General features: G+C 61.5%; 50 protein-coding genes (2 of these 50 cut by a window edge). 24 read left to right on the top strand and 26 right to left on the bottom strand.

Going from position 1 to position 57,671, the window contains the following annotated elements; all coding sequences use genetic code 11:
• The 5 genes from ASU23_RS17855 to ASU23_RS17835 all read right to left on the bottom strand — a co-directional run.
• A protein-coding gene (locus ASU23_RS17855; protein WP_003942972.1) for a hypothetical protein crosses the window boundary here: on the bottom strand, window positions 1-729 show its 5' portion. It extends 93 nt beyond the left edge of the window; 729 of the gene's 822 nt are visible here — the first part of the coding sequence; its start codon is at window positions 727-729; the stop codon falls past the left edge of the window.
• A 14-nt stretch (window positions 730-743) separates the two neighbouring features.
• Window positions 744-3,443 carry a LuxR C-terminal-related transcriptional regulator gene (locus ASU23_RS17850; RefSeq protein ID WP_058038382.1) on the bottom strand — a complete coding sequence of 900 codons (2,700 nt, stop codon included), beginning with the start codon at window positions 3,441-3,443 and terminating at the stop codon, window positions 744-746.
• 175 nt (window positions 3,444-3,618) lie between these two features.
• Complete coding sequence (locus ASU23_RS17845; protein ID WP_058038381.1) at window positions 3,619-4,581, bottom strand: asparaginase; 963 nt, start codon at window positions 4,579-4,581, stop codon at window positions 3,619-3,621.
• 15 nt (window positions 4,582-4,596) lie between these two features.
• Entirely contained in the window at window positions 4,597-6,042 is a 1,446-nt protein-coding gene (locus ASU23_RS17840) for an amino acid permease (RefSeq protein ID WP_058038380.1), read from the bottom strand.
• Window positions 6,042-7,481, bottom strand: a complete 1,440-nt coding sequence (locus tag ASU23_RS17835) for an aspartate ammonia-lyase (RefSeq protein ID WP_058038379.1) — start codon at window positions 7,479-7,481, stop codon at window positions 6,042-6,044. Before ASU23_RS17835 ends, ASU23_RS17840 begins: the two co-directional genes overlap by 1 nt.
• 216 nt (window positions 7,482-7,697) lie before the next feature.
• On the opposite strand from ASU23_RS17835, the gene ASU23_RS17830 reads away from it, so the two are divergent.
• Together ASU23_RS17830 and ASU23_RS17825 are read left to right on the top strand one after the other, a co-directional pair.
• On the top strand, window positions 7,698-8,408 hold the full coding sequence (locus ASU23_RS17830; RefSeq protein ID WP_058038378.1) for a FadR/GntR family transcriptional regulator: 711 nt from the start codon (window positions 7,698-7,700) through the stop codon (window positions 8,406-8,408).
• A 50-nt stretch (window positions 8,409-8,458) separates the two neighbouring features.
• Complete coding sequence (locus ASU23_RS17825; protein ID WP_253741383.1) at window positions 8,459-9,166, top strand: ankyrin repeat domain-containing protein; 708 nt, start codon at window positions 8,459-8,461, stop codon at window positions 9,164-9,166.
• Here the strand turns inward: ASU23_RS17825 and ASU23_RS17820 are convergent.
• The gene (locus ASU23_RS17820) at window positions 9,151-10,167 is read right to left on the bottom strand and encodes a helix-turn-helix domain-containing protein (protein ID WP_253741381.1); all 1,017 of its coding nucleotides are present in this window, start codon (window positions 10,165-10,167) and stop codon (window positions 9,151-9,153) included. The genes ASU23_RS17825 and ASU23_RS17820 overlap by 16 nt on opposite strands.
• Before the next feature lie 99 nt (window positions 10,168-10,266).
• On the opposite strand from ASU23_RS17820, the gene ASU23_RS17815 reads away from it, so the two are divergent.
• Complete coding sequence (locus ASU23_RS17815; protein ID WP_058038377.1) at window positions 10,267-11,073, top strand: alpha/beta fold hydrolase; 807 nt, start codon at window positions 10,267-10,269, stop codon at window positions 11,071-11,073.
• A gap of 30 nt (window positions 11,074-11,103) precedes the next feature.
• On the opposite strand, the gene ASU23_RS17810 is transcribed toward ASU23_RS17815, so the two are convergent.
• From ASU23_RS17810 to ASU23_RS17795, 4 genes are all read right to left on the bottom strand, one after another.
• A complete protein-coding gene (locus ASU23_RS17810; protein ID WP_058038376.1) occupies window positions 11,104-12,294 on the bottom strand; it encodes a lipid-transfer protein in 1,191 nt (396 codons plus the stop codon).
• Complete coding sequence (locus tag ASU23_RS17805; protein ID WP_019745839.1) at window positions 12,291-12,767, bottom strand: Zn-ribbon domain-containing OB-fold protein; 477 nt, start codon at window positions 12,765-12,767, stop codon at window positions 12,291-12,293. Before ASU23_RS17805 ends, ASU23_RS17810 begins: the two co-directional genes overlap by 4 nt.
• Window positions 12,768-12,980: 213 nt before the next feature.
• Window positions 12,981-14,708: an FAD-dependent oxidoreductase gene (locus tag ASU23_RS17800; RefSeq protein WP_042921466.1), complete on the bottom strand. Its 1,728-nt coding sequence runs from the start codon at window positions 14,706-14,708 to the stop codon at window positions 12,981-12,983.
• Window positions 14,709-14,741: 33 nt separating this feature from the next.
• Window positions 14,742-15,749 carry a diiron oxygenase gene (locus tag ASU23_RS17795; protein WP_003943163.1) on the bottom strand — a complete coding sequence of 336 codons (1,008 nt, stop codon included), beginning with the start codon at window positions 15,747-15,749 and terminating at the stop codon, window positions 14,742-14,744.
• A 217-nt stretch (window positions 15,750-15,966) separates the two neighbouring features.
• Between ASU23_RS17795 and ASU23_RS17790 the strand changes: the two genes are divergently transcribed.
• On the top strand, window positions 15,967-16,869 hold the full coding sequence (locus tag ASU23_RS17790) for an SDR family oxidoreductase (protein ID WP_082661417.1): 903 nt from the start codon (window positions 15,967-15,969) through the stop codon (window positions 16,867-16,869).
• A 111-nt stretch (window positions 16,870-16,980) separates the two neighbouring features.
• On the opposite strand, the gene ASU23_RS17785 is transcribed toward ASU23_RS17790, so the two are convergent.
• The gene (locus tag ASU23_RS17785) at window positions 16,981-18,219 is read right to left on the bottom strand and encodes an HNH endonuclease signature motif containing protein (protein ID WP_058038477.1); all 1,239 of its coding nucleotides are present in this window, start codon (window positions 18,217-18,219) and stop codon (window positions 16,981-16,983) included.
• A gap of 1,103 nt (window positions 18,220-19,322) precedes the next feature.
• Here ASU23_RS17785 and ASU23_RS17775 point away from each other — a divergent pair.
• Window positions 19,323-19,946, top strand: a complete 624-nt coding sequence (locus ASU23_RS17775; RefSeq protein ID WP_054186991.1) for a hypothetical protein — start codon at window positions 19,323-19,325, stop codon at window positions 19,944-19,946.
• Between the two features lie 669 nt (window positions 19,947-20,615).
• Here the strand turns inward: ASU23_RS17775 and lanKC are convergent.
• The gene (lanKC, locus tag ASU23_RS17770) at window positions 20,616-23,198 is read right to left on the bottom strand and encodes a class III lanthionine synthetase LanKC (RefSeq protein ID WP_058038374.1); all 2,583 of its coding nucleotides are present in this window, start codon (window positions 23,196-23,198) and stop codon (window positions 20,616-20,618) included.
• A 368-nt stretch (window positions 23,199-23,566) separates the two neighbouring features.
• On the opposite strand from lanKC, the gene ASU23_RS17765 reads away from it, so the two are divergent.
• The 3 genes from ASU23_RS17765 to ASU23_RS17755 are packed head-to-tail and all read left to right on the top strand — an operon-like array spanning window position 23,567 to window position 26,190.
• Window positions 23,567-24,760, top strand: a complete 1,194-nt coding sequence (locus ASU23_RS17765) for an acetyl-CoA C-acyltransferase (protein ID WP_030536138.1) — start codon at window positions 23,567-23,569, stop codon at window positions 24,758-24,760.
• A gap of 28 nt (window positions 24,761-24,788) precedes the next feature.
• Window positions 24,789-25,550: a 3-hydroxyacyl-CoA dehydrogenase gene (locus ASU23_RS17760; RefSeq protein WP_003942978.1), complete on the top strand. Its 762-nt coding sequence runs from the start codon at window positions 24,789-24,791 to the stop codon at window positions 25,548-25,550.
• 13 nt (window positions 25,551-25,563) lie between these two features.
• Complete coding sequence (locus ASU23_RS17755; protein WP_050656998.1) at window positions 25,564-26,190, top strand: TetR/AcrR family transcriptional regulator; 627 nt, start codon at window positions 25,564-25,566, stop codon at window positions 26,188-26,190.
• 87 nt (window positions 26,191-26,277) lie between these two features.
• On the opposite strand, the gene ASU23_RS17750 is transcribed toward ASU23_RS17755, so the two are convergent.
• Together ASU23_RS17750 and ASU23_RS17745 are read right to left on the bottom strand one after the other, a co-directional pair.
• Window positions 26,278-27,900, bottom strand: coding sequence for a long-chain fatty acid--CoA ligase (locus ASU23_RS17750; protein WP_003943212.1), 1,623 nt, complete (start codon window positions 27,898-27,900; stop codon window positions 26,278-26,280).
• Window positions 27,901-28,001: 101 nt separating this feature from the next.
• Window positions 28,002-29,687 (bottom strand): dihydroxyacetone kinase family protein, encoded by a 1,686-nt coding sequence (locus ASU23_RS17745; RefSeq protein WP_058038373.1) that lies wholly within the window; start codon window positions 29,685-29,687, stop codon window positions 28,002-28,004.
• A gap of 54 nt (window positions 29,688-29,741) precedes the next feature.
• Between ASU23_RS17745 and ASU23_RS17740 the strand changes: the two genes are divergently transcribed.
• A complete protein-coding gene (locus tag ASU23_RS17740; RefSeq protein WP_058038372.1) occupies window positions 29,742-30,605 on the top strand; it encodes a patatin-like phospholipase family protein in 864 nt (287 codons plus the stop codon).
• On the top strand, window positions 30,602-31,456 hold the full coding sequence (locus ASU23_RS17735) for an LLM class flavin-dependent oxidoreductase (RefSeq protein ID WP_047269366.1): 855 nt from the start codon (window positions 30,602-30,604) through the stop codon (window positions 31,454-31,456). Before ASU23_RS17740 ends, ASU23_RS17735 begins: the two co-directional genes overlap by 4 nt.
• Window position 31,457: 1 nt before the next feature.
• Here the strand turns inward: ASU23_RS17735 and ASU23_RS17730 are convergent, their stop codons facing one another.
• Window positions 31,458-32,468 (bottom strand): low specificity L-threonine aldolase, encoded by a 1,011-nt coding sequence (locus tag ASU23_RS17730; RefSeq protein WP_058038371.1) that lies wholly within the window; start codon window positions 32,466-32,468, stop codon window positions 31,458-31,460.
• Between the two features lie 335 nt (window positions 32,469-32,803).
• On the opposite strand from ASU23_RS17730, the gene ASU23_RS17725 reads away from it, so the two are divergent.
• Both ASU23_RS17725 and ASU23_RS17720 read left to right on the top strand, forming a co-directional pair.
• Window positions 32,804-33,334 carry an HNH endonuclease gene (locus ASU23_RS17725; RefSeq protein ID WP_099697175.1) on the top strand — a complete coding sequence of 177 codons (531 nt, stop codon included), beginning with the start codon at window positions 32,804-32,806 and terminating at the stop codon, window positions 33,332-33,334.
• A gap of 19 nt (window positions 33,335-33,353) precedes the next feature.
• A complete protein-coding gene (locus ASU23_RS17720) occupies window positions 33,354-33,611 on the top strand; it encodes a WhiB family transcriptional regulator (RefSeq protein ID WP_003943196.1) in 258 nt (85 codons plus the stop codon).
• Between the two features lie 4 nt (window positions 33,612-33,615).
• On the opposite strand, the gene ASU23_RS17715 is transcribed toward ASU23_RS17720, so the two are convergent.
• The 7 genes from ASU23_RS17715 to ASU23_RS17685 form a co-directional block, all read right to left on the bottom strand.
• On the bottom strand, window positions 33,616-35,037 hold the full coding sequence (locus ASU23_RS17715; protein WP_058038370.1) for a DUF2252 domain-containing protein: 1,422 nt from the start codon (window positions 35,035-35,037) through the stop codon (window positions 33,616-33,618).
• Window positions 35,038-35,117: 80 nt separating this feature from the next.
• A complete protein-coding gene (locus tag ASU23_RS17710; RefSeq protein WP_019745820.1) occupies window positions 35,118-35,441 on the bottom strand; it encodes a DUF6292 family protein in 324 nt (107 codons plus the stop codon).
• 69 nt (window positions 35,442-35,510) lie between these two features.
• Window positions 35,511-36,791 (bottom strand): NAD(P)/FAD-dependent oxidoreductase, encoded by a 1,281-nt coding sequence (locus ASU23_RS17705; RefSeq protein WP_235867758.1) that lies wholly within the window; start codon window positions 36,789-36,791, stop codon window positions 35,511-35,513.
• 45 nt (window positions 36,792-36,836) lie between these two features.
• Window positions 36,837-37,319 (bottom strand): acyl-CoA thioesterase, encoded by a 483-nt coding sequence (locus ASU23_RS17700; protein WP_030536130.1) that lies wholly within the window; start codon window positions 37,317-37,319, stop codon window positions 36,837-36,839.
• A 125-nt stretch (window positions 37,320-37,444) separates the two neighbouring features.
• A complete protein-coding gene (locus ASU23_RS17695; protein ID WP_058038368.1) occupies window positions 37,445-38,248 on the bottom strand; it encodes a class I SAM-dependent methyltransferase in 804 nt (267 codons plus the stop codon).
• The gene (locus tag ASU23_RS17690; RefSeq protein WP_030536128.1) at window positions 38,245-38,901 is read right to left on the bottom strand and encodes a FadR/GntR family transcriptional regulator; all 657 of its coding nucleotides are present in this window, start codon (window positions 38,899-38,901) and stop codon (window positions 38,245-38,247) included. The genes ASU23_RS17695 and ASU23_RS17690 overlap by 4 nt, the downstream gene beginning before the upstream one ends.
• 78 nt (window positions 38,902-38,979) lie before the next feature.
• Window positions 38,980-39,882, bottom strand: a complete 903-nt coding sequence (locus ASU23_RS17685) for an Lrp/AsnC family transcriptional regulator (protein WP_007730473.1) — start codon at window positions 39,880-39,882, stop codon at window positions 38,980-38,982.
• A gap of 224 nt (window positions 39,883-40,106) precedes the next feature.
• On the opposite strand from ASU23_RS17685, the gene ASU23_RS17680 reads away from it, so the two are divergent.
• Both ASU23_RS17680 and ASU23_RS17675 read left to right on the top strand, forming a co-directional pair.
• Window positions 40,107-41,822, top strand: a complete 1,716-nt coding sequence (locus ASU23_RS17680; protein ID WP_030536127.1) for an amidohydrolase — start codon at window positions 40,107-40,109, stop codon at window positions 41,820-41,822.
• The gene (locus tag ASU23_RS17675; RefSeq protein WP_058038367.1) at window positions 41,822-43,156 is read left to right on the top strand and encodes an MFS transporter; all 1,335 of its coding nucleotides are present in this window, start codon (window positions 41,822-41,824) and stop codon (window positions 43,154-43,156) included. Before ASU23_RS17680 ends, ASU23_RS17675 begins: the two co-directional genes overlap by 1 nt.
• A gap of 137 nt (window positions 43,157-43,293) precedes the next feature.
• Here ASU23_RS17675 and ASU23_RS17670 read toward each other — a convergent pair whose 3' ends face one another.
• The 3 genes from ASU23_RS17670 to ASU23_RS17660 form a co-directional block, all read right to left on the bottom strand.
• Window positions 43,294-43,659, bottom strand: coding sequence for a hypothetical protein (locus tag ASU23_RS17670; RefSeq protein WP_007730475.1), 366 nt, complete (start codon window positions 43,657-43,659; stop codon window positions 43,294-43,296).
• Between the two features lie 336 nt (window positions 43,660-43,995).
• Window positions 43,996-44,862 (bottom strand): S9 family peptidase, encoded by an 867-nt coding sequence (locus ASU23_RS17665; RefSeq protein WP_225320177.1) that lies wholly within the window; start codon window positions 44,860-44,862, stop codon window positions 43,996-43,998.
• 90 nt (window positions 44,863-44,952) lie between these two features.
• Entirely contained in the window at window positions 44,953-45,999 is a 1,047-nt protein-coding gene (locus ASU23_RS17660; protein WP_058038366.1) for a LacI family DNA-binding transcriptional regulator, read from the bottom strand.
• 248 nt (window positions 46,000-46,247) lie between these two features.
• Between ASU23_RS17660 and ASU23_RS17655 the strand changes: the two genes are divergently transcribed.
• From ASU23_RS17655 to ASU23_RS35110, 5 genes are all read left to right on the top strand, one after another.
• Window positions 46,248-47,702, top strand: coding sequence for an APC family permease (locus ASU23_RS17655; RefSeq protein ID WP_058038365.1), 1,455 nt, complete (start codon window positions 46,248-46,250; stop codon window positions 47,700-47,702).
• A complete protein-coding gene (locus ASU23_RS17650) occupies window positions 47,699-49,303 on the top strand; it encodes a N,N-dimethylformamidase beta subunit family domain-containing protein (protein WP_042921484.1) in 1,605 nt (534 codons plus the stop codon). Before ASU23_RS17655 ends, ASU23_RS17650 begins: the two co-directional genes overlap by 4 nt.
• Before the next feature lies 1 nt (window position 49,304).
• Window positions 49,305-49,667 (top strand): cupin domain-containing protein, encoded by a 363-nt coding sequence (locus ASU23_RS17645; RefSeq protein ID WP_058038364.1) that lies wholly within the window; start codon window positions 49,305-49,307, stop codon window positions 49,665-49,667.
• A complete protein-coding gene (locus ASU23_RS17640; protein WP_058038363.1) occupies window positions 49,664-51,109 on the top strand; it encodes an aminobutyraldehyde dehydrogenase in 1,446 nt (481 codons plus the stop codon). Before ASU23_RS17645 ends, ASU23_RS17640 begins: the two co-directional genes overlap by 4 nt.
• Before the next feature lie 227 nt (window positions 51,110-51,336).
• Entirely contained in the window at window positions 51,337-51,471 is a 135-nt protein-coding gene (locus ASU23_RS35110; protein ID WP_003942853.1) for a hypothetical protein, read from the top strand.
• Between the two features lie 14 nt (window positions 51,472-51,485).
• On the opposite strand, the gene ASU23_RS17635 is transcribed toward ASU23_RS35110, so the two are convergent.
• Window positions 51,486-52,139, bottom strand: a complete 654-nt coding sequence (locus ASU23_RS17635) for a nucleoside/nucleotide kinase family protein (RefSeq protein WP_058038362.1) — start codon at window positions 52,137-52,139, stop codon at window positions 51,486-51,488.
• Window positions 52,140-52,263: 124 nt separating this feature from the next.
• Between ASU23_RS17635 and ASU23_RS17630 the strand changes: the two genes are divergently transcribed.
• The 5 genes from ASU23_RS17630 to ASU23_RS17610 all read left to right on the top strand — a co-directional run.
• Window positions 52,264-52,857, top strand: a complete 594-nt coding sequence (locus ASU23_RS17630; protein ID WP_007730510.1) for a TetR/AcrR family transcriptional regulator — start codon at window positions 52,264-52,266, stop codon at window positions 52,855-52,857.
• Window positions 52,858-52,902: 45 nt separating this feature from the next.
• Window positions 52,903-53,781 (top strand): crotonase/enoyl-CoA hydratase family protein, encoded by an 879-nt coding sequence (locus ASU23_RS17625; protein WP_223304467.1) that lies wholly within the window; start codon window positions 52,903-52,905, stop codon window positions 53,779-53,781.
• Between the two features lie 14 nt (window positions 53,782-53,795).
• Entirely contained in the window at window positions 53,796-55,439 is a 1,644-nt protein-coding gene (locus tag ASU23_RS17620) for an AMP-binding protein (RefSeq protein WP_058038361.1), read from the top strand.
• Between the two features lie 82 nt (window positions 55,440-55,521).
• Window positions 55,522-57,075, top strand: a complete 1,554-nt coding sequence (locus ASU23_RS17615) for an acetyl-CoA hydrolase/transferase family protein (RefSeq protein ID WP_007730514.1) — start codon at window positions 55,522-55,524, stop codon at window positions 57,073-57,075.
• A 60-nt stretch (window positions 57,076-57,135) separates the two neighbouring features.
• Window positions 57,136-57,671: the 5' portion of a TetR/AcrR family transcriptional regulator gene (locus ASU23_RS17610; protein WP_030536123.1), read on the top strand. It continues 100 nt past the right edge of the window; only the first 536 of its 636 coding nucleotides appear in the window; its start codon is at window positions 57,136-57,138; its stop codon lies off the right edge, out of view.

Genomic DNA, 57,671 nt, shown 5'->3' with positions numbered 1-57,671 from the left:
GATGAACAGCCAGCCGATGACGGTGAACATCACGCCCAGAAGACCGAACTCGTCCTGCGACGTCTTTGTCATTCGGGGGAGGAAAAGAGTGCCGGCCACGTGCAGTCCGGTCAGGCCCGTCGCGGTGAGCAATCCTGACCCGACGCACATTCGAGTGGTCATGCGATTGGCCGTCAGCAGCATGGGCACGGCTGTCCACACGAGTGCCCACACGACGTAGACCGCTGTGAACTCCAGGACTCTGCCTACTCCCGGAACACCATTCAGTTCACGGCACAGGGCCGCACCGACCACCGACGCAGCCACGACGCACACTACCGCGAACCACCGCCACGCCTGACGGAGTGTCGCCGTCGGCACGCTCCAGATCCGTCCGTACATCCGGCCGAGAGCGCGAGCGTAGGACGTGGAACTGATCAGCAGCATGAGCAAGCCGACAATCCCGAACGCTGCCGCGGTAGAGGTACTGGTCAATACGGTGTCGGGGAGTTGGACGCCGAGGTCGTCTTTGGCGGCATCAGCCAACGGCTTCAGCTTCTCCAAGGTCGACGCTGCAATCATGACCGGGAGCAATGACGTAAAGGCCTGGGCCGCCAAAGTCATGGCGCTGTCCACGAGCCCGACTTCGAAGACCCCGATGGTTGCATCAGTCGCCAACCGTCGACTGGGTGTACGTCTCGCCCACACGGTCAATCGATCGCGCGTATCGGAATACAGCTTCGGGGGCATGGAAGCAGTCTTGCTCAGATGAGTCCGCCGCGTCGCGCAGCCTTGAGCGCGTCGCGTCGGTTGCTCACTTCCAACTTGCGATAGATCCCGCGAAGATGCGTCTTGATGGTGTTGACGGAAAGGAACAGCGTGTCGGCAATGGACTCGGTGGTGTCTCCGGAAGCCAGTTCACGGAGCACGGTGTATTCGCCTGGCGTGAGGATCGGTGCACTCACCAATTCTTGTGGGCGAATGCGGCTACGTACCTGTTCGGCAAATGCTTCCTGATCGCCGAAATGTCCACTGAACTCGTCGAACACCGGCCGCAGGGATGCGCCGTAGTCGAGGAAGGGGCGTAGCAGGCTACCGGCTTCCGCGGCGCGCAGCGCTTTGTGGAGGGAGCGAAACGACTTGCGCTCGTGACCTGTTGCAGCGTGGATCCCGGCTTCGAGTGTCCAGGCGTAGACGTGATGTGCGAGCAACGGGATTTCGGAGGACCCGAGAGCTTCGGAAACTTCGACGAGTGCTTCCGCGAACTTGTTGGACGAGAAGGCGACGGCACCCCGTGCGAGATGTATCTCCGACGTTTCTCCGAATTGATCGGCTGCGTCACGCACGAGTCTCGCTGCCCATTCCACCTCGCCGACGGAAAGGCATGCGTGGACGACGGGTGGTAGAAGAGCCAAGGTCGCGAACGCGAAGGTACGTAATTCGATCGCGCTGAGCATCGCGTCGCGGACATCGGCGGCGGTCGAGCGTCGGTCGGTCGAGTCGTCGAGACTGTGAAGGCCGAAGGTTACGACGGAGTGCCACCCGAACACCGGCGCGCTGGCGCCGAGAACGTCTGTGCTCCGGTAGTTTCCGATTGTCGGGATGCGGTACGGGAGTTCGCTCGAAGCGCAGAGATATGTGGCAAAGGCGGCCACCGACGCGGACAACTCGTACTCCGCAGTCGTCGTGATGCGATGTTCGACCGCGTAGTCGAGAGCGTAGACGGAGTGAGCCCTCATCGCCCCGATGTCTCCGCTGAGAGAAGCTACGTAGCCCAGTCCGGTCAGCGACTTCAAGACGAATCGCGCCCTGCCCCGTATTGTCCCGAGTGCGACGGCTTGAGTGTATTCGACAGTCGCCCTGTCGAACTCACGTCGCAGTAAGTGTGCCGTCGCCAATTCCATGTGTGCGTAGGCTTCGATGTCGGAGTGGGTGCTTTTCTGGCGCCGCTCCAGACGTGCCGCCAGCGGCTCGTTGTCGGAAGTCGCCGTAACGCAGGAGATTTCCAGGCTCATCGCCAGGAACAATGGATCTTCTGCAATCGGTGGATGAGTTGCCTCGAGAAGATCGAGGCACGTGGTCGCCGAGGTCACGTCACCGGAGTGGAGGGCGGCCGCCGCCAGCACCAGTCGGGTGATCGGGGATTCCGAAACCTGCGTCGACACCGATTCCAGGACTCGCACGACGTCCCCGCAGTGCCCGTCGAGTACGAGGCCCAGCCCGCAGCGTTCGAGAAACGCGAGAATGCGGCATGGGTCTCCGATCGACACCTCGAGTTCGAGCGCCTCGAGTTCGAAGTGATTGCTTTCGAACCAGCTTGCTGCTCGCAGGTGTACGCGGTTTCTCTCGACGTGATCGACGCGACGGAACTCTGCCCGAAGGTGCTCGCGCAAGAGAGGGTGATAGCTGAACCACGTTGTGTGGTCGGCGGAATCGGTACGGGTCACGGGGAAGTTGAACTGAATCAGCGAGTCGATCTCGGATAGAGCGTTCGAGTCCGTCAGAGTTTCCGCCAGTTGGGCGGAGAAAGAATCGACTACCGATGTTCGCAACATGAACGAGGTGACATGTTCGGGCAAGGACGTCAGTACCTCGTCGACGAGAAAGTCGGCGATCGGGCGGGGTGTGTGCGTGAACTCGTCCAGTGCATCGCCGATGTCACTGCGGCCGGCCAGAAACGCGGCGGTCAGGCGAACGACGGCGCCCCACCCCTTGGTGAAGTTCTCGACGATTGCGAGTTCGTCGTCGCGCAGCGTGATGTCGTACTCGCCGAATATCGCGGTGATCTCGGAGCGATCGAAAGCGAGATCGGTGGATGCAAAGCGGGTGAGTCGGCCGTCGAGAGCCAGACGATGCCACGTGAGCGGTGGTTCGTAGCGGGCGGCAACGATAATCGACAGGTTGCCCGGGGTCTGTGTGAGTATCCGATCGAGGAGACCGATCGACATCGGATCGTGGAGGGTGTGAACGTCGTCGAGGATCAACGTTGTTCGGCGCTCGTGCGTTTCGAGGGTTTCCGCAAAGTGCGCGAGCCACTGCTCGACGGGCGGCCTGGATCCGGTCTGCACGGGGAGCCTCTGGCCGGCCGCATCGACGGAGGTCGCGATCGCCTCGGCGAGGGATTCACACAGTATCGACACGTTGTTGTCGCGCTCGGCCAACGTCAGCCAGGCCAGCGCAACATCAGGGGAGGCTCGAGAATATTCGCGAGCCCAATCGGCCAGAAGTAGGGTCTTCCCCGCACCGGCCGGAGCCGAGAGCAACCCGACAGGCCCGGGGCCTGAGCCTTTGGTGGCAGTGGATGCGGTGAGTTTGCGGTGCAGGCGCGGACGCGCGACCAGTCCTTTCACGGCAGTTGGCGGGTGAAAACGACCGTTGAGTGCGGCGCCTGGCACGTGCGCTTGCCCGACGCGGTGAGCCGCGTCGAGCGTTACTGCAGCGGCATCACGAAATGGGCTGCTCATCCGACTCCTGTTCGACTGGCTGCACTGGACGTGACCGCTGGATCGAAATTTTGAACGAGTTAGATGATGTGAAACTACCCAATTCGGACACCAAATAAGCGTCCAAGTCGAAAATTCGGACCAAAGTCCCTGATTTAGTGGAGTGAATTTCGAACAATGAATGGTGTCGCCAGTTCTACCGCCCGAACGGCGGGGTGCGAGCAAACCTCGAATAGCGGTCGAATACCTTTTCCAGGCCCACGAGATCCGGATCTGACAACAAGGCTGCCAGAAGTACACGTGCCTGCCCGGCTCGAAGATCGGTGGAAAATACAGCGCCTGCGGCGATCAAGTCGTGCCCGCCACCACCGCCACCGTAAACCGGGGAGATTGGCCCCGAGGGCACCCGAGTTGTCACGGCTACCGGAATGTGAGCGCCTACGCAGTCTCGTACGGCCTCGACTATCGTCGGATTGGCATTTCCCGAACCGAGTCCGTCGAGAACAAGTCCCTGCGCCCCGGCGTGCACGCAGGCGTCGATCTGTACGCGGTCTGCCCCGGGATATACGGCGATGATGTCGACGCGGGTATCCGAAATCGGATGCCACGGCAATGGTTCGGGAGTACGCAGCAGGAGCGGATCGATGTGCACGCGGCGGAAGGCATCGAGTGCCGTCGTATCGGACTTTCGCGTACCTGCGGCTGGATGGACCGAACCGCCGAAGGCGATGAGGACACCACGCCCGTGTGACGAGATGTCCAGTCCGGCTGAGATCGCCGCGGCGAGATTCGAACGAGCGTCGGATTCGGGATGGTCGAAAGTGCGCTGCGCGCCGGTGAAGACCACCGGGCGTTGGTCGTCGTGGTGCAGGTCCAACAAGAACGCAGTTTCCTCCATCGTGTCGGTGCCGTGAAGCACGACCACCGAGTCGAGTTCGGGATCTTTCAATTGATCGGCTACGGCGTCGCGAACACGATCCATGTCCGCGAAGGTCATGCTCGAGCTGTCCTTCGACATCACGTCGACGACTCGAAGCTCGATGTCGTTCTGCTCGTTGCCGACCAGATCTGCACCGGTGATTGCGGGCCGGCTGATTCCATGCGCATCCCGGGTGCTGGCGATGGTGCCACCGGTAGTGACAACTGCGACTTTCGACACTGTGGTCCTTTCACGTCAAGCTGCGGGGTGGTGGATGGCCAACTCGCGAATACGATTCCTGGCGGCGTACCAACCAATCATCAAGAGCGGTGCGATGATCGCGATGGATCCGACGGTCCACGTTCCAACAGGGTTGTCGAATGCCATCAACACGATAACGACCGCAAGAAAGACCAGTGTCGCGATCCCGGTGTACGGTGCGCCGAATATGCGGAAGGAAGGGCGAGTGACTTTGCCTTGTTTCGCAAGTTGCCAGAGCCTCAACTGGCACAGCACAATTACCGCCCATGCACTGATGATGCCCAGTGCCGCAAGATTGAGGACTATTTCGAAGGCCTGCGCTGGGACAACAGCATTGAGCCCGACGCCGAACAGGATGACCACGCCGGTGAGTGCGATTCCCCCGTATGGCACTCCGGCTTTGTTCATTCTGGCAGCGAAGGCAGGCGCCGAACCGGCCGTCGCCATCGAATGGAGTATTCGTCCGGTCGAATACAATCCGGCATTGAGGGAAGACAACGCCGCCGTGAGAACGACCAGATTCATGATCGCATCTGCGCCTTGGATGTTGATCGAACCGAAGAATGTGACGAATGGACTTTCACCGGCGTGGTATTCGGTGTACGGGAGCAACAGTGAGAGCAGCAGGACCGACCCCACGTAGAAGACGAGGATCCGAATGATCACTGTGTTGATCGCCTTGGGTATCACCTTCCGGGGATTTTCGGTCTCTCCAGCCGTGGTCCCCACGAGTTCAATTGAAGCGTAGGCGAACACGACGCCCTGAATCACCACGACTGCCGGCAGTATTCCGTTGGGGAACAGCCCACCGTTGTCGGCGATCAGGCTGAATCCGGAGGAATGCCCTTCGATGGGCGTGCCGAAGAGTACGAAATAGACACCGAACCCGAGGAATGCGGTCAAGGCCACGACCTTGATCAACGCGAACCAGAACTCCAACTCTCCGAAGACTTTCACGGACACGAGATTCAGTCCGAGAACCAGCAACACCGCGATCAGAGCGAACATCCACTGATCGATGTGTCCCAGTGGCGCCCAGTACTTTTTGAAGAAGTTCATGTACAACGCCACAGCCGTGACGTCGACCACGGCAGTCATTGCCCAGTTCATCCAGTACAACCAGCCCGCAGCGAAAGCCATCTTTTCGCCGAAGAATTCGCGTGCGTAGGAAACGAAGGATCCGGAGGTCGGTCGGTGCATCACCAGTTCGCCGAGTGCCCTCAGGATCAGGAACGCGAAGAATCCGCACAGCGCGTACACGAGAACCAAGGCCGGGCCCGCCTGTTGTAGTCGCCCTCCCGCACCCATGAAAAGGCCGGTTCCGATCGCACCACCGATCGCGATCATCTGAATTTGTCTGGGGCCGAGCGCTTTCTGATACCCAAGATCCTCCCCAGTGGCAACTTCGGCGCGGCCTGTCTCTTCCCGTTCGACGGTCATCAAACCTCCTCCGCAACAGCGGTGGCATGAGGCTTCTCGCCCGAAACGCGGAGATTGGCGAGATGTTCGGGGCTGAGCAACCGATCGAGTTCCTCTCGGTCGAGCAGGCCGGCTTCGATTACGAGATCGGCGACGCGACGCCCGGAAATCAACGCCTCCTGGGCGATCCGAGTGGACGCGGTATATCCGATGTAGGGGTTGAGCGCGGTGACGAGGCCGATGGAGTCTTCGACTCGGGCGCGCAGCAGTTCAGTGTTAGCCGTGATGCCGAGTACGCACCGGTCCGCCAAAATGCGGCAAGCCGCACCGAGGTGTCGCATTCCTTCGGACAGTGAGTGCACGATGATCGGCTCGAAAGCGTTGAGTTGGAGCTGACCGGATTCCGCAGCCATCGTGATCGTCACGTCGTTGCCGATGACTTCGTACGCGACCTGATTGAGGACTTCGGGAATGACAGGATTGACCTTGCCCGGCATGATCGACGAACCTGCCTGCACCGGTGGAAGATTGATCTCGTTCAATCCGGCTCGCGGGCCCGAAGAGAGCAGTCGGAGATCGTTGCACACCTTGGACAACTTCACAGCGACCCGCTTGAGGACGCCGGAGAGGTGGACGAACTGGCCCACGTCTTGGGTCGCTTCGACAAGATCCGTTGCCAACACCAGCGGCAGTCCGGTCAGTGCGCCCAGGTCGGAACAGGCCACCTCGGCGTAGCCGGCGGGTGCGTTGAGGCCAGTGCCGATAGCAGTCGCACCGAGGTTGATCTCGTGAACGAGAAGAGCGGCCTCAGCCAGACGCGCCCGATCCTCCTCGATCATGACCGCGTAGGTCCCGAACTCCTGACCCAGGGTCATCGGCACGGCGTCCTGCAGTTGGGTGCGTCCCATCTTCACTGTGTCGGCGAACTGAAGAGATTTGGTCGTGAATGCGTTCTGGAGTGTAAGAAGTGCATCCAGCAGGTCATCGATCGCGAAGATCGTCGAGATATTCACGGCCGTGGGGTAGACGTCGTTGGTCGATTGGCTCAGGTTCACGTGTTCATTGGGGTGAAGCCGTTCGTAGTCGCCGCGCTGGTGGCCGAGGATTTCCAACGCGCGATTGGCGATGACCTCGTTCGCATTCATGTTCGTCGACGTGCCGGCGCCACCCTGGATGACGTCCACCACGAACTGTTCGTGCCACCGCCCGTCCACGATCTCCTTGCATGCCTGTGAGATGGCCTCCGCGCGCGGGCGGTCGAGGATGCCCAGCTTTTCGTTTGCGCTGGCTGCGGCCCACTTGACGTAAGCGATGCCGCGGATCAGATGCGGGTTCGTGGAGATTGTTCGACCAGTGATCGGGAAGTTCTCCATTGCGCGCAAGGTGTGGATACCCCAGTACGAATCGGCTGGAACCTCGCGATCGCCGAGCAGATCGTGTTCTGTTCGCGTTTCGAGCACTTGATCAATTCCTCGTGTCTCTTCGCGCAAGCATCACTCTGCGCGGTGGGTGTATTTCGGGATCGCAGCGCTGACGGTCGAGTTATAGTCCCGCCCTGCTATCGGGCTATCAGGCTGTCTGACAGGTGTAATTGTTACCTCGCTCACTCCGGCACGTCAACCCTTCATCAAGTGCGATGTTTGACGCGGGACTTCGGCAGTCGCAACAATGACGGCATGAACCTGTCAGACAGCTGGGCCACCAGGCGACCCGTCGCCTCGCGGGTGAGTGCTGCCGAGGCGGTTCTCGCCGACCTCCGTGCCGCAATAACCTCCGGCGAACTGGCAGTCGGAGAGCGTCTCCCGTCCGAGGCGTCCCTGGCCGAAAGACACGGGGTCAGTCGATCGGTCATCCGTGAAGCCCTGCGCTCGTGCCATGCCCTCGGGCTCACCGAGACGAAATCCGGGCTCGGCACCTTCGTCGTCAGCGATTCGATAGCGCGAGACCTCGACTTCGGCAGCTACGCGGCCAACGAGTTGGTCGAAGCGCGGCCGCATGTCGAAATTCCGGCCGCAGGATGGGCTGCCCAACGGCACACAGGGGAGGAACTGACGGCCCTCCGCGGACTGGTCCAGCAGATGCGTGACGAGGATGATCCGCTCGTATGGGTCGCACTCGATGCGCAGTTCCACGGACTGATCGCGAAAGCCAGTAGGAATCGGGTCTTCGAGTCGGTAATCGTCGATATTCGTGAAGCGTTGACAAGGCAGTCCGAGACACTCAATCTTGTTGCCGGTCGCCAGGAAAGGTCGAACGAGGAACACGAACGAATAGTCGAAGGAATCGCATCCGGCAGTTACGACCACGCCTCCAGAGCGATGGCCGAACATCTCGACGCCGTTAGGCTGACGCTTGAAACTCTTGTCCAAGAAAGTAATCCGCTGTGACGGCGCTTCCGGGTAGGTCTGCCCTCGTCTGCGTTATCCTCGCGGTATCAGTGACCGGGGCGTTGGCCGGCTGCAGTTCGTCCGACACCGCGGTGACGTCGACGATCGCCGCGTCAGCGACGACAGCGGCAGCTGTATCGATTACGGGCGTAAAGCCGCCATCGACGCCGGAATCCGAACGGGCACTCTTCGATGCGGTGGACCGCAATGATCCGGCAGCGATCACCGCGGCCCTGGCTTCGGGCGCGAACATCGAAGCTCGCGGCGAGGGCGAACGGACTCCACTCGTCGAGGCCACCAAGAACGACGCTGTCGCCGCGGCTTCTACGTTGATTCTTGCCGGAGCAGACGTGAACGCGAAGGATTCCATGCAGGATTCGGCCTTCCTGTATTCCGGAGCCGAGGGTTTGAACGAGATTCTGGCGCTCACGCTCGCCCACGGCGCGGACGTCGACAGCGTGAACCGTTACGGCGGTACGGCGCTGATTCCCGCGAGTGAACACGCGCATGTCGAGAGCGTCCGGATGCTGATCGCTGCCGGGGTTCCGGTCAATCACGTCAACGATCCCGGGTGGACGGCGCTACTCGAAGCCGTTGTGTACGGCGATGGTTCGGCGCGCTATATCGACGTGATCACTCAGCTTCTCGACGCGGGGGCAGATCCCTCGATCCGGGATGCATCGGGGAAGACCGCGTTGGACAATGCCGAAAGTCGTGTTCAGTCGGACGTTGTGGCGCTGCTTCAATCGCGGAGCTGACGCCAACGAGTCGGGCTCAGCCCGTAGGCCTGCCGAAAGCGTCGGCTGAAGTGTCCGGCGTCGACAAATCCCGCCCGGTGCGCAATGGTCGCGATCGGCAGGTCGACGGTAGCGGGTCGAGCCAGTTCGTCCCGAGCCTTCTGCAGGCGCTGGGTGATGATCCACTGTTCGATCCGAAAGCCGTTGTCCGAGCAGATCTTGTACAGCTGTCGCAGTGAGATGTTGTGGGCGTGAGCAATTCGTGCGGGATTCAGTGCCGGATCGTGAAGGTGTTCACGGATGTATCGACGGATCGAAGTCATGGCAAGGGCCGATCTCGGAGCGGATGCATCGGGATTCGCATGTGCGATCGAAGCGACCAAAGCACGCGCAAGTTCGATCGAGGCCTCGCCCAATTGTTCGGCGGCAGGATCGGTCTCCAACAGAGCGGCGCTGCGGAACAATTCACGAACGTGCGCGATCATCACGGGGTACAGATTGCTGTGATGAGGCCGGGTAGCTGCGTCCCGCACGGTGTCGATCGGTAGTCCCAGCCGATCCATCGGAACGTAGAGGCATTGGGAAGCGCCCGTTCCCGTCCAGGAGAAATCGTAGGTCGACGTCAGGTCCGTCATCAATAGTTCACCGGCGGGCACTCTGCGTTGTTCGTCGTGCTGATCTAGATGGCCGATCCCGCTCTCCTGCAGGGCAATCGCGAGGACGGGCATCGACGCGGACCTGACGTGACGTGCTGTTCGGGTCAACCGCATACCGGTCGACTCGGAGCGGAACAGTGATGCTGCACCGAGGTTCCACACGTTCATTCTCGCACTCACCCGTTCCGGGTTCTCCAAGTGGATTGCGCACGGAACCGAGGCACGACCCATCGCGTCGACAAAGGCGTCCGCGCGTTGGTCAGGCTCCAACACGGAAGTATCCAGGAGCAAAGCCATGCAGCCCTGATACCCCGCGATGCGGACGCTCAACCAGAAGTTGTGCAGTGTGAGCTCAAAGGTCTGCACGGACAGTCACGTCCGTCGCACCAGGTATTTCTAGGATCGAAACGGGCGTGCCCCGGCTTACCGCAGTTTCTCGCTTTTCGACGAGAGTGAAGGAAACGCATGAAGATCTCACGTGTATTCACCGCAGTTCTGGCGTTACTCATGACAGTCGCGGCTGGAGTGATCTTCGGCTCCGGCGCTGCGGTGGCGAGCCCCAAGCCAACCGTCGTTCTCGTCCACGGCGCTTTTGCCGACGCGACCAGTTGGGACGGCGTTGCCGCCGACCTACGCTCGCGTGGCTATCGTGTCGTGGCGCCGGACAATCCTCTGCGCGGGCCGGCTTACGACGCGTCCGCGATCGAGAAGACGGTTGCGGACATCGACGGACCTGTCGTGCTCGTCGGACACTCGTACGGCGGCGCGGTGATCACCAATGTTCACGACCCGAAGGTGCAGTCGTTGGTGTACATCGCGGCGTTTGCTCCGGTTCAGGGTGAGCCGGTGCAGATCACGATCGATCCCATCAGGTTTCCTGGCAGCCAATTGCTTCCTCCGGCTCTGGGATTGAAGATCGTCGACGATCCTCACGCGATCGGCGGGAAGAACGTCGACGGCTACGTCACGGACGAGTATTTCCATTCCGTCTTCGCTCAGGATGTTTCCGACGAGACAGCGGCAACGATGTTGGCGCATCAGAAGTCTGCGGCTTTGTGGGCGAACCTCGAGCTCGGCGGGCCACCGTCGTGGGCGAACACACCGAGCTGGTATCTGGTTGCCGGTGAGGATCGCGTGATCCCAGCATCGGCGCAGCGGTTCATGGCAAACCGGATGGGCGCGAACACCAGCGAACTCCCGACCTCCCATGCCTCGCTGGTCTCACAGCCAGGGGCAGTGGCAGACGTGATCGTGGCGGCCGCTCACGGGTGAGTGTGCGACCGCCACGAAAGTAGAACAGGGTCAGGCGGAAACGATTACCGAGGAGCCGTGTCCGAACAGGCCTTGGTTGGCGGTGATACCGATGCGAGCGCCTTCGACCTGACGGCCTTCGGCCTGTCCACGAAGCTGCCAGGTGAGCTCGCACACCTGCGCAAGTGCCTGTGCGGGAACGGCTTCGCCGAAGCATGCGAGACCGCCGGACGGATTGACCGGGATGCGGCCCCCGATACTGGTGTCACCCGCACGCAGAAGGTGCTCGGCCTCGCCCCGCTTGCACAGCGCGAGGTCTTCGATCCAGTCCAGTTCCACCGAGGTAGCGAGGTCGTAGACCTCGGCGACGTCGACGTCTTCGGGAGAGATTCCGGCTTCCTCGTACGCGGCGTAGCCGATGGATTCCTTGAACGTGCGCTCCGGAGCCGGGACGGCGGAGCTGGAATCGGTGGAGAAGCTCGGCATATCCATGATCGTCTGCGGGAACGTCGGCGTGACCGTCGAAATAGCCTTGATGCGAACAGGTTCCGCGATGCCCATCTTGCGGGCATATTCCATTGACGTCAGCAAGATTGCGGCGCCGCCGTCGGACGTCGCGCAGATGTCGAGCAGGTGAAGGGGATTGGACACCACGGGGGAGGCCAACACGTTCTCGACGGTGACTTCCTTGCGGTAGCGCGCATTCGGATTATTGAGCCCGTGCTTGGCGTTCTTGACCTTCACGTTGGCGAAATCCTCCGCGGTGGCGCCGTAGAGGTCGATGCGACGACGCGCGTTGAGCGCGAAGTACGCCGGGTTGGTCATACCCATGAGGCGGAAGCGCAACCAGTCCGGGTCGTCCCAACGCTCACCGGCGACGGGAGCGAGGAAACCCTTGGGGGTGGTGTCGGCGCCGACGACCAGGGCAACTTCGCTGAGGCCGGCCAGGATTCGTGCGCGAGCGGTGTCGAGTGCCTGGGCTCCCGTCGCGCACGCTGCGTACGACGTGGCGACGCGAGCGCCGTTCCAGCCGAGTGCCTGTGCGAAGGTGGCTCCGGCGACGTATCCGCCGTAACCGTTGCGGACTGTCTCGCCGCCGACGATGAAGTCGACGTCCTGCCAATTCACACCCGAATCGGCGAGCGCGGCGCGAGCGGCGGCAACGCCGTATTTCACGAACGACTGCCCCCATTTGCCCCAGGGGTGCATTCCGACACCGAGTACTGCGACGTCCTTGCTCATGACTGCGACTCCTGATCAGCTGCGGCGACAGGCTTCCAGCGCCACGTCGTACGTACTCCGGTTTCGTCGGTGTACAGCGGCTCGACAACCAATTCGACGGTATTGCCGACCTTGAGATCGTCGACGCCGAATCCGTCGGCCACCTGGCCGAGGATGACGATGCCCTCGGGCAGTTCGACTGCTGCGAGAGCAAAAGGCTCGTACGGATCCGAGCGCGGGATGTACGGCGGCGGGGGCTGGTACTGCGCGTCGGTGTACGACCAGACAGTGCCGCGGCGGGAGAGTTCCACGTCGTCGAACTCCTCGCTGAAGCAGCTCGGGTTCTTGCAGAACGTCGCCTCACGAGGGAAGGAAATGGTGCCGCAGGATTGGCACTTCGTGCCGATCAGAGCAGGTTCGTCGCCGGTGGTGAACCAACCCTCTACTGCAGGCGTCACACTCCCGTTCGGCGCCGGCGTTGCAGTCTCGCTCATGCAATCCTCATCTGGTTGGCGAGCCTGATCCGGGGGGATCGTGGGCCCGCTGTGCCGCTTACTGGAACAGGTTGCAGTATTACACGATTTCGGCCGCTGACGGGCAAAAATTTTCGCTGAGTGGGACGCTGCCGGAACGCAGACGGCCCCGCCGGGCAGACGAGTCTGCAGGCGGGGCCGTGTGCGTGAAAGTAGCTGTTTACCTGTAGCGGATCAGCGAGCGCGAACGGGTCGACCGAATCGACGCGTCGGTTTCACCCGGGCCGCAGCGTCGAGGATGGAGGTGATCTCGACCTGATCCAGAACCTTTTCGCGGACACGGTCGTGCGCAGCGCCGCGTTCCAGTTCCGCCTTGTCGATGGCATGCCAGCCCTCGCGGTCGACGACGTCGGACTGTCGCGCCCGGACCAGACGATCGACTGCGGAGTCGTCGGCGACCGGGTTGGTCAGGCGTCCGTCGTTGAAGTCGTCGACGAGCATCCTGATCGTTTCCTGCGCGCAGGACTTGTTGGTGCCGATGAACCCACTCGGTCCGCGCTTGATCCAACCGGTCGCGTAGACCCCGGTGGCGGGATCACCGTTCGGAGCTTCGAGGACTCGGCCGTTCTCGTTCGGAATGACCGACGCACGCTCGTCGAACGGGACGCCGGGGATGGGCACTCCGCGGTAGCCGATCGAGGTGAGGACCAAGCCGGTATCGATGGTCTCAGTATCGCCGGTTGCTTCGATCTGCACGGTTCCGTTTGCGTCGACAAGAGCGTTGCGAGCGAACTCGATTCCGCTGACCTGATCGTCGCCGGTGATCGAGGTCGGCGTGAGCAGGTAGCGCAACGTGATGCGCTTGTTGCCGACGTCGACGTGATCGCGGTTCTTCAGGGCTTCGAGGAGACGCAACTTCTGCTCGACGGCATGCGGGAGTTCGCCGCGTTTTGCCAGTTCTTCGGTGGCCGAGTCGAGAACCATGTCGTCGGGTCCGACAGAGAGTTCGATGTCCGGCAGTGCCATCAGGCCGGTGAACTCGGGGACCGTGAACGCGGACTGCGCGATTCCGCGTCGACCCACGATGACAACTTCTTCGACGCGACTCTTCCGCAGAGCGGCGAGTGCGTGAGCGGAGATGTCGGTACCGGCCAACTTCTCGGGATCGGCCGTCAGAATGCGAGCGACGTCGAGCGCGACATTTCCGTTTCCGATGATGACCGCGCGGCGATGTGAGAGGTCGAAGACGTCGTCGGCGTGATCGGGGTGGCCGTTGTACCAGGCTACGAAGTCGGTGGCCGAGGCCGTGCCAGGCAGATCAGCGCCCGGAATGCCGAGACCACGGTCGGACGAAGCGCCGACTGCGTAGAGCACCGCATGGTGATTTTCGAGCAGTTCGCTGTGCGAGATGTGCTTGCCGATCTCGACGTTGAGGTAGAACTCGAAACCCTTTTGTGCGGCGATCTTGTCGAACAAGCGAGTGACCTGCTTGGTCTTCTGATGGTCCGGAGCAACGCCGGCGCGAACCAAGCCGTAAGGCACAGGAAGGCGATCGAAGACGTTGACCTGCACGTCAGGCTGAGTCAGCAACTCGTCCGCGGCGTACATCGCCGACGGTCCGGAACCGACGATCGCAACGCGCAACGGCGGTCGGCCCTTGTCGACGTGGGCTGCCGGGATGACCTTGGCGAGAAGCGGCCTGGGTCGCTCTTCCTTGTAGAAGTCCGCATTGATGGACAGGAAGACTCGCTGCGGGTCGGTCAGCTTCGACTCGGGGACGATGGCGTCGACCGGGCAGGCCGAGACGCATGCGCCACAGTCGACGCAGGCCTGCGGATCGATGTGCAGCATCTCGGCGGTGAGGAAGTCCGGCTCGTCCGGCGTCGGATGGATGCAGTTGACCGGGCAGGCGTAGACGCACGAGGCGTCGCTGCAACAGGACTGCGTGACTACGTGTGGCATGGCGCTATGAGTCCGATCTCGACTGTCCGGGAGCTACGCGGCGGCGTTGTGCGAGCTGCGGTGAGGTTCGCTACGGAAGCGTGATGCGCGGCCGTCCATCTTGCAGGCCTTCCACACCAGGCGCGAGGCACGGTTCATCAGGCCGGTGTCGGTGGCCAGCATGCGGACGTCACCGAAGTAGTTGCGCAGGGTCTGGCGCGACTCGGGCAGATCCCAGAACAGGTCCTTCTTCACGGACTTCGGGATGTCGAACTGCTTCCAGAAGGACTTCGGCGGGATGACGATGGCGTCACAGAGAATGCGCATGACGATCGGGAACAGCAGCGAGAGGACAAACCGGTTCGGGCGTGACATCAGCGGGATGCGGCGGCTCAGAAGCTTGTGCGCGAACGAGATATGACGCGCTTCCTCGGCTACGTGGATGGCCATGACCGACTGCATGATCGGGTGGATCTGGCCGCCGGCGCGCAGGATGCTCTTCTGAATGTGGTCGATGGGCTCTTCACCGGCGAGGACACCGACGAAGAACAGTTCGGGGAACGGACCCGCAGCGAGGGGGATGAAGGGTGCAAGCATCTTCATCGGACGGCTCATCCCGGGAGCGTCGGCACCGATGCGGTTGACCATCTCCTGGAACATCATCGTGTGGTTGCACTCTTCGACCGACTCGTGCGTGCAGTAGCGCGCCTCGGCCGAATCGTTGGGCAGTGAGAAGACGTACTGCATCATGCCGCGGATCAGAATGTTCTCGAACTGGAGACCGACCTTCGCGACATTGGCCTGGCGCCACATGCCGATTTCGATCTGCCTGGCCTCGGACTGCGACTGGTACCACGGGTGTGCACCCAGCGGGTCAGTCTCGGCCGGGAGGATCCAGCGGCGATCGTTCGGGACGACGGCAAACTCGGGGGAGTCCCAGTCGATGTCGAGGTACGGGTCGAAGTGCTTGTGCACCGAGCCCTCGGACAGGAGTCGAAGCGTCTCGTTGTACGAGTCGTCGGATGCTTCTCCGCGCTTGTCGAGCGGCGATGTGAGCGTCATGGCGTCTCCTCTTCGTTTCGGTCACCGCTGGTATTTCTCGCGGTGTTCGGTGGAATCGAGGGCCGGTTGTGTGATCGCTGGCACTCGGTCTGGATTTAATGTAACCCGAGGTATCAGGAAAAGCTAGTGGCAGATACTCCTGAATCCCGACGAATTCTTGACACGGCCGAAACGGCGCCATAACTTACTTTTGAGTAATTTCCGCGGTGCGTCCGAAGTGGGCTGTTCAGGGACGGGTTCGCACCGAATCGCACGCGAAGATCGAACCGAGGCCGACGTGATCAGATCGATTCTCAGCAATCTTGCATTGAGACCGCCGACGCGTCTGCGCTCCCTTGTTCCGTCACGCGGCGTCACGCTCTCCGACAAGACGATCGTTCTGACAGGAGCTTCCTCGGGGATAGGTGAGGCGACAGCTCATCTCTTGGCTCGTCGGGGAGCCGAGATGATCCTGGTCGCGCGCGGTGAGGAAAACCTCGAACACGTACGGGACGAGATTCACCGCAGGGGAGGATGGGCACACATCGTGCCTGCGGACCTCTCCCGCGGTGAAGCCGTTGACGAACTCGCGGAGACGATCGCGGATCGATTCGGGTCGGTCGACATCCTCGTCAACAATGCGGGTCGCTCGATCCGGCGTACCGCGTTGGATTCGGTCGACCGATTCCATGACTACGAGCGCACCATGGCGCTGAACTACTTCGGGCCGACAAGACTGACGTTGCGGCTACTGCCCGCAATGCTCGAGGCGAAGTCCGGACACATCATCAACGTCGGAACCTGGGGAGTCACTGCGGGCGTGATGCCCAGGTTCAGCGCCTATCACGCGTCGAAGTCTGCTCTCAGTGCATTCGGCCGAAGCGTCGGCGCGGAATGTCACGGCACCGGTGTCGATGTCACCACAGTGCAATTCCCACTCATACGAACACCGATGATCGCGCCGACGGCGGATTACGTGAGCCAGCCGGCGCTGACGGCCGATCAAGCTGCATCGTGGATCTTGAGGGCGATCAATACGCGTCCCGTCGAGCTGTATCCGCGGTACGCGGGGCTGTTACGAGCGATTGACGTTGTATCCCCTTCTGCCACTGACGCTCTCGTGCGAAGGGCCGGGATCTGAGGGGCTGGGATTTGAGGGGTTGGGATTTGAGGGGTTGGGATCTGACCAGAAACGTGCACCAGCACCGGGGCATGGTTCGTCCCCGGTGCTGATGTATTCGATTGTCGCGGTTCAGGCTGCTGTGGGTGGGCTGTTCCCGCCGATCGGCTGTTGATACGGATCGATCGACATGGGTGGGTAGAACACCGTCTTCCGATCCGGGCCGATCTCGACACGCCACTCGGTGTGGTGCATCGTCCGGTGGTGATGACCGCACAACAGAACCAGGTTGTCGAGATCTGTTGGGCCACCATCGTTCCAGTGAACAATATGATGGGCATCGCACCACCCCGACGAAGTCCCGCACCCCGGAAACGCGCACCCGCCATCCCGGACGGCCAGTGCTCGCCTTTGCGGAACCGTCGCTGTTCTCGCTTCCTTGCCGCAGTCGAGCGGAACACCGTTCTCATCCAACAAAATTCGCGTCACGGTGCAGTCGCACGCCAACATCCGCGCGGTATCGATACTGATGGGGCCCACCCAATCCGTCCACGCGAAACCCAGTTCCTGAGTCGACGGCAAGAGGTCTTTCAACGCTTGCAGGTCCGTCATGTCTTTTGCCGACGCGGTCACCGTGATGTGCGGTTTCACTCCGCCTTCGATCGGACCCAACCCCGCCCGCTCGTACCGGCGCAACAATTCGCAGAACCCGTCCGCCCGTCGTAATGCAGGCGTGCGTGTGTCCTTCACGCCGTCTTTTTCCGGTGTCGGCGCAGACAGGCTCGACAACAACGTGATCAACCGGGCCCCGTTCACCGCATCCAGATCACCCTTCACCGACACCCGCCCGTACAAGCCTTTCGAGGCGTAGAACTCGTTACGCTCCGAATCCTCACCCACCGGAACGCCGTCCTCGCGTTTGCCGTACTGCTTCTCGATCCGCCGGATCGCCGCCCGCACCGCATCACAATCAGCAATGTTCTTCGACGCCAGGCCAAGCAGGATCCCGCGGGCCTTGTCCACATCCGCCGGCGTCATGTTCTTCGGTGGATGCTGACAGAACGACGCCACCTGCCGCGCTTTCAACGCATCCACGTCACCGCGGTGAAACGCATCGCCCACAACGGGTTCGAGCATCAACAACCGCGCCAACCCGACCAGCAGACTGCACTCACCGATCTCCAGATTCGTCGAACCGTGCAACCACTGCGCGATCGCCCGAAAACCCTTTCCACCGAGAACGTCCCGGGAAAACATCTCCACGATCAGCAACACCATCCGCGACTGCAACTCGTGTCGGGCGCGCACCAGATCCAGAACCTCCCCCTTGAGGTCCTCGCCATCCAGCTGCCACGCATCCCGACTGTCCATGCCGAAAGCATAATCGAACAAAGTTTCGAACACAAGAGAATGTGGATCGAAAATTGCTGCTATCAAATCGATTTCGACATTTCGGACAGTCGGTTATAGGCGGGTCGCCGACGTAGTCCACGTGCGCCGACGAGTGCGAGCGCCACCATCAACCCGGAGCGCAACAGCATCACGTCGGAATTGTCTGAGCCCCAGCACATTTTGCAATCGGCGTCGATCATGTTGCCGCCTGTCCCCGGCAAGCGCATGGGTCCAGCCGAGCACCAGGCCCAGGAGTGTCATCGCCAGCGTGATGGGAACGAAGACCACCAGGACCCGCAAGAAATGCCCTCGAACAAGGCTGGTGGATTCGCGAAGATCGACGAGTGGTGGAAGCGCCGGACACGACGGACACCGATTTATTACTCATCGGTCTGGTGTCGAGTGCGCATCTGCAGTCCCGAGCCAAAACCAATCTTCAGCGCTTCCGGCGGCCGAACAATACGCCGACAGTCGAGATCATGATCAGCGCCACAAGAACGACGACGATGTACGACCTGTCCGCGGCCGGTGCCACCGTTTCGCTTTCTTTGGTCACTGCATCAGTGAATGTACAGCTTATGCCTGGAGGGAACCATCCCCAGAAGTCTGTAATTCCTGCCGCTACCCTCTCCGCCCGGCCGGGAAGGAGATAATTGAATCGTGATGGGATTCCATAGTGATCAATGCACCAGCTGGGCTGATGTTGGAGGCGCAAAGAAAATGCGTCCAACAAATAGACCAAGGTTAGTGCGATCAGCGATGTTGCTAAAGACGCTTGGCTTGCTCGTAATAATCGAATCTTCACGACTCGCCCGCAACAGTCACGTCATCATGGGGTGACGATGGTATTGGTTGCTGCGATCCACCGAATCCAGCCGTGCTCAAAATTGACCTGTCGACTTTGGGAGTCGCCGAGCTCTCCTGACATCGGTAGTTCAAATCGACCATCCTCGCAGCCCTGCCTCCCATAGCCAGCAAAGATAGCACCGTGGACACTTTCTCCGTGCCGAGAAACAATCGATCGTGAGATCGGGGAAGTGGTTACTGCTAGTCCGCGACAAACAGCTCGCTATTCTCATCGAATGGATCAGGCAGTGTCGAACTCGCAGGCAACGAGAAGGTCCGGTGCTCTTCGTTGGGTTGTTTTGGTAAACGCACTTATCGCAGCGTCGGCGTCGGCGATGTATGTCGCAGCGAAATGCCATCTCACCTGGCCCGAACCTGCGGATAGTGCACTCTCGATCGCCGGTGCGGTCGTTCTCTGGGTCCTCACGGCGAGTGTTGCAATCGTGCTGCTCGGAGTGTGCTGGTGGCAGCGACGCCGATGGTTGTGGTCCGATGTCGCTGTTCCGGTTCTCGTGGTGATCGCACTCGGGATCGCGGCCGCGGGGCAGCCACATTTCGATCAGTATCGGGCAGACTTCGAAACCGTTGCACAGCAACTACTTCAAGAACCTGACGATCCCTATTCCGATGGGTATCATCGTGATCTACGAATCGGCAGATTCGATATCTCCTATGCCAACGTCAGCAGTGAAGGCCACGTCTATTTCTATGACGCACGAGATGGATTGGACATCTTGGACAATCCCGGCTGGGTGTACGCACCCGATGGTGTGTCCGACAAGACCTTCAATCAGCTCCGGCTGGAAGACATCGGGGGCGGATGGTACCGATTCCCTCATCTTGTCGTTGACAGCTATTGAAACTCAAACCACCAGACCCTCCGCTCGAAGTCTCGGGCGAATGTGGTGACGCCGACCAGCATTCCTGAGGCGAACGGTAGTAGGAGTACGAGAAGCGTCGTCAAGGTGAGAGCGGTGTTGGCACGGCAACCGCCACCCCCGTCGTACCAGCGTGAGCAGATGTCGCCGAAGTCCCAACTCTCGCCCCAACGCTGAACGAACCAACCCGAAAGTGCGGCTGTCAGGATCAGTAGGAATATCGTCGCCAGTGACCATGCGATCTACCCTCGGCATTGCCGCCAGGTCGCACACATCATCGGCGAATACAGCTCGGTGAAGTGCGGATGCGTCTCATGATGAAACAATATTGTTCGTCTGATGATCCGCACGGATTCCGAAAGCCGATACCCCGGACTTGCTCCGAGGTATCGGCCTGAGGTCAGAGGCAGAAGAAACTGAGGGAACTGATTGCCGCGTTCTGCTCGAGTTGGCCGGCATCTCCGACGTTGCCGGCGGCGACTGACAGATCTTGAAGGGAGAGAATAGCGTCCATTGTCATTTCCTTTGTTGATCGGCGTTCTTGCCGATGGATTTGATCGATCGAGTTTGCTTGCGGTGTTGATTTAATTCCAGGTTTTTCGCCTGGTACTTCTGTGCTCCAATCTGCCGTGGGTGATAACTTCCGAACAATTAGGCGATGTGGCAGTTCGACGCGCACATCAGTGGAAACGACTGTCGGGCAGTTGCCGATCGGGTATATCGGAGCAACGCCAGTATTCCTGCAGATCCGGTTGCCCAGTCTGTCGAGAGTCTCAGGTTCTGTTCACCTGGAAAGTGCAGGCCTCCTGCGTGATTGAGGCTGTGCAAGCCCAGAAGCTGAAACTGCTGTGCAAGCGTCTGTTCACAATCGGCGCCGGCGTATGGAGTCTTGGAGAGTTCGCTGAGAAACAGAATCAGCCCGGCTCGCCCGTTGAGTAGTCCGGCTTGGGCAGTGAATTCGACTGTGGCGGCGCGGGATATCGCACGCACCGCAGCTGCGTAACGCGGTTCGTCGACATGGCGCAGAAGTTGTAGAAGTACCAGGCCCACACCGACAGACCCGGATCCGAGATACGGCATCGTCCGGCGCTCCTCTCTCAGCTGCATCGACCCGTCAGGGCACATCGACATCACAGACAGATCGATGTCGACGAGCTGGCGTGCGTGTTCCAGCGATCGAGGATCACCACTCAGTTCGTAGTGGCGAGTCCAGAACAGTGCTTGTCCGCTCGGTCCCCGCATCAGCCCACCTCGGCCGGCCACTGCCCAAGGTGTTCCGCCGGCGTCGCGGACATGCAAGCGAGCAGCTGAAATTCGTTCGCGCAGAGTCTCGGTCACGACAGCGAGAGTGGGTGACACAGTCGGTCGTGAAACCGATTCCTCGAGTAGGAGGCAACCGATTCCGGAAAGGCCGCTGAAAAGGCTGGAGTCGATGTCGTCGAGTGGGGCTCGACGCAAAGTCTCGACCCACCTGTCGGCTGTCGAATGTCGCCCGTGATGCCGAAAGGTATGCACCGCACCCGCGAGCCCGTCGAAGAAGCCGAACTTTGGTTGAGTATCCGAATCAACTTGATGTTCAGTCCATTCCAGAACTGACTCCAAGGTGTCTGCGGGAAGTACATCGGCGAGCAGGTTTCCGCACGAGCCGTGAGCAATGCCGTAGCCGTTCACTTCGAACTGGGCGATGTCACCGGGAAAGAGTCGATCAGGGCGGGAGAGATCAAGCGAGGCGAGGATGCCGCAGCGCAATAGAGCGGCCGTGCGTTGCAAGGTTTCGTTCGACGACGTGTCCCAACGATGCGGGCGATTCTCCGGCTCCGGCGCCTGTACGTCGAGCATCGAATAGAGCGAGGCACCGAAGGCGCGGGGAAGATCGAATCGAGACACCGCATAGTCGATGAGTTCGGGAATCTTGTTGCGATCGAGAGGGAACAATGTAGTAAGTGGAACAAAGAGTCCCAGCTCGATGCAGCCCAACGAGTATCGATCCGCCGCGATTCCTGTCAACTGTCGAGGTGCTGTGTATCCGGGGGCTCCGGTGGACCGGGGCGGATGCTCGTCGATGTTGTGGGCCATCTCGAAGTCGATGATCCGAATACCGGACGGTGAGCACATGACGTTGCCAGGGTGAAGATCGGCATGAACGATTCCGGCGTTGTGGAAGCTCTCGACTGCGGTAGTCAACTGTTGTGCAATGTCGAGTGCCCAGGTTCTGTATTCCGTTCGGGAACTGAGTGTCTGGTCCGCGCGTATCAGTGGGTGGCGGAGCGCAACTTCCTGATTCAGGGGAGTGCCGGCAGCGCGCTCGGTGACAAGGAAGTGGTGTCCCTCGCGCTCGAACAACCTGATCGCAGAAGGTGCGTACGGGTTGTCGGCAAGGTGGGTCAACTTGTCGTACTCGTTACGGATGCGGTCGATTGCGTACCGGCCGTTGGCGTCCGGGGCGGTAAAGGGACGGCCTTCTTTGATGACCAGATCGATGCCGGCGTCGTCGAACGCGGAGTAGATCCCCCCGCTGTTGCTGAAGTGCAGGGCTTCATTGATCGAATAGGGGAATTCGTCATGTGATTTCAGCTTGTCTTGCTGCGCGCGAACGAAGTCCGGGATTTGTACCCAGTCCGGAGTTCTGAAGGAAGTGCCGCGCACATCGGGTTCGAGCGATCCGTCAGGACGCCGAATTGCGGGGACGCGATCGCCGAATGAATCGTAGGTCTGCATGGGCAGATACGCGCCGTACCGTAAGTAGAGCGGTCCCCGGTTCCATCGCACATCGCTGAGGATGTACGGCCCGTCGGCACCGGTGACAAGCTTGTCCAGTTCGGTGATGACACGTTGTGTGGCAACACCATCCGCCGGATAGATCGTGATGAATTTTCCGCTGGAAGTTCGATTGGCCTGCTTGCTGTTGGACAACATGAGGTCTGCTGCCGTCCGAAGAAATTTGAACGGCACATGATTGTGACCGCAATACACGGAAACGGTATCGAGCAGCTCCTGCGCGTTGGCTTGGGTAGCGGAGCAGTGAATCTTCCATCCTTGTTCTGGCAGCAGACCGTCGGGCGGTTGGAAGTAGTTCCACGGTCCACTTTGGGGACCGCGCCGCCAGAGCGACCAATCCACCGACTTCGCGGGGATAAAGTGCTGGTCAGTTGATGTATCTGGTCGGGTGACCGTTCTGATTCGGTCGTAGAAATGCGGGTCGGCACGCGTGAAGGCAACGTATCGCAGGTCCACGCCAAACCTCCCGGTCAGTCCCCCTGCGGTTGTCATCGATTGGTGCCACGCCCCGAATCCCCTGTGGCTTGGATTGCTTGTGGCGGAAGGTTATCCGATTCCGGACATTTCGGGCGAAGATTGAAAACCTATCATTCGAAAGTACTAATGAATGGCGTGGGCCAGGCGAGGTCACTGATCGCCCAGCTTTTAGTCGGCCGCATTTGTTTCGAGTTCGGAGGCCCCCTCTTGACGAGAGGATCAAGTCGGTGGTAGTTCTTTAGCGAGCGCTAAGTCAGGGTGCTCCCTCGATCTCGGTCCGGTACCCGGCGCCACGAAACTCGGGTGCCGGACCGCCCCAGCAATGCACGTCCTCGAAGGGAACGAAGATGACCAAGGCAGTGATCGTCGATGTAGTCCGGATCGCGTCCGGCAAGGGAAAGCCGGGCGGAGCACTGTCCGGGACGCACCCTGTCGAACTGATGGCCCACGTTCTGCGTTCCATCACCTCGCGAAACGGCCTCGACCCCGCCCTGGTGGACGACGTGATCGGCGGTTGCGTCGGCCAGGCCGGTGAGCAGGCGCTCAACATCACCCGCAGCGCGGTCCTGTCGGCAGGGTTCCCCGAGTCGGTACCCGCCACCACGATTGATCGCCAGTGCGGATCAAGTCAGCAAGCTGCGCACTTTGCGGCGCAGGGCGTGATCGCCGGGGCCTACGACATCGTGATCGCGGCAGGCGTCGAATCCATGAGTCGTGTCCCGATGGGTACCACGACGATGGGGAAGGACGCTTCCGGTCCGGGCGTCGCGGCTCGCTACCCCGAAGGCCTGGTCAACCAGGGAATCTCTGCAGAATTGATCGCCGCCAAGTGGAAGCTTGACCGCGACGCTCTCGACGCATTCTCCGCGCAGTCCCACCAGCGGGCAGCAGAGGCAGCGGCGAAGGGGCTCTTCGACAAGGAGATTCTGCCGATCTCGGTGACCAACGCCGCCGGTGAGACCGTCTCGCATATCGTCGACGAGACGGTTCGCGCGTCTACTACCGCCGAGGGACTCGCCGGTTTGAAGCCGTCGTTCTACTCGGAGAAGTACGCGCAGCGCTTCCCCGAGGCGCAGTGGTCGATCACTCCCGGTAACTCGTCGCCGCTCACCGACGGCGCGTCCGCAGCACTGATCATGAGCGAAGAAATGGCGTCGAAGCTGGGGCTGACGCCGCGAGCTCGTTTCCATTCCTTCTCCGTTGCGGGCGATGACCCGATCTTCATGCTCACCGCACCCATCCCAGCCACCCACAAGGTGCTCGCTCGCGCGGGTCTGAGCATCGACGACATCGACACCTACGAGGTCAACGAAGCCTTCGCTCCCGTTCCACTCGCCTGGGCTCACGAGTTCGGCGCCGACCCGGCAAAGCTCAACCCGTGGGGCGGCGCGATTGCACTCGGCCATGCCCTGGGGTCCTCGGGTACTCGTCTGCTGACCACGATGGTCAACCACCTCGAGGCCACCGGCGGACGCTACGGATTGCAGACCATGTGCGAGGGCGCCGGCATGGCCAACGCCACCATCATCGAACGCATCTGAAACACATAACCTTTCGAAAGGAACTCTCATGATCGTCAACGACAGCGTCGCCGTCGTCACCGGTGGAGCATCCGGCCTCGGCCTGGCTACGACCAAAGCCCTTCTTGCCGACGGTGCCAGCGTCGTCATTATCGACCTTCCGTCGTCCAACGGTGAAGCCATCGCCAAGGAACTTGGCGACCGGGTCCGCTTCGCGGCTGCAGACGTCACCGACGAGGCTGCGGTCACCGCGGCACTCGACGTGGCCGAGTCCCTCGGACCCCTGCGCGTGGCAGTCAACTGCGCCGGAATCGGCAACGCAGTCAAGACGGTCAGCAAGAAGGGCGCTTTCCCGCTCGACGCGTTCAAGAAGGTCATCGACGTCAATCTGATCGGCACCTTCAACGTCCTTCGTCTTGCTGCGGAACGTATTTCGAAGACCGAGCCGATCGACGGTGAACGCGGCGTCATCATCAACACCGCTTCGGTCGCAGCGTATGACGGCCAGATCGGGCAGGCTGCGTACTCCGCGTCGAAGGGCGGCGTCGTCGGTATGACGCTTCCCATCGCCCGTGACCTCGCGTCGCTGCTGATCCGCGTCAACACCATTGCACCCGGCTTGTTCAAGACCCCGTTGCTGGCTGGACTGCCCGAAGCAGCCCAGGCGTCGTTGGGTCAGCAGGTGCCTCACCCCTCTCGCCTGGGTGATCCCAGCGAGTACGGCGCGCTTGCTGCGCACATCGTTTCCAACCCCATGCTCAATGGTGAGACGATCCGCCTCGACGGTGCAATCCGTATGGCACCGCGGTAATTTCGGCTATCACATGACTGGCGAGGTGGAGTCGGTGAGCTCGGTGGCAGTGGACTGGAGGTCCTTCCCGCCGCTGGTGATGACCGACATCCTGATGGCTTCGCTCGAGCTTTTCGACGAGAATGGTTACCACGGCACGACGGTGCGCCAGATTGCCAATCGTGTCGGGGTAACCGTTCCCGCGCTCTACTATCACCACGCGAACAAAGAGGCAATTCTCGTCGCTTTGTTCGAGGTCTCGATGAGTGAGCTGAATACCAGAACCGAAGCGGCAGAAGCGGAGGCCGGCGAAAATCCGGTACGACGCTTCGCCTTGGTGGTGGAGGCGATAGTTCTCTATATGACCCACCGGTCGCGGCATGCTGCGTTGGACACCGAGATCCGGCATGTCTCACCGGAAAGCCGAAGTCGATACGCCGCCAGTCGTAAGCGGCTCGAGTTGCTGATGCGCAGGATCGTCGACGACGGTGTGGCATCGGGAGATTTCGCGGTCACCGATACCGAAGAGACCGTCCGGGCAATACTCGGTATGGCGCAGTCACTGCCGCGTTGGTTCCAGACCGGCGGTCCGATGTCGCCGTCGCAATTGGCGCAGAAGTACGTCGACATCGCTTTTCGCACGGTCGGTTATCGTCCGTAAAGTGCATTGCTCGTTAAATGAAGGTGGGCAACAGAGTGAAAACCTGTTGCCCACCTTCAGTATTCATGCTTCAGCATTCACTCCGTGTCAGAGGCGAGTGACTTCGAGTCCGCCCTCGTGGTAGTCGGCGCGAAGGCGTTTCTTGTCGAACTTGCCGACGCTCGTCTTCGGAACTTCCTGAACCACAGCCCAGTTCTCGGGGAGCTGCCACTTGGCTACCTTGTCCGAAAGATATTGCTGGAGTTCGGACATCGTGGTCTCGGATCCGGCGCGCAGAACAACCGCGACCAACGGGCGCTCGTCCCACTTCTCGTCCGGCACGCCGATGACGGCAGCTTCGGTGACGTCAGGGTGACCCATGACGGCGTTCTCGAGGTCGACCGATGAGATCCATTCGCCGCCGGACTTGATGATGTCCTTGGAGCGGTCGGACAGGCTCAGGAAGCCGTCGGCCGTGATGGATCCGACGTCGCCGGTCTTGAGCCAGCCGTCGTTGAACTTGTCTTCCGCATCGACGCCGTAGTACGACCCGGTGATCCAGGGGCCGCGCACTTCGAGCTCGCCGACGGAAACGCCGTCGTGTGCAACAACTTTGCCGTCATCGTCGATGAGACGTGCCTCGACGGATGCCGGGAATCGACCCTGGGAGTAGCGGTACTTCCACATCGCGTCGCCGGTGACGCCGGCCGGCGGGCGGGCAACGGATCCGAGCGGGGAGGTTTCGGTCATGCCCCAGGCATGCAGGACGGAGACGTTGTGGTCGGCTTCGAATGCGTGCATGAGGGCAGGCGGTACCGCGGACCCACCGATCAGAACCTCGCGCATCGAGGAGATGTCCTGCGGGTTCTGCTCGAGGTAGAGGTGCAGGCCCTGCCAGATGGTGGGGACGGCTGCGGCGAACGTCGGCTTCTCGCTGGCGATGATCGCAGCCAACGGGGCAGGCTGGAGGAAGCGGTCGGGCATGATCAGCGAAGCACCGATCATGAATGCGGCGTAGGGAAGTCCCCACGACATGGCGTGGAACTGAGGCACCACGGCGAGTGCACGATCGCCCTGCGCGAGGTTGGGGCCGTCGCTCATGCAGACCTGCATGGAGTGCAGGTAGATCGAACGGTGGGAGTAGACGACGCCCTTGGGGTCACCCGTGGTGCCGGACGTGTAACACATTGCGGCAGCGCTCAGTTCGTCGACCTCGGGCCAGTCGAACTCGGTGGGCTGATCGGCGATCAAGCCCTCGTAGGTGTGAACCTGCACTCCCTCGGGAGCTTCGAGTCCTGCAGTGGAGGAGCCGGTGACGACGATGTGTTTGACGGTGGTCAGCGACGGAAGCTGCGGAGAGAGAAGCGGAATCAGGGACGGGTCGACGATGATCACGCGGTCCTCGGCGTGATTGGCGACATGGATCAACTGCTCGGGGAACAGACGAATGTTCAGGGTGTGGAGCACAGCGCCCATCGAGGGGATCGCCAGGTACGCCTCGAGGTGCTCGGAGTTGTTCCACATGAACGTGGCGACTCGCTCGTCGCCCTCGACGCCGAGCCCGCGCAGGGCGTGCGCGAGCTGAGCACAGCGCTTGCCGACGTCAGCGTAGGACACACGGCGCGGGCCGGACTCGGTCCACGTGACAACCTCGGAGGCGCCGTGAACGGAGGCACCGTGGCGGAGAAGTTGAGCAATGGAGAGGGGGGCGTCTTGCATGGTGCTCAGCATGGGCTGCTCCTGTGTGGTGTGTGAGACCGGTGCTTTCGCCCACGGGTCGTCACAAACGATGTGCTGTGGCTGCCAGATTAGTCACAGCCCCGAAGTGCTCGCTAGTGACCCACTGCACTGGCGAAGAACCACGCTATGAGTAGCGCTCCCGGATCGACTACTCCGCGAGCGGCTTCGCCCACATAACTTGCACGTCCGCGGTTCGCGAGCATGGTTTCGGTCGACTCCGCCCCGGCCGCTGCGGCTTCCGCTGCGCTCGCCAGCGCAGCATCTCGATCGGCTTCCGAGCTCACGGATTGCTCCAACGACTCGACCGCCGGAACTATCGCGTCGACCATCGTCTTGTCGCCGACGCGTGCGCCGCCGAGCGAGGTGATGTTGTCGAGTCCCGCTCGCGCTGCAGCCGCGATCGCGCCGAGGTCGAGTTCGGAGTCCGCCGAGTCTGCGGCAACGCGGAAGAAATGCCGGAACCAGATGCCGAACAATGCGCCGGAGGTGCCACCGGCGTGGCCGAGGTACGCCTGTGAGACTGCATCGAATATCGTTGCGGTGGAGTACGTGTCACGGATCGCCGAGATGTCGAGTTGATCCAGTGCGGCCACCATGTTGGTCCCGAAATCGCCGTCGCCCGCTCGTCGGTCGAGATCGGTCAGTGCCGGTTCCTGATCCAGTACCTTCTCGGCCCAGTCCGCAATCCAGCTTCCGACGAAGCTGCTTTCGGCGGTGCGTGAGGTGTCGGGTGTGAATGTGGGACCGAAAGATTCGCGCGTGCCCATGCCGGTGTACTCACGCGCTATAGCATTCGGCCAGGCGGGCGCTTTTGTTGGTGCGTCCCATAATTCGAGGATTTCTTTGTCTGTGCGAACAAGGGTGATGGACGCGCCTACCATGTTCAATGCAGTGACGAAGGTTCCGATCAGTGTCCGCTCGATGTGAATTCCCTGTTCGTCCAGATAATCTCCGAGTTCGGCGAACAGAAGTTGCAACTCCAGCGGGTGGGTGGCGCCGAGACCGTTGACGACGGCGATGACGCGGTCGCCTTCGGCGAGACTCAGGGACTTGATGATCGGGTCCGTCAGCCGCCGCACCAATTCCGGTGCGGGCAGGGCGTCCACGCGTTCTGTGCCGCGTTCGCCGTGGATGCCGATACCGAGTTCCATCTGACCCGCCGGCAAGTCGAACGACGGCTCGTCAGCCCCCGGCAAAGTGCATGGGCGAAGGGCGACGGCCATGCTCCGAGCGGAGTGCGCGACGTGTTGTCCGATCCGGGTCACCTCGGCCAGGTCGTCGCCGCGGGCGGCGGATGCGCCGCAGACCTTCTCCACCACGATGGTTGCCGCAGTACCGCGTCGTCCCGGACCGCTGCCGTCTGCGCGTTCGGTCGCGACGTCGTCGTCGACCAGGACGACGTCCGTATCGATCTTGTCCTCGCGTAGCAACTCTCGGGCGATACCGAAGTTCATCACGTCGCCGGTGTAGTTCTTCACGATGTGAAGGACGCCGCCGCCGGCGTCGGCAGCCTTGGATCCCTCGTGGATCTGAAGTGCATTGGGTGAGCTGAAGACCAATCCGGGGCAGACGGCTGTGAGCATTCCTTCGCCGATGAATCCGGCGTGCATGGGTTCGTGGCCTGAACCGCCGCCGGAGACGAGCGCGACCCGTCCACGGGGAAGTGGCCTTGCGCGTGTGAGGTACCCAGGGTCGGGATTCCACGCGATGTCGTCGGTGGATGCGATCAACCCACGGAGTGCGTCGGGAACAAATGTCTTTGCGCTGCGCATGAACATCACTTCAGAGTAGGTCTAACGTCGACTTCGGGCACGGATCACGATCGACGAGAGGTGGACGGCGTGAAATTGGGGTTGGTACTTGCCGGTGGCGGCGTTGCGGGAATCGCCTGGGAAACAGGTTTTCTGTTGGGCCTTCAGGACAAATCACCGGACACTGCCGCTGCGCTGCTGACGGCGGACGTGTTGATCGGCACTTCCGCAGGTTCCACGGTGAGCGCTCAGATAGCGAGCGGCGTGACACTGCAAGAGCTTTTCGACGCACAAACAGCGGAGGCCACCGGGGAGCTCGACCCGAAGGTCGATGTCGAGGTACTCGGTCAGATGTTCGTCGACGCGATCGCAGGATCGCAGGACCGGGCCGAGCAGCTCCGTTTGCTCGGCGAAGCAGCGATGAGAGCCGATACCGTCGAACCTGCCGTGCGTCGCGCGGTCATCGAGGCGAGGCTGCCCAATCGGTTGTGGCCCGACCGGGAGTTGCGCATCCCGGCGATCAACGCACAGACCGGTGAGTTGAGGGTGTTCGGCAACGCTGACGGCGTAGAACTGATCGACGCAGTCGGAGCAAGTTGCGCCGTACCAGGGGTGTGGCCGGTAGTCGTGATCGAGGGCGAGCGGTACATGGACGGCGGAATGGCGAGTGGCTCGAATGTTCATCTGGCTGCCGACTGCGATGTGGTCGTGGTTCTTTCACCCGCAGCCGACCCCGCCCCGAATCTTCTGGGCGGCAGTCTACGAGAGGAAATCGACGTGATGACGCCCTTGCCCGTGCTGCCTGTCTTCGCCGACGACGCCGTCGTCGAAGCGATCGGAACGAACTCGCTTTCACCGACAACCAGGCGCCCCGCAGCCGAACTCGGCCGCGAACAGGGCCGTCGAACCGCCGACGAGATCGCCGCGTTTCTGGTGACGGCATGAGCGCCGCACGGATTGCCGTCGTCGTGCGCCCGGAGCAATCTCCGGAAGATCTGGTTCGACATGCCAGGTATGCAGACGAAGTCGGTATCGACGAGGTCTGGTTGTGGGAAGACTGCTTCTTCGGCGGAGGAATAGCCACTGCTGCAACTGTATTGGCTGAGACCGATCGCGTGGGTGTGGCGATCGGTGTGCTGCCGACCCCGATGCGCAACACCGCGATCACGGCGATGGAGATTTCAGCGCTGGCCAGAGTTCATCCGGATCGACTACGGGTTGGCTTCGGTCACGGCGTTCAGAGTTGGATGCGGCAGATCGGGGCCAAAGCCGAATCGCCGTTGACCCTCCTGCGGGAGCAGTTCGGAGCAGTCGAGCGGCTACTGGGCGGTGAGTCGGTGACGGTGTCCGGTCGATACGTGAATCTCACGGACGTCACGCTGGCGTGGCCACCGGAGACGGTGCCGCAGTTGCTCGTCGGCGCCACGGGGCCAAAGACTTTGGCGCTCAGTGGCGAGTTGGCGCAGGGCACCGTGCTCTCGGGTGGGACGACCCCGGACGGCGTGCGTCGGGCGATCGCTCACATCGGGGCGTCGGATCACGAGGTCGTCGTCTACGTCATCTGTGCTTTCGGTTCCGGCGGTCGTGAGCGCGCCCTTGCCGAGGCCGCAGCGTCCGGTAGCGAGTCGCCGGAGGATGCGATTGCCGTGGGCAACGCGGCCGAAGTCGCGGCAGCAGCACGGCGATGGGTTGCAGCAGGTGCAACCACCGTGGTACTCCAACCGACTGTTGACGAGCCGGATGTCCGCGAGTTCATTCGCTTTGTCGCGCAGGAGGTTCAACCCCTGGTGGCGTAGTTCAGAAGGTTACTCTGGACAGAACCGCGTCGATGTCGGCAGTGCTCACGTCGCGATGCGTCACGAACCGAACCTTCCCGGCAACGGTGACCGCGCCGACATCGACACCGGCGAGCTGAGCAACGGTGACCGACGGATCAGCTGTCGCGGCCAGAACGATGTTGGTGGCAGGTTCGTCGACGGCCCAACCGCGTTCACGAAGCCCCGACGCGAGGCGCTGCGCGTTGTCGTGATCGTCGGAGAGGCGAGCTTGTGAGCGCAACGCGACGATGCCGGCTGCGGCCAGCACTCCGCCCTGACGAACGCCGCCGCCGAGCATCTTGCGGATCCTTCGGGCTTCGGTGATCAATTCGGGTGATGCGGCGAGTATCGAGCCGACCGGCGCACCGAGTCCCTTACTCAGGCACACCTGTACGGTATCGGCGCCGGAAGTCAATTCGGTGGGCGAAACATCGAGTGCAACAGCGGCATTCCAGAGACGGGCGCCGTCGAGGTGAATCTTCAAGCCGCGTGATCGCGCTGCGTCGACCAGCTTCGTCCATTCGGTCGGATTCATGACGGCACCGCCGGCGAAGTTATGAGTGTTCTCGAGACAGAGCAGCGTGGTGTTCAACGCGAAGTACGGGCCGGGGGAGCCCGCCGCCTTCACGACAGTCTCGGGGGTGGGACGTCCGGGTCCGCCGTCGTGCGGCAACGCCATCGGCATTCCCTGGGCGAGCCAGGCAGCGGTGCCCAATTCGGAGCCCAAGACGTGAGAGTGTTCCGGTGCCAGGAACTGATCGCCGCGGTGAAGGTGCAGCATCAGCGCAATCAGGTTGCCCATCGATCCGCTCGGCACCCACAGTGCCGCCGGTAAACCCAGAGTGTGCGCCACCTCTTCCTCGAGCGCCGCCATGGTCGGGTCGTGATCGAGGACGTCGTCACCGACCTCGGCGTCGGCCATCGCCTTCCGCATCTCCGCATCAGGCTTGGTGACGGTGTCCGAGCGTAGGTCGATGTACGACGAAGTCATGGCTCATTCGATCAAGCCGCGTGTTCCGGCGTCAAACCGCGGTATTTCCAGGACGGCTCTTCCGGCCTGATAAATCGATATCGCTGAGGATGCCTTCCGTGTGATGATGAGCGTCGGCAATAGCCGGTGACGAGAACAAGAAGTGGAAGGGGACAGGCATGCGCGACTGGAAGCAAGCGTTGCACCTGCGCGGGCACTCACCCCGCGGTATTTCCCATCCCGCATTCGGGGAACAGAGCGGCGCTGGATATATGCCGTTCCCCATTTCTTGCATTTGCTCCTGACCCGTCTTCGTGTCCAGGAGTTTCACTCCTCGACACGAACTGAGAACTCTCATGCGGAACCCGAACCGCGCACTTGCTCACAGTTGGATGAACCGCCCCGTCCGGGTACTCAACGCCACGTACGAGTACCTCGGTGAAGTGAGCGCCGATCGTGCGGTCGTCCTGATCGCCACCGGCTCCGCGCAGTCCACCGAAGACGTGACCCCGATATTTCCGGTGCGCTCCAAGCACGTCGAAATCCCACTTCCGAGGACGATCCTGCTCGCCGAGTACGTGTACGTTGCTCACCGGGTGACGGTCACCGATTCCAGTCGGGCCACTTTTGCCGGTGTCTTCGACCGGGACGGTCGTCAATGTGCGTACTGCGCCGCCCGGGCAACGACCATCGACCATGTCCAGCCGCGGAGCCGTAACGGGCCCAACACGTGGGGAAATCTGGTGGCGTGCTGCAGTTCCTGCAATCAGCGCAAGGCGGATCGCACTCCGGCCGAGGCCGGTATGCGGCTGCTGTGGGAGCCGAAGGCACCTCGGCGCATCGAGAAAGTGCAGCAGGAGATCTGGCGTGAATTGAGTCGGACGTGACAGTCGAAGGGAGCCAGTGATGTGCGCTGACGAAATCTCCAATTTGGCTGAGCTTTTGCCGATCTCGGACGACCGGACGTGGTGGCAGGCGGAATGCCGAGGAGACCCCGAGCCGGACCGGTGGTTTCCCTTTCCGTCCGAGGGATACGACTACGCGACCGACGTGTGCAACAGGTGCCCGATTGCGGAATCGTGTCGCGAATTCGCCTCTGCCACTGGCCAGACCGGAATCTGGGGAGGAGTGAAGTTCGAGCAGGGCAGGATCGTCGCGGCGTGAGGGATCAGATTCCCGGCTCCGCGGCGATCGTACCGGCCGATACCGCCCGGCACAGAGCGTCGTGGTCACGTTCGGTTTGATCGGCGTAGAGCCGAGCAAACCGGGTGAGGGCGGTATCGACCGCGTCCGAGGTTCCCAGGTAACCGGAAATCAGTGACGCGCCACTGGTTCGTGCGTGTCCCTTGGCCAGTAGGCGACCGCAGATCGCGACATAGTCGGTCAAGGCCGCTGCATCGATATTGTTCAGGTCCACAGAACCTTTCATGTTCCGGAACTGGCGGACGTAGTACTGGCGGTCGTCCACGGTGCACCACCCGAGCAGTGGATCGCTGACTGTCTGGAGAGCCTGCTGGTATTCCGCGACGCGTCGTCCTTGATGGTCGTGCCAGGCCGAGTCACCGTGCACGAAGGGTGCAACGACGGATCGGCGAGCCTGCTTGAGCTGCAAGAAGATGACGTCGTCCGGGATGCTCCCTTCGCACAGGGCCACATAGGCGCGCAGAGCGACACTCCCGACTCCGACAACCCGGTGCGCGACGTCGATGACGTTGTATCCCGAGACGACTCGGCGCCAGTGTGGTGCAAGGGTTTCGAGATACTCGTCCAGACCCTCCAGGAGGAAGTCGGTGTCCTGCGGCGTGAGTCGTGTTGTGAGCGGCGGGTTCTCGACCAACTGGCGCCGTCCGTGATCCTCGACGGTGAACCGCGGCACCGCATGGTCGCTCGTACGCCGCCGGGCGCGCTCCGCGGCGCGCCTGATCTCGGCCAGCAACCCAGGATCGGTGACGTGGTCGGTGAGTCCGTCGAGATCGACCCGGTCGAAGGAGCGATCGAACAGCGGACGCTCGGAGAGCTTCGCCAAGTGGAGGCGATACGCGGACACACACGAGGTTGTTGCTGTTTCGCATTGAGCTTCGGTGAGACCGTTCTGCCGACCGGCCACCCAGATGCTCGCAGCCAGCCTTCGTAGATCCCATTCCCAGGGGCCGGGATGTGCTTCGTCGAAATCGTTGAGGTCTATGACAAGTTCGCGTTCCGGAGATCCGTAGAACCCGAAGTTTCCGACGTGCGCATCTCCACAGATGACGGGAGTGATGCCGGTGGACGGCAGCTGCGCCATGTCCTCTGCCATCAATCCGGCGGTACCGCGCAGGAATCCGTATGGCGAAGCGACCATTCGCCCCACACGGATCGGAACCAACCAGTCGAGTCTTCCCTCGTGTGCCGTGTTGACCTGATCGACCGGGTCACGTCGATCGGATGGGGGCATCCAGTCGCCGAGCGACGATCGCGCCACTCGCTTGCGCAGGCCTTTCCCGATCTTGCGACGCTCACTGCGGGGCGTCTGACGCGCCCGCAAAGTCGCCCTGCCGTCCGGTTCGTTCTCGAGAGCCAGCTGACCGGCAGGCCTGTTCAGCGGGTCCATGTCGGGCTCTCTTTCGTCGGGCGTGCGAAACTCGCGCTCGATCTTATGCCCGCCGGATTGTGCGCCGCGCGACGAGTTCCTTAACTACCCGCCTGGGCAATCAACTCGACAGCGCGGTCGGCGCACAGTTCAGGATCCGGCATTCTCCCGATACCGAGGCATTCGACAACGGCGAACGACGTATCCGGTGTCGTTTCCACGCCGAGCGCCCACCCGAAGTAGTGATTCCAGGCGAGTACGGCTCGGTGGCCACTGTGCTGCGGAATCTCGCTGCCCAGAACGAGTACTGCGTCGAACGCGGGGCCGTCGCACCAGATGACCGATTCGGCGAAGGTGGAGCTGGCGACGGCGACTACGTACCTGTGACAAGTCGATTCACTCGGAATGGCGATGTGTGCACGCATGGTCGCTCCTCCGACTCGGTTGCGATCGGAGGGTTCCCCGTTGCCGGCGCCGAAAAAACGCTTGTCAGATTACGTCCCGGCCACAGATCTACGACGCAGACGGTGCCTGAGATGTTTTTGTGCTGCCCGCGCGACCGAGCGAGTCGAGAGATACTGTTCGGCCGGTATCAACCGGGAACCGAACAAGTAGAACCTTCGGGCTTCGTCGTGGTCGTGGGTGGCCGCGGAGATGAGCAGACGTTCGATCGCGGTGAACTTTCGCCCACCGGCGTAACCGCTCATGTAGTCGATGTGATTCGTCATACTTGCTCTGGCGCTACGGTATTCGGTCAATGCAGCGGTCACGTTCCGATGTGAGTCGAGTGTGTCTGCCGGCGTCTCCGTCAGCATGTGCGCGGTCGCATCGACCAGCATCTGAGCGGTCTCGAGTGCCCACGAGCATCCGATACCCCACAACGGGTCGTTGGTTGCCGCAGCGTCGCCGATGAGTGCGAACCCGTTACCTACGGGTTCGGTGAGGGTTGTGGAGAAGTGTTTGGTACCAACGATCTTCCCGACGATGTGCTCTCGCCGAACAAGCGGAGCGCCGGGTAATGCGTTGGCGTACTCGAGGAAAGCAGTAGACAGGTCGTCAGCGAACGAGCCGAGCTTGTCGAGGGCAGGGAAGACGACCAGCACGCTGATTCCGCCGTCGTTGGGGAGCAGATAGGCGACGTCGGGATCCATGAACCACGACAATGACGTTTCTCCGCCGGGTCGTTCGAGTCCGGAGAGTTGGGCGAAATAGCTGAAACGCCCGTTGGATGCAGTCACGGAGTCGCAACGAGCGGATCGTGCGACGGTCGAATCCTTGCCGTCTGCTCCGACGGTCAATCGTGCTCCGACAGTGAAGGCCGAACCCTGTTCGGTGCCGTAGACGCCTGCAGTAGTGCCGTTCTCGGTCAGCAGTCCGGAAACGCGATGCCCGAGAAGAAGGTCGACGTTCGGGTAGTCGTTCGCGAGTTGGCGCAGTAGGGGGTCGAGAGTTTCCCTTCGGACGTTGAACCCAGGTGGCGGTGAGTTCTCTGCGGCATCAGGGGTGATCATTCCCCACGGGGTCCAGAATGTCGGAACGGTTTCCACCATTCCCAGGGCGAGCAGTTTTTCCGTGGCGCCGAGTCGTTGCAAGATCGGGGCACCGCACGGTTGCAGGTGGTGAGTGCACAGGACTTTGTGCGCCCGGATGTCGGAGCGAGCGTCGAGAAGCGCTATCCGCAGACCTTGCTGGGCGTACATGATTGCGGCCGCGCATCCCGCGATGCTCGCGCCGACAATCACAACGTCATACTTTTCCCGTGCCTTCGAAGTCACTCGATCAGCTTAATGCATAAGATTATAACTTAAATATGACTGGATTCAGTCATCGTGTTCGGGCGTTAAGTCCCGAACTGCGGCCCGGATGGACTGTTCACGAAGCTCGTTCTCTCTGCGCAGTTCACGACGCCGACGCCCGGCCTCGAAACGCTGCCTGGCGATTGTTCCGGTCGGCCGGAGTTGGGGTACCTCAGCCGGTTTCCCGTCGCTTCCCATCGCCACCATCGTGAAATAGCAACTATTGGTGTGTCGAGATTTTCCGAGAAGAATGTCTTCGGTTTCGACTCGAATTCCGATTTCCATCGAGGTGCGCCCGGTGTAATTGACGGAAGCGCTGAACGTGACGAGTTCGCCGACATGCACCGGTTCGCGGAACACCACACGATCCACCGACAGAGTCACGACGTAGGTCTGGGCATATCGACTCGCGCACGCATAGGCAACCTGGTCGAGAAACTTCAGAATCGTTCCGCCGTGCACGTTGCCCGAGAAGTTTGACATGTCCGGCGTCATGAGGACGGACATGGACAAGGTTTGTTTCGATGCTTGCTGCGATGCTTGCTTCAATTCAGGTAGGGAGTTCGATTCAGACATCAAGCGGGCCTCTTCGGTTCGGTGGACGGTGAAGAGACCGTATCCGGCAAAGAGGGTTACCCGCGCGTTCGGAAGAGCGCGGTGTCAGAGTTCGGGACAGTGCCCGTGTGGAGGACGTATTCGCTGGTGGCGACGGGGCCGGCCGCGCTCGACCTGAGATAGGGTGCGAGCGTCGAGCGGAGGTGCGCTGACATCGAAGCCCAATTCCCTGCGCCTCGAACCGCCTCGCGAAAGTTCTTCAACGCCGGCGCCTGGTCGCACAGTTCCTCGGCGGGATCCGAACCGGCTGGTAGTTGCCACTCGAGCAGGTGCGAGGCCGAGCTCACCGACTCCAATCCAGCTGCTGCCTTCTCGAATTCGCTCGGGCTCGACCATGTCGTCGGTAGTGGTGTGATGCCATTCCACGCAGAGGCGGCCTCCCTTCGGAGTGCTGCTGCCCACCCGTTCTCCGACCATGTTGCGACACAAATGCTTCCACCCGGGCGGGTCACCCGCATCATCTCTGCGAGGGCGATCGCAGGGTTGGGACAGAAGATGATCCCGAAGATGCTGACACAGGCGTCGGCGCTCGAATCCGACCACGGCAGAGACTGTGCATCGCCGATCGTGAAAGTGGGTTCGGTAGTTCCGGGGCGAGGAATCCAGCGTTCGCGCGCGACCTCCAGCTGGCTGGCGGAGAGGTCGAGTGCGTGGACCGCGATCCCGGACTGGGCCGCCGGGAGCGTAAAGTTCCCCGTTCCGGCGCAGACGTCGTACGCCGTGCTCACGTGCCCGATCGAGCGCAGTACCTCTGTCGATGCAGGTGAGAGTTGTTCGGCAAGAGGGGAATATGCCGCACCGTTCCAGTTTCCCCGATTCACGACAAGCTCCTTTCGACTGCGTCGATGACCGTATCGAGCGCTGCGCCTGCCGCACGCGCTGCTTCGCCGGGGTTGCGTTCCTCGATGGCAGCGATCAAGGGTCGGTGCTCGTCGACGTGGAAACCTGGACCGACACTGACGGCGGACAGCGAATCCGTCACGGCGGCAAGGACTCCCCGGTAGACGTCGATCAGTGCGGAATTGTGGGACGCCTCGACGATCGAAAGGTGCAAGGCCATGCCGGCTTCGACAGTGAAGCCGCCGACGTGACCGGGGTGGGCATTCCAGGCTGCATGTATCCGCGCGAGATCTTCGGGGGTGTGGCGCTGCGCTGCAAGTCGCGCGGCTTCGACCTCGAGTCCGCGTCGCAGGCTCAGTACGTCGAGAACGTCACCTATGGCGAGCCTGCGCCCGAGTAGTCCTTCGACCGGCGACGCCGCCATGACGTACACGCCGCCACCGTGACGAACGGACAGAACTCCGGCGTGGGCAAGCGCCCGTACCGCTTCGCGCATGGTGTTTCGGGCGACTCCCAATTCTTCGACCAATGCGGTCTCCGGCGGGAGTTTTGATCCGACGGGCCATCGACCGGTCGAGATCGCCTCCTCGATCGCCGCGGCGACGATGTCTACCTTGCGTCCGGAATCGGCCATGTATGTCACCTCGGATAAGTGGGTCAATGACTTGATCGAGGTTAGCGTGCCCGACCAAGTGGGTCAATGACTCGGAAATTACCCGCGTACGTCCAGGCTGCGGGCGTAGTGCTCCTTGAATACCTCGAGATGTGCCCAAGATTCCAAGCCGCTGACACCGTCGATCCCGCGGATTCGTTCGGACAGCGCATGCAGGTCGCTCGAGGAGTTGGCGGCAACCGTCGCGATCACGTCGTATCGTCCGAGGGTCCGGGCGAGGAATTCGATTCCGGGCAGCGACTCGATCTCCGATACCGCGTTGTCGTCCCGTGAGCCCAGATTGACGCCGATGCCCATTGCCAGCGTTCGGCCACCACCTCGCCGCTTGACGACAGCGCCGACGCGCAGTGCCGTGCTCGCGATCAGATGATTGACCCGGTTGCGCACGGCGCTCGGCGACAGTCCGGTGTGTTCGGCCAGCTCGAGAAAGGGCATTCGCCCGTTGCGCTCGAGCAGTTCGATCAACGCGACATCTGTCGAGTCGAGTCGGATATCGGCTTGTAAAGCGGTCTCGGGCATGAAGATTCCCTTGATGACGTCGACGTAGACCAGCGTGCTCACGGATCGAACGCCACGTTGTGAGCGGAGTTCGGCGATGGCACGGTACAGATCGTCGTGACTGGGCACCCGAAGTTCCGCAATCACGTTGTACTGCCCGCTAACTGCCGAGATGTAGACGGCGGCCTCGGATGCGATCAACGCGTCCAGCACCGGGGTCATCGGTCCGGACACTGCGATCGAGACGTGTGCAAGCGCCTTCAGCCCGAGAAGTTCGGGGTGCGCGACGGCCACTACGGACACCGTTCCCGAGTCGAGTAGCGCCTGCACTCTGGTGGACACCGCCGCTCGTGGGGCGTCGACCGCCACGGACAGTTCGCGGTACGTCGCTCGCCCGTTGCGCTGAAGTGCGGCAATGAGCTTGGAATCGAGATCGACCGTCATGGTTGCCCCAACTTTTCCAGAGATTTTTCTGTATGAGCTTCCTATTAGAACAGTCGCATGTGGCCATGGATGATGTGGATAAGTGCAGAAATGCTCGAAAACTCATACAAAAAAGTTGTATACCGCCTGGTCTGAAACTTTGATGCATTGCATAGCTCCAGGTCAGGGCGTAGTTTTCGCTCAACACGCAGTGACCTGCACCACCATCTCGACGAAGGACCACCATGCGCAAGTTGCACACGCACGAAGCCTCGCCTCTCGACGCCACCGGCACGATCTTCACCGGCGCCAAGATCCACACCGTTGACGACAGCACGGTGGGAGCCGAAGCGTTCCTGGTGTTCGGAAACCGCTTTGCAGCGGTGGGAACGCTCGAGGAATGCCGCACGGAGGCGCGTCGGCTGAGCACTCGCACAACCGCGGTGGTCGAACTCGACGGCGCCACCGTCGTCCCCGGCTTCGTCGATCCACATGCACACCCGTTGATGTACGGGCAGATGCTCAGCTGGGTGGACTGTGGGCCGGAGAAGGCACATTCCATCCCCGGAATCATTGCGCTACTTCAGGAAGCGGCGCTCACAGCACCTGCGGGCGTCCCGATTCGCGGATACGGCTACGAGCACCGCAACCTGATCGAAGGGCGTCACCCGCTCAAGGAAGAGCTCGATCAGGTGGCCACCGATCGCGAGGTCTACCTCATGAACGCGAGCGGTCACGGCGGCGTCGTCAACTCCTTCACTTTCGACAAGCACGGTATCGACGCGAGCACCGAGAATCCGGCCGGTGGCGAGTTCTTCCGAGATGAAGACGGCGAACTCACCGGTGAGCTCTCCGACGCCGCGTGCAACATTCTCACCGGCGTCAACGGAGTGAAGGTCGGCCATCACGGCCCCAACTTCCATCTCGAGGACGAGCCGGAAGAGCACCTTCGCCAGCTGTCGGTCGCTCAGGACAAGTTCCTGGCCGGTGGCGTCACCACCATCGGTGACTGCCAGGTGACCCGGCGTGAATTCGACATGTACCTGCGTCTGGCCGAGCAGGATCAGCTCAAGACCCGCGTCAGCATGTACATGCTCAGCCACCTCCTCGATCACGTCATCGACACGGGAATGCACGGCGCCTTCGGCAATTCGCGGCTCGCGTTCGGCGGCATCAAGTTCTACGCCGACGGCACACTCGGAGGCTGGACCGCATACTTCCCCGACGGCTACGTGGGCGACCCGTGCCGCACCGGGCAGCTCTACCACGAGCCGGCGGACTACTCGGAGCTGATTGCCAAGGCACATTCGGTGGGTCTGCAGACCGCCACGCACGCTCAGTCACCGACCGCCATCGACATGGTGCTCGATGCCATCGAAGCTGCGCAGAAGGCTCACCCCGACGCCGACGCTCGTCACCGCATCGAGCATTGCGGACTCCCGACGGCCGAGCAGATCGCAAGGATGAACCTGGCCGGTGTCTACCCGGTGAACCAGCCACAGCACTACTACAACTGGGGCGAGGGCGTCACCGCTGCGATCGGCACTCCGGGCGAGCGGTTCAACCCGCTCGGCGAGTTCATCGCTGCCGAAGTTCCCGTGACCATCAGCTCCGACGCCCCCGTCGCAGAGCCGAAGCCGCTCGAAGCAATTCAGGCAGCCGTTACTCGTGTGACGCGTCAGGGTCATCAGCTCGGCTCCGATGCACTCCGCATCACCGCCGACCAGGCATTGCAGGCTCATACCCTCAACGGTGCGCGTGCGCTGGGCCGCGAAGCAGAGCTGGGCAGCATCTCGGTCGGCAAGCGGGCCGACTTCGTCATTCTGGGCGCGGATCCCCTCGAGGTTCCGGCCGACGCGATTGCGCAGATCGAGGTCCGAGAGACCTGGATCGACGGCGAACTCGCACATTCAGGTCATAACCACCTATTGTCGAGCACTTCGACCACCGAGGAAAAGTAATGAACCGAGAGCAACAGATCGTGAAGGCCCGCAAGGCGGGATTTGCAGCCTTCGTCGGTACAACTATCGAGTGGTACGACTTCTACGTGTATGCCACGGCAGCAGCCCTGGTGTTCGGTGACATCTTCTTCCCACCTGGAACCGACCGCCTGACCGGCGTTGCGGCGGCGTTCGCGACATACGCCGTCGGTTTCTTCGCTCGCCCGCTCGGCGGAATCGTGTTCGGCCATGTCGGTGACAAGATGGGCCGACGCACCGCATTGGTGGTGACTTTGACGCTGATGGGTGCAGGCACGTTCCTCATCGGCATGTTGCCCACTTACGCGTCCATCGGGTTCTGGGCGCCGTTACTGCTGGTACTGCTCCGCTTCGTCCAGGGCTTTGCCGTCGGCGGCGAATGGGGCGGCGCGGTCCTGATGGCCGTCGAGCATGCACCCGAGGACAAGAAGACCTTCTACGGCGGTTTCGCTCAGCTGGGCAACCCGGCCGGCGCGCTCCTGGCCACAGGTTTCTTCAGCATTCTCTCCACCTTCGGCGACGACGCTCTGCGCGAGTGGGCTTGGCGACTGCCGTTCCTCTGCTCGGCGCTGCTGATTCTCGTCGGCTTGGTCGTTCGCCTGAAGGTCGAAGAGTCCCCGGTTTTCGAATCCGAGGTGAAGTCCGCGGACGTACCGGAAACGCTCCCGCTCAAGTACGCGCTGGTGACCAACTGGCGCCCGATCATTCTGGGCATCGGCATTCTGCCCGTCGCAGTCGGCGGCTACTACCTCGTGACGACCTTCATCACGGCATACGCAACCGACCCCGACGTCGGATTGTCGGAGACGTTGATTCTCAACGCGCTCAGTGTCGCTGCAGTGGTCGAGTTGATCGCGACTCTCGGCGTGGCGTGGCTCGGCGACAAGGTGGGACGCGTCCGCGTGGTCATCTGGGGCCTTGCGGCAGTCGCGATTCTCGCAGCGCCGCAGTTCCTGGTGCTGAAGTCCGGATCCGTGTTCCTGATCTTCCTGACCTTCGCTGTCATGCGACTGGTGCTGGCGGCCACGTACGGCCCGATCGCCGCCGTCCTGTCACAGATGTTCAAGCCGCAGGCCCGCTACACGAGCATTTCGTTGGCGTACCAGGGTGCGGGCGCGATCTTCGGTGGGTTGTCTCCGCTGGTGTCGACGCTGATGTACAAGGCAACCGGCAGCATCTGGCCGGTCATCGCACTGCTGATCGGCATGTGCATCCTGAGCATCGTGTGCCTGCTCTTCGCTCCGCAGCACGTGGACGAGGCGACCGATACCGACAGTGCTCAGCAGGGCCTGAACAAGGAATCGGCTTCCGCCTGATTGCCGAGAGTCGGCTTCCGCCTGACTGCCGAGAGTCGGCTTCCGCCTGACAACTGAAAACACGACAGCTGGGGCAGTACACGATTTCCGTGTACTGCCCCAGCCGTCGTTTCAAGTCAGTTGTCGCTCAGCGCCGGTTACGCGCCGACGAGATGGCGATGAAAATGATCGCTGCGTCGGTGGGCCTGGCTGAGATTTCTGATCTCACGCAGCCAGAAGTGAGACGCCAGCGTGTTACTGCTTCCGTAACCAGTGCCGGACGTGTCTTCGTCGATCAGGGCGACAAGCGCTTTGATCAGGCTGGTGACCTTGAGGTTGTTGGTCTGAGAATGTCGGAGCAACAGCTCGGCGGCTTCGTCGGTGCTGCAACGGTAGAGGGTGCAGACGATTTCGATACCGCGCTCGCGGATCCGGCCCGAAGTAGTCGGGATCCGTAGACCGTTCGTCGAGTTGCTGTTCGTCTGGTTGTTCGTGTCGTCGGGGTGAATCATGGTGTTGATCAAGGTATTCCTTTGAACCGCAGGGTCTTTGGGCCCGTGCGGTGTGTAGCGCATGTTGATACTGGTGCAGTCGGTACGCGATTGGCGGCGGACTCCGTCGGAGCCTTCGGCCTGGTCAACAATCTGCGGGACTGATGAAAGTGCGTAGTGATCAAAGGCGCGGATTTGCACCGAACTGGAAGTCTGCCCCTGGAACGAATACTGGAACTGTTGTTCCGGGCGAAGCGACCGGCTGCCTGACTGACGGCTGCCCTCTGATAACCCCACCGTACGTCATCGATTGAGTTTCAGCTAATTCTATTTCGAGCGGCTGAGAGCACTGTGGCCCGTATTACCTGCTCAAGAGGCATTTATGTGGCCGATTATTGCTTGCTTGGTGGTAGCCCAGGCGTCGGTCGTCGGGTTGCCGAACTCGCCGTGGCCGACGCCGGGAAGTTCGATCAGATCGACCACGTCGCCAGCTGCTCGGGCGGCACGGGCATAGCGCCGACTCTGTTCGACCGACACGACCTTGTCTCCGAGTCCGTGGATCACCGTGACGGGGAGGCCGGTGGGGAGGTGCTCGATCGGTGATGCGATGCGGTAGCGATCGGGATGATCGGTAGGCATGCCGCCCAGAAGATTTCGAACAAATCGATCTTTGCCCGCGGTTGCGGCGAGCGTCATGTCGAAGACGCCGGCCATGATCGTCGTCGAGCGAACCGGCACCGAGAGGTTTGGTTCCGGGGCGTCTGCACCCTGTTGGGATCGCGATGCGACCCAGGCGGCAAGTTGTCCACCCGCGGAGTAGCCGGCGATGTGTATACGGCTCAAATCCAGTCGCCCGGAAGCCTTTTCCTGAACGATGCCGGCCAGGGCGTTGGTGGCCGTAACGGTATCGGAGAGCGTGGTCGGCCAACCACCCTGACCGCCGACGCGTCTGTATTCGATGTTCCAGACCGCAATTCCGTACGGGGTCAGGGTTTTTGCCCACGCGCCCGCGTATTCGAGATTGCTCTTCTGGGCCCATCCACCGCCGTGAATGAGTACGACGACCGGCAGGTCACCGTCCGATCCTTCTGGAAGATACAGATCGCCGAAAGTGTCTGCGGCCGCGGCGTAGGCGATGCGGACCGGAGCGACGTCGCGGTCGAGGCCGGTCGCACTGCTGACAGATGCGAGGAGGGCGAGTGCACAGACCAGCACTACGGCGAGATACCCGGCCAAGCGGTCGCGGGAGCGGTGCGCGATGACCTGATTCCTCTCGGCAGGCGACGGACGATAATTCGGAAATCAGTCTATCGCTGCCAGGTGAATTTATGGTGTGAGCGAATGGGCCGTGCTCGCTCGCACGCGGAGTTCGCTAGGCGTATAGCTCTGAACTGCGGGTTCGTCACCGTTGACCAGGGCCAACAGTGCATGCACGGCCGCTGCCGCCTGTTCTTGGGGGAAGAAGTCGAATGCGGTGATCGGGGGCTGGGAAACCAGCAGGGCGGGTTCGTCACTGTCCTGTGCAATCAAGACGTCACCGGGAATCGACAGCCCGAGATCGAGGGCCGCTCGCGCCGCTGCCGGGGCGCAACCGAGAATCAACGACAGGATCGCGTCCGGCGGAGTCGAGGAGTCGAGGGCCTCGCGGGTGGCCGCATACGCGGCGCCGATGAGGCCTTCGACGGTGCTGGCGCCCGGAAACGACGTCAATTCCTCGCTGGTGCGTGGTGCCACGCCTCGGGCGCGGCACCACTCGAAGTAAGCGAAAGTCGTTGCGCGGGTCCACTCCGAATGCATTCCGGGAGTGAGGACGAAAATGTCCCTTGCCCCACGTTCGGCGAGGTGGTTCAGAAGAGTCTCCGTGGTGGAGACGAGGTCCGGTGAGGTGGAGTATCCGAACTGCCCGGAGTGTCCAGGACCCACTGCGACAGAGGGGATTCCGATCTTCTGCAGAACCTCGACGCGCGGGTCGTCGACCATCGGGTCGACGACCAGTACGCCGTCCATCTCGATGCGCCGCAGTCCGTTCGGATCTTTCATCGACGGTAGTAGGAGGAGTGAGTGATCGGCGTGGAATGCAGCCTGGGTCGCGGCGGTCGCCACGCGCCCGTACCAGTCGAAATTGAGGTACTCGGCCGATGACAGTTGGTCGGGAGCGGGGAGCATCAACCCGAGGGTGGCAGTCCGGCCTGACCTGAGATTCTGGGCCGACCGATTGGCACGGTATCCAAGGCGGTCGGCAACCTCTTGAACCCGAGCGCGAGTGGCCGCGTCGACCCGGCCCTTGCCGTTGAGTGCATAGGAGACCGTGGACACCGCGACGCCGGCGGCGTTGGCGACATCACGAAGCGTCGGCGAAACAGGGGTAGCCACTGCGGATCGTTTCTACTCGTTGGTCGGTTTGTCTCCAGCCTATCGATCAATCGTTTCGGCATGTTGCGTGCACCGGTGAGGGGCACCTCAAAACAAAACGTCGAATCGTTTCAGCGCAGGTATTGACACTGATGAAACGATTCGGCACTCTCTTAGGAACACCGGGCGAACGTCGAGAGAAATTCGGGCGAACCTCGGGAAACCTGACCAGGCAGGCGCATACTTGCCTTAACTCGCGGAGCCTCCCCATGACCGAAAAAACCGACCCTCCCGGTGCAGGAACGCATTCTGAATCCGGTTCTCCCACGTCATCCTCGGGCCTGCGCGCCGGAACTATCAACAGCCGTCATCTGGTCTTCTTCGTCATCGCCGCAGCGGCGCCACTGACGATCCTGGTGGGATTCGCGCCACTGGGCCTGATGGTTTCCGGCGCTGCGCTTCCGGTGGGGTACGTCGTTCCCGGGATCGTCTATCTACTGTTCGCCGTCGGCTTCACGGCGATGAGCAGGCATATCCGCGGCGCGGGCGCGTTCTACGCCTACATCACCGAAGGGCTCGGAAAAACAGTCGGCGCAGGCGCCTCTGTGCTGGCTTACATCGGCTATCTCGGTGGCCAGATCGGATTCGTCGTCGCTTGCGGCATCTTTCTCTCGTCGACGATCGAGTTGTTCTTGGGAGTAACCGTTTCCGTCTACACCTGCGCATTGGCGGTCGCAGTTCTGGTCGTGGTGGTGGGATATCGCAGGGTCGATATCGGCGCGAAGGTGCTGGCCGTTTTGATGGCGCTCGAGCTCGGCGTCCTCGCAGTCTTCTGTGTGGCGGTTCTGTTGAAAGGCGGCCACGAAGGACTGTCGCTCGACAGTTTTTCGCCGTCGACCTTCATGACAGCCGGACTGGCGAGCGTCTTCGTGTTGACCTTCACCTCCTTCGTCGGTTTCGAGCAAACGGCGATCTACAGCGAGGAAGTTGTCGATTCCAAACGCACAGTGTCGCGTGCGACCTACACAGCAGTCACTGTTCTGGCCGTGGTCTACGCATTCTGTGCTTGGGTGATCGTGCAGGCCGTCGGCCCGAGTCGGATGGGCGACCTACTCGGCGGTGACCCGTCCGAGCTGATCTTCGATCTCAACAATGAATTTGCCGGCTCCATGATGACCGACGTGATGCATCTGTTGATCGTCACGAGCTTCTTCGCGGGTTGCCTTGCCCTCCACAATGCTTGCAGTCGCTATCTGCTCACCATGGGGCGCGCGAGAGTCTTTCCTGCCGCGCTTGCACGGGTTTCGCTGACCACTGGAACGCCGAGCGTCGCCGGAATCACACAAGGCGCACTGGTATTCGCGGCAATCGCCGGCTTTGCGCTGACGCCCGCAGACCCGTACACCCAAGTAGTCGTGTGGACGAATACACCAACGATCATCGGTGTGCTGGTGTTGCAGGTCCTCACTTCCGTCGCCGTGCTCAGGTTCTTCTCGCAGGATTCTCGCGGTGAAGGTCTGTGGCAAAGGTTGATTGCACCCTCGCTCGCTGCAGTGGCGTTGATCGTCGCGCTCGGATACCTCTTGATGAACATGAGTGACCTGACCGGGTTGACCACCGCGCAAAACTTCTTGTTGGCAGTGCCATTGCTGTTGGCTTTCGCATTCGGCGTGGTCCGCGGGATGCGCGTACGTGAACACTCGGTCGAGGAGTTGTCGGCATGAGCGAATACGCATGGTCGGTCCCCGGAGGGTTGGTCGAACGTCCCGGAATTGTTCCGGGCGCTCCAGAGATATGGGTCTATGCGGACAGGTTCTCGTACTTCGGTGGTGACACCGTCTCGATCCGAGTGCATACCACCGCAGAAGAATACGACCTCGAAATTGTTCGAGACGGCGCCCGGCCGCAACAGGTCGCGCAATACGTCGGTCTGCCGGGCAAGCAGCAGCAGACGCCTGCCGACGCGTACGCAGTGGGCTGCGACTGGGCGGAATCCCTTGCCGTCGAGATAGATCCGAAATGGACGTCCGGCATGTACTTGGTTCTGGTCCGGATGCTCCACGAAGGGGTGACTATTGAGCGGGAGGGCTTCTTCGTCGTCAAGGCGCGCGAACCCGAGCATGCCGACTTCGTACTCATTCACACCACCAGCACGATGTTGGCCTACAACGATTGGGGTGGGGCAAACCACTACCGAGGTGTTCCGGACGGCTCCGGCGATGTGCCGACACCGATTTCCTCGACGCAGCGTCCCGTCGCGCGGGGGATGTTGCGCAAACCCGAGGGTGCAGCACGCAACATCCACACCGACACACCGGGAATCGGATGGATTCCCCGTCACCCGCCGTACGAATGGGCGTGGGTGAACGGCTACTCGCGTCACCATGCGGACGCCTTCTGGGCCACTTACGAGAGGCCGTTCACGGTCTGGGCGGAAGAGCAGGGGTTCCGCGTCCACCACGTGACACAACACGATCTGCATAACGATCCGTCGGCGCTGCAGGGATATTCATGCGCAGTTGTTGTCGGTCACGACGAGTACTGGTCCTGGGAGATGCGTGACCGCATAGATGATTTCGTCGAAGAGGGTGGTGGTCTGGCGCGATTCGGCGGGAACTTCCTGTGGCAGGTACGCCTCGAAAACGACGCACAAGTCTGTTACAAGAATCCGTTCGACGATCCGATGCGAGAAGTCGACCCGACCCGGGTGACGACGGCGTGGGATTCGCCCGAGGTTGCCCGACCGGGAGCGTGGACGATGGGATTGACCGGCATGGCCGGTGTCTACAATCGTTACGGTGCAACAACTCCCAGGTCTTCGGGCGGTTTCACGGTATACCGGCCGGATCATTGGGCGTTGAACGGAACCGACCTGTACTACGGAGACAACTTCGGGATCGCCCCGATCTGTGTTGCCGGATTCGAGATGGACGGCGTGGATTTCACGTTCCGGAAGGGCCAGCCGTATGCGACCGGCGTCGACGGCGCTCCCGAGGATCTGGAGATCATCGCGATGGCGCCGGCAGTTTCGGGTTCGCGGGACAAATGGAACGGGAAAGTTCCGATCGGTGCGCCTTTCGCCGAAGTGCAGGGAATCATCGAATGCTTCTATGGCAGTGAGCCTCCAGATCACCTTCGTGATCTCGAATACGGATCGGGAATGGTCGCCTGTCACAAGCGAGGTCTCGGCTCCGTGTTCAACGCAGGTTCCACCGAATGGGTGAACGGGCTGATCCATCACGATCCGTTCACCGAACGAATAACTGCAAACGTATTGAATCTGTTTGCTGCACGAATTTCCAGCTCCAACACGAAGGAAAAATGACATGAGTGTCAACGACATTCGAACGTTCGGGCCAGGGCAGGGGACGCGGTTCATCCCGGAGTGGGGTGACGACGCGAGCCCGAACTGGTCGGAATCCGAATGGAGGTCATTTGGAGATCCGAACGGGGAATACTTCGGCGGTGGTTGGGAAGGCGAGCCCGGCACGCTCTTGTGCGACCCGTATCCGTACGACGAGGTCTGCATCATGATCAGCGGCCGGGTGGCACTGATCGACCTCGATGGAAACCGTCGCGAATTCTCTTCTGGGGAAGCATTTTTCGTGCCGCAGTCGTTTCGCGGTATCTGGGAGACGGTTGAGCCGTCGAAGAAGTTCTTCGTCGCGCTCCCCGGATCGCGCTCATGACGGTGGAAACTTCGATGACTGTCGCAGCGTTTGGTCACGTGATCGACGGAACGTGCGAGAGCCCGGCAGGTAGACTTTCCGTGCTGGTCGATCCGGTGACCGACAATCCATATGCCCGTGCTGCCGTCGGTTCCGCCGATGACGTCGATCGAGCCTGCCGTTCGTCCGAGAAGGCTGCGCGGTCCTGGCGCCGGTCCACCCCTGCGCGCCGTCAGGAGTTGCTGCTGGCCCTCGCGGACGCGCTGGAAGCAAACGCGAAATATTTCCTCGAGGTCGAATGCCGCAGTACCGGCAAGCCTCTCAGGCAGGTGCGAGACGACGAGATCCCGCAGTGTGTTGACTTTCTGCGGTACTTCGCGGGTATTGCCCGCTCTCTGCCGGGCGTTGCCGCAATGGAGTACACGGAGGGTGCTACGTCTTATGTCAGACGTGAACCCATTGGCGTGATCGGTGCGATCGCTCCTTGGAACTACCCGTTGATGATGGCGGTCTGGAAGATCGCGCCGGCACTCGCGACGGGAAACACCCTCGTGCTCAAGCCGGCCGAGGAGACGCCGGAAACCGCGGTGATGCTGGGAGTGCTTGCAGCGCAGATCTATCCGCCCGGGGTGTTGAACGTAGTGTGCGGCGATCGCGATACCGGAGCCGCGCTCGTCGCTCATCCGGTTCCTCGGATGATTGCGCTGACGGGATCGACGAGAGCGGGTATTTCGGTCGCAAAGGCCGCATCGGAAGACGTCAAGCTGTTGCATCTCGAACTCGGAGGCAAGGCACCCGCCGTTGTTTTCGCCGACGCGGACCTCGACGGCGCAGTCGCGGGGATTGTTGCCGGGGCCTTTTACAACAGCGGTCAAGATTGCACCGCTGCGACGAGGATTCTCGTTCAAGAGGAGGTTGCGGAGGAGTTCACCGAGAAGTTGACGGCTGCGGCCGCGGACTTGAGGTTGGGAGGACCGGAATCGGGCGATTGTCTCGGCCCCCTGGTCAGCCGCGCTCACCGTGATCGAGTGGCGGAGTTGGTAGAGAGACGCTCAGCAAATACGAACGTATGTATTGGCGGGGGAAAGCCAGCTGGACCAGGGTTTTTCTATCTGCCGACTGTTATTTCCGGGGTGCAGCAGGAAGATGAACTGGTCCAGGAAGAGATATTCGGGCCGGTTGTCACCGTACAGTCGTTCTCCACCGAGGCTGAAGCGATCGAACTTGCGAACGGGACCAAGTACGCTCTCGCGTCGAGCGTGTGGACGTCCGACCACGGCACCGCGATGAGGATGACGGCCGAACTGGACTTCGGCTGCGTCTGGGTGGGAGCCCACGGAATGCTCGCCGCTGAGATGCCTCACGGTGGCTTCGCCGGGTCGGGTTACGGCAAGGATCTGTCGGAGCTCGCACTGGCGGAGTACACGAGGGCCAAGCACGTCATGCATGTGACGAGCGTCTGACTCCTCGGCAATATCCAACGACGGCCACCTGCCCGCGCTGCGGGACGGTGGCCGTCGTCGTGCCTCGGTGGACCTGCAAGCTGCTGTTTGAATATGTTGCAGTGCAACATGTTTAGAGAGAATTTTCGTTGATTCGGGTCGCGAATGCCGGTAAAGTGACGTGTGCAACATTGCGCACTTCGGCGCACATTCAACCCCACTTTCAATTCTGACTCCAGGAGACTGCCATGGGTTCATCCGACACCGATCTCAAAGCGCTCGACAGCGTTATCACCGTCGCCGGTGCATTGGCGGCGATATTCGGCGGAATCGCCGGAGTTGCCGGGCTGGCCACTTTTCTCGGAACCGGCGGCGGTTCTTAGGTTTTCAGCTGACATCAGTGAGGCTCGGACCGTTCGATTCTGACGATCAGATCCGCGCGTGGCCTGACTGCGCTGATCAAGTCGGCGTTCGGCTGATCTACCCGTTTCACCCACTCTGCAGCCGCTTCGGAACTCTTTCCGAAGCGGCTGTGGCGTTTCACCAAGCGCTTCGTCCGAGTTTCCTCCGGAACGTCGAGATACCAGACCTCGTCGAGTGCTGCTCGCACTTCCTGCCATCCACCATTGGGTAGGAGGAGATAGTTCCCCTCGGTGACTATCAGCGGTGTACATGGATCGACAGCCGTTGTGCTGCCTATTGATTCGTCGAACTCGCGATCGAAGACCGGAGCATAGACCGTCGAGTTCGAGGCTCGGAGTCGGCGTAGTAGAGCCGCGTAGCCGTCGACGTCGAAGGTGTCCGGTGCGCCTTTGCGTTCATGCCTGCCGAGTCGGTCGAGTTCCCGATTGGCAAGATGAAAACCGTCCATCTCGACGATGGAGCAACGAGAACCTAATTTCCGCACAATTGCCTGTGACACCGTCGACTTTCCGGCTCCCGGTGCGCCCGTGATGCCGAGGATTCTCCGACCGTCGTCGGTGATCAGGGAAGCAGCGCGTGAAGCAAGTTGGTCGAGCGTCAGCGAGACGGTCGGCGGTGAGGTCGTCACGTGTTGCTCCGATCAGTCCGAAGGGCCGGTGCATCGAGAGTACGCCGGAGGCTTTCGGCCATTGACAGTCTGAATGGACTGTGAAACTGTGATCCATGCCACTCGAGAAGTTGGAGGTGAGACCGTGACCCTGCGCGATGCGCAGCGCGAAGCGACGCGCCACCGGATTCTCGATGCGGCAACGGATTTACTGATAGCGGACGGTTATTCATCTCTGACGGCGCAGTCGGTGCAAACCGCTGCCGGAGTCAGTCGGGGCGCTCTGCTGCACCACTTTCCGAACATGCAGGAGCTCACTGCGGCGTTGGTGTCGAACATCGTCGTACGGAACGAGGTGGCGGTAAGAGCTGCCATGTCTCGGCAGGATTCGTCGGTTGACACGATCGAGAACTCGATCTCCGCTCTGTATTCGGCGTTGACTCAGCCGCCATTTCAAGCGGAACTCGAACTGTGGTCCGCAGCGCGGACGGATCCGGTGTTGGCCGAGGTGCTCCGGGAATCGGAGCGAATCGCCGGACGGGATCTGCGGCGAGTTGTCCACGACGCTTTCGGTCCCGAAATTGTTGCTTCCGAGAACTATTCGCAGATTGCAGATCTGACGGTGCTGATGCTCCGTGGTTTGGCGCTGTCCCGGGCAGTGCAGAAGAGCGACGCGTCTGCGCGTCGTTCGATCAGTCAATGGGCAGGCGTCGTTCGCCTGCTCCTCACCCAGAACTAGCGCAACTCGTTCCGAGCGAGGCGCGCTCTGTCGACAGGACCGATGATGACGGATTTTGCGACCCTGAAGTACGAGACGTCCGGTGGTAAAGCGTATATCACGCTCAACCGTCCCGATCGGCTCAACGCGATCGACGACCGGATGCCGTCGGACATTCGAAACGCGGTGGCAGCAGCCAATGACGACGACGAGGTCCGTGTGATCGTCTTGCAAGGTGCGGGCAAGGCGTTTTGTGCCGGGTACGACCTCAAGAAGTTTGCCGAAGGCGACCTTGACGGAAAGTGGAACCAGGGCCCGGTCTGGGACCCCATCAAGGACTTTCGCGGGATGAAGCAGAACACCGACGACTTCTTCACGCTCTGGCGATCGCTCAAGCCGACGATCTGCAAGGTTCAGGGATATGCGATTGCCGGTGGGAGTGACATCGCGCTGTCCTGCGACATGCTGATCATGGCCGACGACGCTCGCATCGGATACCCGCCTGCGCGTGTGTGGGGTTGCCCGACGACGGCGATGTGGGTGTACCGGCTCGGAGCCCAGCGTGCCAAGCGAATGCTGTTGACGGGAGACACCATTGACGGTGTCACTGCGGCTGACTGGGGATTGGCGCTCGAAGCGGTGCCGGCCGACGAATTGGACTCGGCGGTGGAAGCGTTGGCGGATCGCATCGCCGGTGTTCCGCTCAATCAGTTGGCCATGCAGAAGATGATGATCAACCAGGCGTACGACAACATGGGGCTGCAGGGCACCCAGGTGCTGGCAACCCTGTTCGACGGAATTACGCGTCACTCGCCGGAAGGGCGCTGGTTCAAGGATTTTGCCGAGCGCGACGGATTCCATGCCGCGGTTCAGTACCGCGATTCCGGACGCAAGATTCCAGACGGAGGCGGGCCGCTCCCCGCGTCCGACACCCCTCCTCGATAGAAAGTGGATGTGAGATGAGCAGTGTTCTCGAAACGTCGTACTTCCCCGCTGACGTGTCTGACCCGATAGAGGAGCAAACGGTGGGTGGGCTGCTGCGAGAGTGCGCCGCGGACTCGCCGAATCTGATTGCAATCAGAGAAGTGGTTCCGACGCAATCGCATTCGCTTTCCAGGGCGGCTGAAACCGATCGCACGTGGACCTTCGCGCAACTGCTGGACGAAGCGGAGGGGTGTGCGCACTACCTCTTGTCCCAGTTCGATCGCGGAGACAGGATCACCGTCTGGGCTCCGAACGTTCCGGAATGGATGATTCTGCAATACGGCGCCGCGCTCGCCGGGATGGTTCTGGTGACCGCCAATCCGGCGTTGGGTGCGGAGGAGCTGGCGTACGTCTTGTCGCAGTCCCAGTCTCGGGGGCTCTTCCACACCGGAAAGTTCCGCGGTGGCGATATGGCAGCGGTTGCATCCGAGGCGATTTCGATTTCGGGAGAAGAAGTTCTCGCAGTCAACTTCGAGGAGTGGGATCGCCAGGTTCGAGGTTGGGCGGGCGAACGGGGCGCTCTGCCGGAAGTCTCGCCTGACGACAATGCGCAGATCCAGTACACGTCGGGAACCACCGGAGTTCCCAAAGGTGCTCTGTTGCATCACCGCGGTTTGGTCAACAATGCCGATTTTGTGAGTCGGAGAGGCCGATTCCCTGAGCGGGGTTCGGTTGTGTCGGCCATGCCGCTGTTCCACACCGCCGGGTGCGGCATCCTGGTTCTCGGCGCCGCGCAGCGAAGAATGTCCATCGGCCTGATCCAGTACTTCGATCCGACTGCGGTTCTCGATGCGGCGGAACGCTTTCACGCTGACGTGGTCAGTGGAGTGCCGACGATGCTGATCGCGATGATCAACGACGCCAGCTTCGCGAGTCGCGACTTTTCGGCCTGTTCGGTGGTCGTATCCGGCGGGTCGTCGGTCCCGCCCGAACTCGTCAGCACGGTGGAGTCGGCCTTCGGGGCGGGGTTCAGCATCGTCTACGGACAGACCGAGGCCAGCCCCGTCATCACACAGACCAGCCCGGCCGACACCCCCGAGGACAAGTCGGAGACGGTCGGACTCGCGTTGCCGCAGGTCGAAGTGAAGATCTCCGACGTCGTGACCGGGGACAGCGTGCCGCTCGGCGAACAAGGCGAGATCTGCGCGCGCGGGTACCTCGTCATGACCGAGTACTTCCGTAATCCGGAGGCTTCGGCCGACACCGTGGACAAGGACGGTTGGTTGCATACCGGCGATTTGGGGACGATGGACGAACGTGGATACGTCCGGGTTACCGGCCGCCTCAAGGACATGATCATCCGCGGCGGTGAGAACATCTATCCGCGTGAGGTCGAGTCCGTGATCTTCACACATCCGAAGATTCTCGACGTGGCGGTCGTGGGTGTGCCCGACGAGGTGTGGGGTGAGCGAGTTGTCGCCGTTATCCGCTGGAAGGACGAGTCCGACCAACCGACCGCCGCCGAGCTGGTCGAGTTCTGCACCGAGCGACTGGCGCGCCACAAGGCGCCCAAGGAGTGGTTCAGCGCGGAGGCGTTCCCACTGACAGGGTCGGGCAAGATCCAGAAATATCGAATTGCAAGCCTGGTCGGCGAAGGCGTGTACGGCGTCGTCAACTGATCGGTGCACATAGCACGTCGGAGCGATTCTGTCTGGGTTATCCCCGTAAATCGCTTCGACGTGCCCTGTTTATCCTGGTGCCGTGAGTTCAACCTTCGGTGAGACCGGACACAACGCCACCTCCAACCGCATTCGCGCCACAGCGTTTGCGTCGAAGGTGATGTCTGCGTCCGACGCCGTGAAGTTCATCAACCCGGGCGACACCGTCGCGATCAGCGGTTTCGCGAGCGCCGGTACACCAAAGGTTGTCATTCCGGCCCTGGCCGAGCGCATTCACCGGACCCGCGGCAACGGATCGAACTTCACGATCAATCTCCTGACCGGCGCTTCTGTGTCCACCGAGACCGAAAGGCTGCTCGCGGAGGTCGATGGAATCGCGCTGCGCATGCCGTATCAGTCCGAGGCCACCGCACGTCGCCGGATCAACGACGGTCGTATGGACTACGTGGACATCCATCTCTCCCACGTGGCTCAGCAGGTGTGGGAGGGCTACTACGGCAACGTAGACGTCGCGGTGGTCGAGGTCGCCGGTATCACCGAATCAGGGGAACTGATTCCCTCCGCGTCGATTGGCAACAACAAGACCTGGCTGGACGTCGCCGACAGGGTCATCCTCGAAGTCAACTCGTGGGTGCCCGAGGCGATGGAAGGTATTCACGACGTCTATTACGGCACCGCGCTGCCGCCGCATCGCAAGCCGCTCGAGATCATTCGTGTCGAGGACCGGATCGGCCAGACCACGTTCCGAGTGGATCCCACGAAGGTTGTGGCCGTTGTCGAGACCAACTGCCGTGACAGCGCGAGCCCTCTCACTGCACCCGATGCCGTCAGTGAGGCGATCGCCGGCCACGTCCTGGAATTCTTCGACTTCGAGGTGCGCGCCGGACGGATGCCGGCCGATACGTTGCTTCCGCTGCAGGCGGGCATCGGCAATGTCGCCAACGCGGTGCTCGGAGGGCTCGATCGGGGGCCGTATCGCGGCCTGACCTGCTACTCCGAGGTCATCCAGGACGGGATGCTGAAGCTGATCAAGGACGGAACCGTCGCGCATGCGTCGTCGACGGCTTTGGCGCTCACCGAAGAGGGCATCGAAGAACTGACCGCGAACATCGACTTCTACCGCCACCACATCACTCTCCGTCCGCAGGAGATCAGCAACCACCCGGAGGTGGTGCGCAGGCTCGGAATCATCGCCATGAACGGCATGCTCGAGGCCGACATCTACGGCAACGTGAACTCGACGCACGTCATGGGGACGAAGATCATGAACGGAATCGGCGGCTCGGGGGACTTCGCCCGCAACGGCTACGTGTCCATGTTCCTGAGCCCGTCGACGGCCCGCGGCGGTGAGATCTCGGCGATCGTGCCGATGGTTCCGCACGTCGACCACACCGAGCACGACACTCAGGTGTTGGTGACCGAGCAGGGGTTGGCGGATCTGCGCGGTCTGTCGCCGCGGCGACGCGCGCGCCTGATCGTCGACAAGTGTGCTCACCCGGAATTCCGGCCACTGCTCCACGATTACATCGCTCGCGCCGACGCTCAACCGGGTGCGGGGCAGACGCCGCACATCCTGGGCGAGGCATTCTCGTTCCATCAGCGGTACATCGACACGGGTTCGATGCGCTTGTCCTGACCTTCCGATCGGTGCTTGTACGATCTTCGGACGCCGAGCAAATCAGGAGTGAAGAGCGACATGGCTCGACCGTCGAAACCGTTGATCAGCCGAACCACCGCAGTTGCCGCAGCAATCTCGATTATCGATGCCGAGGGCTTGGACGCTTTCAGCCTTCCGCGTCTGGCTAAGTACCTCGACGTCAAAGCTCCGTCGTTATATCACCATTTCTCCGACAAGAACGAAATTTTGACGGAGGTTGCGCGAGCAATCGTGTTCGAGACCAGGATTCCGCGTCAGCCCGCGTCAGGTGATTGGCAGGACTGGGTTGTCGCGTACGGCTTGAACTTTCGGGATGTGATTCTGCGTCACCGCAATGCCGCGCCGGTGATGTTGCAGTTTCTTCCGCGAGACCTCGTGACTGACATGTTCGAGGCTGCAGCAGATTACCTCGAGGGTTCGGGAGTTCCTGTGCGGCTGCATGTTCAGATCCTCGACGGCCTCGAGAAGCTGACCTTGGGTGTCACCCTCACTGAGGCGGTGAGGCCCGAGGCCAAGCGTTCCGCCGTTTTTGCCAACGTAGATCGAGTTGCCCACCCGGTCCTCGACGCCGCACT

The sequence above is a fragment of the Rhodococcus sp. KB6 genome, from assembly GCF_001445685.1.
GTDB classification, from domain to species: domain Bacteria; phylum Actinomycetota; class Actinomycetes; order Mycobacteriales; family Mycobacteriaceae; genus Rhodococcus_F; species Rhodococcus_F qingshengii.
Note: the sequence above shows the minus strand (reverse complement) of the source record. Positions and strands in the feature narration are given on the sequence as shown.

Bases quoted from the DNA above. Each gene is read 5' to 3' on its own strand.
- ASU23_RS17725 (WP_099697175.1), top strand. From the start codon at position 32,804: ATGCGGAACCCGAACCGCGCACTTGCTCACAGTTGGATGAACCGCCCC.
- ASU23_RS17650 (WP_042921484.1), top strand. From the start codon at position 47,699: ATGAGCGAATACGCATGGTCGGTCCCCGGAGGGTTGGTCGAACGTCCC.
- ASU23_RS17685 (WP_007730473.1), bottom strand. From the start codon at position 39,882: ATGACGGTCGATCTCGATTCCAAGCTCATTGCCGCACTTCAGCGCAAC.
- ASU23_RS17715 (WP_058038370.1), bottom strand. From the start codon at position 35,037: ATGGACCCGCTGAACAGGCCTGCCGGTCAGCTGGCTCTCGAGAACGAA.
- ASU23_RS17815 (WP_058038377.1), top strand. From the start codon at position 10,267: ATGAAGATCTCACGTGTATTCACCGCAGTTCTGGCGTTACTCATGACA.
- ASU23_RS17760 (WP_003942978.1), top strand. From the start codon at position 24,789: ATGATCGTCAACGACAGCGTCGCCGTCGTCACCGGTGGAGCATCCGGC.
- ASU23_RS35110 (WP_003942853.1), top strand. From the start codon at position 51,337: ATGGGTTCATCCGACACCGATCTCAAAGCGCTCGACAGCGTTATCACC.
- ASU23_RS17645 (WP_058038364.1), top strand. From the start codon at position 49,305: ATGAGTGTCAACGACATTCGAACGTTCGGGCCAGGGCAGGGGACGCGG.
- ASU23_RS17850 (WP_058038382.1), bottom strand. From the start codon at position 3,443: ATGAGCAGCCCATTTCGTGATGCCGCTGCAGTAACGCTCGACGCGGCT.
- ASU23_RS17775 (WP_054186991.1), top strand. From the start codon at position 19,323: ATGGATCAGGCAGTGTCGAACTCGCAGGCAACGAGAAGGTCCGGTGCT.
- ASU23_RS17830 (WP_058038378.1), top strand. From the start codon at position 7,698: ATGAACCTGTCAGACAGCTGGGCCACCAGGCGACCCGTCGCCTCGCGG.
- ASU23_RS17765 (WP_030536138.1), top strand. From the start codon at position 23,567: ATGACCAAGGCAGTGATCGTCGATGTAGTCCGGATCGCGTCCGGCAAG.
- ASU23_RS17680 (WP_030536127.1), top strand. From the start codon at position 40,107: ATGCGCAAGTTGCACACGCACGAAGCCTCGCCTCTCGACGCCACCGGC.
- ASU23_RS17620 (WP_058038361.1), top strand. From the start codon at position 53,796: ATGAGCAGTGTTCTCGAAACGTCGTACTTCCCCGCTGACGTGTCTGAC.
- ASU23_RS17735 (WP_047269366.1), top strand. From the start codon at position 30,602: ATGAGCGCCGCACGGATTGCCGTCGTCGTGCGCCCGGAGCAATCTCCG.
- ASU23_RS17795 (WP_003943163.1), bottom strand. From the start codon at position 15,749: ATGACGCTCACATCGCCGCTCGACAAGCGCGGAGAAGCATCCGACGAC.
- ASU23_RS17785 (WP_058038477.1), bottom strand. From the start codon at position 18,219: ATGGACAGTCGGGATGCGTGGCAGCTGGATGGCGAGGACCTCAAGGGG.
- ASU23_RS17640 (WP_058038363.1), top strand. From the start codon at position 49,664: ATGACGGTGGAAACTTCGATGACTGTCGCAGCGTTTGGTCACGTGATC.
- ASU23_RS17675 (WP_058038367.1), top strand. From the start codon at position 41,822: ATGAACCGAGAGCAACAGATCGTGAAGGCCCGCAAGGCGGGATTTGCA.
- ASU23_RS17810 (WP_058038376.1), bottom strand. From the start codon at position 12,294: ATGAGCAAGGACGTCGCAGTACTCGGTGTCGGAATGCACCCCTGGGGC.
- ASU23_RS17730 (WP_058038371.1), bottom strand. From the start codon at position 32,468: ATGACTTCGTCGTACATCGACCTACGCTCGGACACCGTCACCAAGCCT.
- ASU23_RS17840 (WP_058038380.1), bottom strand. From the start codon at position 6,042: ATGACCGTCGAACGGGAAGAGACAGGCCGCGCCGAAGTTGCCACTGGG.
- ASU23_RS17755 (WP_050656998.1), top strand. From the start codon at position 25,564: ATGACTGGCGAGGTGGAGTCGGTGAGCTCGGTGGCAGTGGACTGGAGG.
- ASU23_RS17710 (WP_019745820.1), bottom strand. From the start codon at position 35,441: ATGCGTGCACACATCGCCATTCCGAGTGAATCGACTTGTCACAGGTAC.
- ASU23_RS17700 (WP_030536130.1), bottom strand. From the start codon at position 37,319: ATGTCCGTCCTCATGACGCCGGACATGTCAAACTTCTCGGGCAACGTG.
- ASU23_RS17750 (WP_003943212.1), bottom strand. From the start codon at position 27,900: ATGCTGAGCACCATGCAAGACGCCCCCCTCTCCATTGCTCAACTTCTC.
- ASU23_RS17805 (WP_019745839.1), bottom strand. From the start codon at position 12,767: ATGAGCGAGACTGCAACGCCGGCGCCGAACGGGAGTGTGACGCCTGCA.
- ASU23_RS17625 (WP_223304467.1), top strand. From the start codon at position 52,903: ATGACGGATTTTGCGACCCTGAAGTACGAGACGTCCGGTGGTAAAGCG.
- ASU23_RS17720 (WP_003943196.1), top strand. From the start codon at position 33,354: ATGTGCGCTGACGAAATCTCCAATTTGGCTGAGCTTTTGCCGATCTCG.
- ASU23_RS17745 (WP_058038373.1), bottom strand. From the start codon at position 29,687: ATGTTCATGCGCAGCGCAAAGACATTTGTTCCCGACGCACTCCGTGGG.
- ASU23_RS17655 (WP_058038365.1), top strand. From the start codon at position 46,248: ATGACCGAAAAAACCGACCCTCCCGGTGCAGGAACGCATTCTGAATCC.
- ASU23_RS17690 (WP_030536128.1), bottom strand. From the start codon at position 38,901: ATGGCCGATTCCGGACGCAAGGTAGACATCGTCGCCGCGGCGATCGAG.
- ASU23_RS17800 (WP_042921466.1), bottom strand. From the start codon at position 14,708: ATGCCACACGTAGTCACGCAGTCCTGTTGCAGCGACGCCTCGTGCGTC.